Source organism: Endozoicomonas sp. Z74 (genome assembly GCF_057680865.1).
On record NZ_JBLYZI010000027.1, the window covers coordinates 1 to 56258 of the forward strand.

Annotated in this window: 59 protein-coding genes (1 of these 59 running past the window's edge); 39 read left to right on the top strand and 20 right to left on the bottom strand. The window is 50.8% G+C overall.

Annotated features, from left to right (window positions below):
* Window positions 1–111 precede the first annotated feature (111 nt).
* Complete coding sequence (locus ACNRUY_RS10050) at window positions 112–516, bottom strand: hypothetical protein (protein ID WP_488111495.1); 405 nt, start codon at window positions 514–516, stop codon at window positions 112–114.
* A 381-nt stretch (window positions 517–897) separates the two neighbouring features.
* Here ACNRUY_RS10050 and ACNRUY_RS10055 point away from each other — a divergent pair, with 381 nt between their 5' ends.
* The gene (locus ACNRUY_RS10055; RefSeq protein WP_488111496.1) at window positions 898–6120 is read left to right on the top strand and encodes an alpha-2-macroglobulin family protein; all 5223 of its coding nucleotides are present in this window, start codon (window positions 898–900) and stop codon (window positions 6118–6120) included.
* A 465-nt stretch (window positions 6121–6585) separates the two neighbouring features.
* Here ACNRUY_RS10055 and ACNRUY_RS10060 read toward each other — a convergent pair whose 3' ends face one another.
* Both ACNRUY_RS10060 and ACNRUY_RS10065 read right to left on the bottom strand, forming a co-directional pair.
* Entirely contained in the window at window positions 6586–7020 is a 435-nt protein-coding gene (locus tag ACNRUY_RS10060) for a hypothetical protein (protein WP_488111497.1), read from the bottom strand.
* Window positions 7007–7348, bottom strand: a complete 342-nt coding sequence (locus ACNRUY_RS10065; RefSeq protein ID WP_488111498.1) for a hypothetical protein — start codon at window positions 7346–7348, stop codon at window positions 7007–7009. The genes ACNRUY_RS10060 and ACNRUY_RS10065 overlap by 14 nt, the downstream gene beginning before the upstream one ends.
* Window positions 7349–7564: 216 nt before the next feature.
* Here ACNRUY_RS10065 and pbpC point away from each other — a divergent pair, with 216 nt between their 5' ends.
* From pbpC to rplQ, 29 genes are all read left to right on the top strand, one after another.
* On the top strand, window positions 7565–9898 hold the full coding sequence (gene pbpC, locus ACNRUY_RS10070) for a penicillin-binding protein 1C (protein ID WP_488111499.1): 2334 nt from the start codon (window positions 7565–7567) through the stop codon (window positions 9896–9898).
* Window positions 9899–10246: 348 nt separating this feature from the next.
* Window positions 10247–10561: a 30S ribosomal protein S10 gene (gene rpsJ / locus ACNRUY_RS10075; protein ID WP_034841731.1), complete on the top strand. Its 315-nt coding sequence runs from the start codon at window positions 10247–10249 to the stop codon at window positions 10559–10561.
* A gap of 102 nt (window positions 10562–10663) precedes the next feature.
* Entirely contained in the window at window positions 10664–11302 is a 639-nt protein-coding gene (rplC, locus tag ACNRUY_RS10080; RefSeq protein ID WP_488111500.1) for a 50S ribosomal protein L3, read from the top strand.
* 12 nt (window positions 11303–11314) lie between these two features.
* Window positions 11315–11917 (top strand): 50S ribosomal protein L4, encoded by a 603-nt coding sequence (gene rplD, locus ACNRUY_RS10085; RefSeq protein ID WP_488111501.1) that lies wholly within the window; start codon window positions 11315–11317, stop codon window positions 11915–11917.
* Window positions 11914–12210: a 50S ribosomal protein L23 gene (gene rplW / locus ACNRUY_RS10090; RefSeq protein ID WP_488111502.1), complete on the top strand. Its 297-nt coding sequence runs from the start codon at window positions 11914–11916 to the stop codon at window positions 12208–12210. Before rplD ends, rplW begins: the two co-directional genes overlap by 4 nt.
* A gap of 11 nt (window positions 12211–12221) precedes the next feature.
* Window positions 12222–13049 carry a 50S ribosomal protein L2 gene (rplB, locus tag ACNRUY_RS10095; protein WP_488111503.1) on the top strand — a complete coding sequence of 276 codons (828 nt, stop codon included), beginning with the start codon at window positions 12222–12224 and terminating at the stop codon, window positions 13047–13049.
* A gap of 21 nt (window positions 13050–13070) precedes the next feature.
* On the top strand, window positions 13071–13349 hold the full coding sequence (rpsS, locus tag ACNRUY_RS10100) for a 30S ribosomal protein S19 (RefSeq protein WP_488111504.1): 279 nt from the start codon (window positions 13071–13073) through the stop codon (window positions 13347–13349).
* 12 nt (window positions 13350–13361) lie between these two features.
* Window positions 13362–13697 (top strand): 50S ribosomal protein L22, encoded by a 336-nt coding sequence (rplV, locus tag ACNRUY_RS10105; protein WP_066014872.1) that lies wholly within the window; start codon window positions 13362–13364, stop codon window positions 13695–13697.
* An 11-nt stretch (window positions 13698–13708) separates the two neighbouring features.
* Window positions 13709–14407 carry a 30S ribosomal protein S3 gene (gene rpsC, locus ACNRUY_RS10110; RefSeq protein WP_488111505.1) on the top strand — a complete coding sequence of 233 codons (699 nt, stop codon included), beginning with the start codon at window positions 13709–13711 and terminating at the stop codon, window positions 14405–14407.
* A gap of 11 nt (window positions 14408–14418) precedes the next feature.
* Window positions 14419–14832 carry a 50S ribosomal protein L16 gene (gene rplP, locus ACNRUY_RS10115; RefSeq protein ID WP_488111506.1) on the top strand — a complete coding sequence of 138 codons (414 nt, stop codon included), beginning with the start codon at window positions 14419–14421 and terminating at the stop codon, window positions 14830–14832.
* Window positions 14832–15023, top strand: coding sequence for a 50S ribosomal protein L29 (rpmC, locus tag ACNRUY_RS10120; RefSeq protein WP_488111507.1), 192 nt, complete (start codon window positions 14832–14834; stop codon window positions 15021–15023). Before rplP ends, rpmC begins: the two co-directional genes overlap by 1 nt.
* Window position 15024: 1 nt before the next feature.
* Window positions 15025–15288, top strand: coding sequence for a 30S ribosomal protein S17 (gene rpsQ, locus ACNRUY_RS10125; RefSeq protein WP_488111508.1), 264 nt, complete (start codon window positions 15025–15027; stop codon window positions 15286–15288).
* 116 nt (window positions 15289–15404) lie between these two features.
* Complete coding sequence (gene rplN / locus ACNRUY_RS10130) at window positions 15405–15773, top strand: 50S ribosomal protein L14 (RefSeq protein WP_488111509.1); 369 nt, start codon at window positions 15405–15407, stop codon at window positions 15771–15773.
* A gap of 12 nt (window positions 15774–15785) precedes the next feature.
* Window positions 15786–16103, top strand: coding sequence for a 50S ribosomal protein L24 (gene rplX, locus ACNRUY_RS10135; RefSeq protein WP_488111510.1), 318 nt, complete (start codon window positions 15786–15788; stop codon window positions 16101–16103).
* A 10-nt stretch (window positions 16104–16113) separates the two neighbouring features.
* Complete coding sequence (rplE, locus tag ACNRUY_RS10140) at window positions 16114–16653, top strand: 50S ribosomal protein L5 (protein WP_488111511.1); 540 nt, start codon at window positions 16114–16116, stop codon at window positions 16651–16653.
* A gap of 16 nt (window positions 16654–16669) precedes the next feature.
* Entirely contained in the window at window positions 16670–16975 is a 306-nt protein-coding gene (gene rpsN, locus ACNRUY_RS10145; protein WP_488111512.1) for a 30S ribosomal protein S14, read from the top strand.
* Between the two features lie 29 nt (window positions 16976–17004).
* Window positions 17005–17397, top strand: coding sequence for a 30S ribosomal protein S8 (rpsH, locus tag ACNRUY_RS10150; RefSeq protein WP_488111513.1), 393 nt, complete (start codon window positions 17005–17007; stop codon window positions 17395–17397).
* 12 nt (window positions 17398–17409) lie between these two features.
* Complete coding sequence (gene rplF, locus ACNRUY_RS10155) at window positions 17410–17943, top strand: 50S ribosomal protein L6 (protein WP_488111514.1); 534 nt, start codon at window positions 17410–17412, stop codon at window positions 17941–17943.
* A 14-nt stretch (window positions 17944–17957) separates the two neighbouring features.
* Window positions 17958–18308, top strand: coding sequence for a 50S ribosomal protein L18 (gene rplR, locus ACNRUY_RS10160; protein WP_488111515.1), 351 nt, complete (start codon window positions 17958–17960; stop codon window positions 18306–18308).
* A gap of 11 nt (window positions 18309–18319) precedes the next feature.
* Complete coding sequence (gene rpsE / locus ACNRUY_RS10165) at window positions 18320–18829, top strand: 30S ribosomal protein S5 (RefSeq protein WP_488111516.1); 510 nt, start codon at window positions 18320–18322, stop codon at window positions 18827–18829.
* Window positions 18830–18832: 3 nt separating this feature from the next.
* Window positions 18833–19018: a 50S ribosomal protein L30 gene (gene rpmD, locus ACNRUY_RS10170; RefSeq protein ID WP_488111517.1), complete on the top strand. Its 186-nt coding sequence runs from the start codon at window positions 18833–18835 to the stop codon at window positions 19016–19018.
* A 1-nt stretch (window position 19019) separates the two neighbouring features.
* Window positions 19020–19454, top strand: coding sequence for a 50S ribosomal protein L15 (rplO, locus tag ACNRUY_RS10175; protein ID WP_488111518.1), 435 nt, complete (start codon window positions 19020–19022; stop codon window positions 19452–19454).
* The gene (gene secY, locus ACNRUY_RS10180) at window positions 19455–20780 is read left to right on the top strand and encodes a preprotein translocase subunit SecY (RefSeq protein ID WP_488111519.1); all 1326 of its coding nucleotides are present in this window, start codon (window positions 19455–19457) and stop codon (window positions 20778–20780) included.
* A gap of 34 nt (window positions 20781–20814) precedes the next feature.
* The gene (gene rpmJ, locus ACNRUY_RS10185) at window positions 20815–20928 is read left to right on the top strand and encodes a 50S ribosomal protein L36 (protein WP_488111520.1); all 114 of its coding nucleotides are present in this window, start codon (window positions 20815–20817) and stop codon (window positions 20926–20928) included.
* 333 nt (window positions 20929–21261) lie between these two features.
* Window positions 21262–21618 carry a 30S ribosomal protein S13 gene (gene rpsM, locus ACNRUY_RS10190; protein ID WP_488111521.1) on the top strand — a complete coding sequence of 119 codons (357 nt, stop codon included), beginning with the start codon at window positions 21262–21264 and terminating at the stop codon, window positions 21616–21618.
* A 62-nt stretch (window positions 21619–21680) separates the two neighbouring features.
* Window positions 21681–22070, top strand: a complete 390-nt coding sequence (gene rpsK / locus ACNRUY_RS10195) for a 30S ribosomal protein S11 (protein ID WP_488111522.1) — start codon at window positions 21681–21683, stop codon at window positions 22068–22070.
* Window positions 22071–22085: 15 nt separating this feature from the next.
* Window positions 22086–22706, top strand: coding sequence for a 30S ribosomal protein S4 (gene rpsD / locus ACNRUY_RS10200; RefSeq protein ID WP_488111523.1), 621 nt, complete (start codon window positions 22086–22088; stop codon window positions 22704–22706).
* A gap of 31 nt (window positions 22707–22737) precedes the next feature.
* Window positions 22738–23739, top strand: a complete 1002-nt coding sequence (locus tag ACNRUY_RS10205) for a DNA-directed RNA polymerase subunit alpha (RefSeq protein ID WP_488111524.1) — start codon at window positions 22738–22740, stop codon at window positions 23737–23739.
* A gap of 85 nt (window positions 23740–23824) precedes the next feature.
* Window positions 23825–24217, top strand: coding sequence for a 50S ribosomal protein L17 (gene rplQ / locus ACNRUY_RS10210; RefSeq protein ID WP_488111525.1), 393 nt, complete (start codon window positions 23825–23827; stop codon window positions 24215–24217).
* A gap of 99 nt (window positions 24218–24316) precedes the next feature.
* On the opposite strand, the gene ACNRUY_RS10215 is transcribed toward rplQ, so the two are convergent.
* The 9 genes from ACNRUY_RS10215 to ACNRUY_RS10255 form a co-directional block, all read right to left on the bottom strand.
* Window positions 24317–25813 carry a hypothetical protein gene (locus ACNRUY_RS10215; protein WP_488111526.1) on the bottom strand — a complete coding sequence of 499 codons (1497 nt, stop codon included), beginning with the start codon at window positions 25811–25813 and terminating at the stop codon, window positions 24317–24319.
* A gap of 14 nt (window positions 25814–25827) precedes the next feature.
* Window positions 25828–27225 (bottom strand): hypothetical protein, encoded by a 1398-nt coding sequence (locus tag ACNRUY_RS10220; protein ID WP_488111527.1) that lies wholly within the window; start codon window positions 27223–27225, stop codon window positions 25828–25830.
* A gap of 72 nt (window positions 27226–27297) precedes the next feature.
* Window positions 27298–28674 (bottom strand): KamA family radical SAM protein, encoded by a 1377-nt coding sequence (locus tag ACNRUY_RS10225; RefSeq protein WP_488111528.1) that lies wholly within the window; start codon window positions 28672–28674, stop codon window positions 27298–27300.
* 120 nt (window positions 28675–28794) lie between these two features.
* Window positions 28795–29373 (bottom strand): rhomboid family intramembrane serine protease, encoded by a 579-nt coding sequence (locus tag ACNRUY_RS10230; RefSeq protein ID WP_488111529.1) that lies wholly within the window; start codon window positions 29371–29373, stop codon window positions 28795–28797.
* A 265-nt stretch (window positions 29374–29638) separates the two neighbouring features.
* Window positions 29639–30253, bottom strand: coding sequence for a trimeric intracellular cation channel family protein (locus ACNRUY_RS10235; RefSeq protein WP_488111530.1), 615 nt, complete (start codon window positions 30251–30253; stop codon window positions 29639–29641).
* Window positions 30254–30573: 320 nt separating this feature from the next.
* On the bottom strand, window positions 30574–32229 hold the full coding sequence (locus ACNRUY_RS10240) for a CocE/NonD family hydrolase (protein WP_488111531.1): 1656 nt from the start codon (window positions 32227–32229) through the stop codon (window positions 30574–30576).
* A 245-nt stretch (window positions 32230–32474) separates the two neighbouring features.
* Window positions 32475–33449 carry a hypothetical protein gene (locus tag ACNRUY_RS10245; protein ID WP_488111532.1) on the bottom strand — a complete coding sequence of 325 codons (975 nt, stop codon included), beginning with the start codon at window positions 33447–33449 and terminating at the stop codon, window positions 32475–32477.
* Between the two features lie 123 nt (window positions 33450–33572).
* Window positions 33573–36398, bottom strand: a complete 2826-nt coding sequence (gene uvrA / locus ACNRUY_RS10250; protein ID WP_488111533.1) for an excinuclease ABC subunit UvrA — start codon at window positions 36396–36398, stop codon at window positions 33573–33575.
* Window positions 36399–36455: 57 nt separating this feature from the next.
* On the bottom strand, window positions 36456–37232 hold the full coding sequence (locus ACNRUY_RS10255; RefSeq protein WP_488111534.1) for a hypothetical protein: 777 nt from the start codon (window positions 37230–37232) through the stop codon (window positions 36456–36458).
* A 222-nt stretch (window positions 37233–37454) separates the two neighbouring features.
* Between ACNRUY_RS10255 and ACNRUY_RS10260 the strand changes: the two genes are divergently transcribed.
* The 3 genes from ACNRUY_RS10260 to ACNRUY_RS10270 all read left to right on the top strand — a co-directional run bounded on the left by ACNRUY_RS10260 (window position 37455) and on the right by ACNRUY_RS10270 (window position 40060).
* The gene (locus ACNRUY_RS10260) at window positions 37455–38801 is read left to right on the top strand and encodes an MFS transporter (protein WP_488111535.1); all 1347 of its coding nucleotides are present in this window, start codon (window positions 37455–37457) and stop codon (window positions 38799–38801) included.
* A gap of 124 nt (window positions 38802–38925) precedes the next feature.
* Window positions 38926–39498: a single-stranded DNA-binding protein gene (ssb, locus tag ACNRUY_RS10265; protein WP_488111536.1), complete on the top strand. Its 573-nt coding sequence runs from the start codon at window positions 38926–38928 to the stop codon at window positions 39496–39498.
* Complete coding sequence (locus ACNRUY_RS10270; protein ID WP_488111537.1) at window positions 39479–40060, top strand: 5-formyltetrahydrofolate cyclo-ligase; 582 nt, start codon at window positions 39479–39481, stop codon at window positions 40058–40060. Before ssb ends, ACNRUY_RS10270 begins: the two co-directional genes overlap by 20 nt.
* Here the strand turns inward: ACNRUY_RS10270 and ACNRUY_RS10275 are convergent, their stop codons facing one another.
* Window positions 40061–40885, bottom strand: a complete 825-nt coding sequence (locus tag ACNRUY_RS10275; RefSeq protein WP_488111538.1) for an SDR family oxidoreductase — start codon at window positions 40883–40885, stop codon at window positions 40061–40063.
* Window positions 40886–41025: 140 nt separating this feature from the next.
* On the opposite strand from ACNRUY_RS10275, the gene ACNRUY_RS10280 reads away from it, so the two are divergent.
* Together ACNRUY_RS10280 and ACNRUY_RS10285 are read left to right on the top strand one after the other, a co-directional pair.
* Window positions 41026–41625: a LysE/ArgO family amino acid transporter gene (locus ACNRUY_RS10280; protein ID WP_488111539.1), complete on the top strand. Its 600-nt coding sequence runs from the start codon at window positions 41026–41028 to the stop codon at window positions 41623–41625.
* A 49-nt stretch (window positions 41626–41674) separates the two neighbouring features.
* Window positions 41675–42403 carry a copper homeostasis protein CutC gene (locus tag ACNRUY_RS10285; RefSeq protein WP_488111540.1) on the top strand — a complete coding sequence of 243 codons (729 nt, stop codon included), beginning with the start codon at window positions 41675–41677 and terminating at the stop codon, window positions 42401–42403.
* A 53-nt stretch (window positions 42404–42456) separates the two neighbouring features.
* Here ACNRUY_RS10285 and ACNRUY_RS10290 read toward each other — a convergent pair whose 3' ends face one another.
* A complete protein-coding gene (locus ACNRUY_RS10290) occupies window positions 42457–43173 on the bottom strand; it encodes a hypothetical protein (protein ID WP_488111541.1) in 717 nt (238 codons plus the stop codon).
* Window positions 43174–43534: 361 nt separating this feature from the next.
* Between ACNRUY_RS10290 and ACNRUY_RS10295 the strand changes: the two genes are divergently transcribed.
* Window positions 43535–44515: a hypothetical protein gene (locus ACNRUY_RS10295; protein ID WP_488111542.1), complete on the top strand. Its 981-nt coding sequence runs from the start codon at window positions 43535–43537 to the stop codon at window positions 44513–44515.
* A gap of 131 nt (window positions 44516–44646) precedes the next feature.
* Window positions 44647–45495 (top strand): hypothetical protein, encoded by an 849-nt coding sequence (locus ACNRUY_RS10300; RefSeq protein ID WP_488111543.1) that lies wholly within the window; start codon window positions 44647–44649, stop codon window positions 45493–45495.
* 1 nt (window position 45496) lies between these two features.
* Here ACNRUY_RS10300 and ACNRUY_RS10305 read toward each other — a convergent pair whose 3' ends face one another.
* The 4 genes from ACNRUY_RS10305 to ACNRUY_RS10320 all read right to left on the bottom strand — a co-directional run bounded on the left by ACNRUY_RS10305 (window position 45497) and on the right by ACNRUY_RS10320 (window position 50732).
* The gene (locus ACNRUY_RS10305) at window positions 45497–46222 is read right to left on the bottom strand and encodes a class I SAM-dependent DNA methyltransferase (RefSeq protein ID WP_488111544.1); all 726 of its coding nucleotides are present in this window, start codon (window positions 46220–46222) and stop codon (window positions 45497–45499) included.
* Between the two features lie 4 nt (window positions 46223–46226).
* Complete coding sequence (locus tag ACNRUY_RS10310; protein ID WP_488111545.1) at window positions 46227–47615, bottom strand: aminopeptidase; 1389 nt, start codon at window positions 47613–47615, stop codon at window positions 46227–46229.
* Between the two features lie 64 nt (window positions 47616–47679).
* Entirely contained in the window at window positions 47680–49203 is a 1524-nt protein-coding gene (locus ACNRUY_RS10315) for a peptide MFS transporter (protein WP_488111546.1), read from the bottom strand.
* 29 nt (window positions 49204–49232) lie between these two features.
* Window positions 49233–50732 (bottom strand): oligopeptide:H+ symporter, encoded by a 1500-nt coding sequence (locus ACNRUY_RS10320; protein ID WP_488111547.1) that lies wholly within the window; start codon window positions 50730–50732, stop codon window positions 49233–49235.
* A 792-nt stretch (window positions 50733–51524) separates the two neighbouring features.
* Here ACNRUY_RS10320 and ACNRUY_RS10325 point away from each other — a divergent pair.
* Together ACNRUY_RS10325 and ACNRUY_RS10330 are read left to right on the top strand one after the other, a co-directional pair.
* Window positions 51525–52841: an OprD family outer membrane porin gene (locus ACNRUY_RS10325; protein WP_488111548.1), complete on the top strand. Its 1317-nt coding sequence runs from the start codon at window positions 51525–51527 to the stop codon at window positions 52839–52841.
* A 959-nt stretch (window positions 52842–53800) separates the two neighbouring features.
* On the top strand, window positions 53801–55042 hold the full coding sequence (locus ACNRUY_RS10330; RefSeq protein WP_488111549.1) for an OprD family outer membrane porin: 1242 nt from the start codon (window positions 53801–53803) through the stop codon (window positions 55040–55042).
* Window positions 55043–55093: 51 nt separating this feature from the next.
* Here the strand turns inward: ACNRUY_RS10330 and ACNRUY_RS10335 are convergent, their stop codons facing one another.
* Both ACNRUY_RS10335 and rep read right to left on the bottom strand, forming a co-directional pair.
* The gene (locus ACNRUY_RS10335; protein ID WP_488111550.1) at window positions 55094–55567 is read right to left on the bottom strand and encodes a GNAT family N-acetyltransferase; all 474 of its coding nucleotides are present in this window, start codon (window positions 55565–55567) and stop codon (window positions 55094–55096) included.
* 159 nt (window positions 55568–55726) lie between these two features.
* Window positions 55727–56258, bottom strand: the 3' end of a protein-coding gene (rep, locus tag ACNRUY_RS10340; protein WP_488111551.1) for a DNA helicase Rep. Its footprint extends 1481 nt past the window's final position; 532 of the gene's 2013 nt are visible here — the last part of the coding sequence; its start codon lies beyond the right edge, outside the window; it ends in the stop codon at window positions 55727–55729.

The following is a 56258-nucleotide window of genomic DNA, read 5'->3' on the forward strand; positions in this document are numbered from 1 at the left end:
GCTTATCAGTGAGCGAGGAGAATTTGGAAAACAGGGCTTTTGCAGACATCGAAAGACAGGAAAAACCCTGATTATACAGGCTGTTTCTTGATGGCGCTGTTCAATTGGTGATCATGTTTTTGCCCTGGCATCAGCTACCGCGTCAGAGGCTTTTCCACCAGCAAATGTCATCGTTCCAGTAAGCATTGCCTGGGCCTTGGCGTCTTTTTTTAGGCCATTCATCCGTTTCTGGAGTGTTTTCCATTCCTGCTCTTTTGAAGAAACTGACGCTTTTAGTGAATCTAATGCTTGTTTATATTCTTCTCGTTTTTTGTCCACAAACGCTTTGAATGTTTTTTTGGCGCTGCTAATATTGCTTCTGCTGCCATTGACCAGACCAATATTTTTTTCTGGTGTTACAATAGCAACTTGCTGACCTGCTTGCGTTTTTCCAACAATAACTTCTCTTTGCTCATCCATTTGGTACAAGCCATTTTCAAGACCTTGCTGAAGCTGTTGAAACTGAACAGGAGTCATCGAGTCAATCCCTTGCAATAATTGGTAATAGACCTATCGGCAGGAGGTTTCCTTAGTGCAGAAAAATGGATCGATCAAAAATAATCGTAACATTCGATGGCATAAAGTAAGCATTCAAACAGGGAGTATCTCCCCCTTATCTGTTCAAATCTGACTTGATTGGATCTGCCCTGAATTTGTCTTTCCATCATCTTGGTATGAGACCTTGCACCTCCCTGGCCGGGTGGAGATTGATATGCTGGAGGACATCCACCAGGTATTTATAGAGATCAATGTCATGAATGCGCTGGAAGGGCTCGAGTCACTGAACCAGCTCTGATAGCATCACGGCCAGGCCTGTTTTCTCTGACTCTTTTCTGCATCAAAGACCGGATTAATACCATGAATGTCTGTACTTACCTGCGAAGAAGGTTGTCCCTTGCAGTAATGCTTGCGGTAATGGGGTTGCTGCTGACCCTGGGCATGATTTCCGGCTGCAGTCAGGACAGGAATGAAACGGCTGTGAATGAGCAGCGGAACCCCGCCCTTGAGCAATCCGGGCGCCCGTCTGAAGGTAAAACGGACCATCATTCTGGTGGGGCTGACAGGACAGCGGAGGCTGACTCGTTAAACGTCGATTACAGCCAGGTGGCTTTTACAGTCCAGGACATCTCTGAGCGGGAGTACGGTGCCTTGAATGCCCTGGCGATCACGTTCAGCGCACCGTTAAAAACCGACCAGAAGTTTCCGCGTTATATCCGGGTACTGCCATCGCTGGCGGAGCCGGTGCTCAGCAAGGATGGGCGTCGACTTTATTATGTGGGGCTGGAGCCCGGGGTTTCCTATTCCGTTGAAGTCCTGGCCGGACTGCGGGCGGCCAATGACAAGGCGCTGGGTGAAGGCGCGGTTAAAACGATAAAAGCCAGGGAAATGACACCTGTGGTCTCTTTTGAGAGCGAGGGGGTTGTCATGGTGCCGGGGCATACTGAATCCCTGCCAGTGATGGCCATCAATGCTCCAGAGGCAGACTTCACTCTTTATCGGGTCAGGGATCCGCAGATCGTCCCGTTCTTTTCCGATTACCGGTATGGTGAGGCCCGCTATCTGGAAGAGCACCTTGAACATCAATACAGTGCCAGGCTGGTGGTGGGCGGTGAAAAAAACCGTCGGCACCGAACCCTGATCGACCTGACAAAAATAGAATCTGTCCGTGAGCCGGGTGTTTACTTTGCCACTCTGTCCCGCCCCGGTGCTTTTGATGTGGATGCCAAAACCTGGTTTACGGTGTCGTCCATCGGGCTGCAGATACGAAAATACCCTGAACAGGTGCGGGTGATCGCCCAGGATATCCGGACCGGGCAATTACTGCCTGATGTCAATGTTGCTGTTCTGAATCGCAAATCCAGAGTGAGTGAGGAAGGGGTGACCGATTCAGAAGGAGCCTGGTCATTTTCACCCAATTCTTTTTCTTCTTCCAATGGCGGCCCACGCCTGATTCTTGCCACCAGGGGAAGTGAAACAACGGTTCTTCAATACCAGGGCCCCGGGATTGATCTTTCTGAATTTGAGGTGGGAGGGAGACCCTGGCGGCAGAATGAACTGTTTGCCTGGTCGGCCAGGGATATTTATCGCCCCGGCGAGACCATGACCTTGAGTGTTTTGAAGCGGGATGATGATGGTCAGCCAGTGGCTGGGCCGGTTAAAGTGGAAGTCCGCAAACCCAATGGCAGCGTTCACAACAGCTGGCTGGTGTCGTCTGCTGCAGCGGGATATCACCAACTCTCTTTTGACATTCCCTCTGGAGCGCCGGTGGGACAGTGGCGGGCCAGAATATTTTCCCCAGGCAATGAGCGACAGGCCACGGTCTTTTCCTTCAAGGTAGAGGAGTTCCTGCCAGAGCGGCTCAGGCTCTCTTTTGAGCCCCTGAAAGAGGGGGCTGTTGTGGGGCGTGCCACTGTTTCCAGAGGAAATGACCTCAGTATCAAGGTATTGGGTGAGTACCTTTATGGGGCACCTGCTGCCGGAAACCGGTTGGAAACCAGCCTGCAGGTTCGAGCCTGGGGAAGTCCTTTTGATCCGGCTTTTGTTGACCCGGCTCCTGCGGATCAAGGCGCTTTGACCTCACTGAAGGGCTATATTTTCGGGGCTCCGGAAGAGGGCCGGGTGGATTACGAAGAGCTGGGCTCCGTTGAGCTGGATGATAAAGGCGAGGGGGTCACCCGGCTGCCGGATGGAATCAACCTTGACCATTGGCAGGTTCCGGCCAGTATCCACCTGCAGTACAGCCTATACGAAACCGGGGGGCGGGCCATTAATCGTTCCTATAATGTTCTGCTCTGGCCCCGTGAAACCTATGTGGGGGTGAAACCTCACTTTGAGCGGGGGCGCTCGGATAAGAATGCCATGGCAGCCTTTTCTCTGTTGAAAGTCAATCAGCATGGTGTGGTGCAACCTGAAGGGGAGGCAAAGGTTGAGCTTTACCGGGAAGAGGAAAAATATTTCTGGACCTATACCCGCAGTCGGGGCTGGCATTACCAGAGAGATGAAAATGAATACCTGGCCCTGACCCGCAATGCCCGCTTTACTTCGGATCAACCCGTGGAACTGGCGCTGCCGGTGGAGTGGGGACGGTATCGCCTGGAGATCACTGACCTGAAGTCCGGTGGAAAAACCACTTACCGCTTCTTTGCCGGGGAAAACTGGTATTCAAACTGGCAGTACAACCAGAACCGGATTCTGCCGGATCAGGTCAGTCTTGCTCTTGACCGGAAGGCCTATCATTCCGGTGATGCCGCCCGTGTCAGGATTGCAGCGCCCACAGATGGAACGGCGGTGGTGATGCTGGAAGCCAATGAGGTGCTGTACAGCACCCAGGTTGCCTTGAAAGACCGTCAGGCTGAAGTGGACCTCCCCCTGCCCACAACGATCAAACGACACGATTTGTATGTGAGCGCTTTTGTGGTGGCTCCCACAGAAAGTACCGAAAAGGTGGCCAAGCGCAGCTTTGGCATTATTCCGCTTCCCCTGGACCGGGACAGCCGCAAGCTGGAAGTCCACATTGATGCGCCACAGAAGTGGCGACCGGATCAGCAGGTGGAGGTGAATGTCCAGATAAACGACAGCAAAGGAAAGCCGCTCTCTTATGGGGAAGATGGGGAAGGAGAGACCGGGGAGGCCTGGGTGACATTGAGTGCGGTGGATTCCGGGGTGCTGAGTGTCACGGGCTACCAGGTAGAGGACCCCCATGACTATTTCTACAGTCAGCGGCAATACAGCATCCGGTTGTCGGATATGTTTGATGATGTTCTGGAATATAAGCTGGCCGATACCGCCCAGCAGCGTTGGGGAGGCGATGCGGATCTGACTCGTGGGGGCGAAAAGCCCAGAACCGGAGTGAATATTGTCAGCCTGTTCAGTGGACTGGTTTCTGTAGAGCAGGGGCGTGCAACCATTCCCCTGCAACTGCCCCAGTTTGAAGGTGAGCTGAAACTGACGGCCATTGGGATTGAAGGTGACCGCTTCGGCAAAGAAAGCAAAGTGGTTAAGGTGGCCTCTCCCGTGGTGGCCCAGCTATCGGCCCCCCGCTTTCTGGCAACCGGTGACCGCGCGACACTGGCCATGGACCTGGTGAACATGACCGGTGAAGACCAGAATCTGCAAGTGGATATTGACCTCAGTGGTCCCCTTCAACGGGTGGAGAAAGGGGATAAAAAGAAGAAAGGGGCAGACCAGCAGACAGGGGAGGCTTTTGTATTGTCTGCGGGGGCCAGAAAAGTGATCTATTTTGAGGCCGCTGCCGGAGAGTCATCCGGGCAGGGTGTTATCAGGGCGAACATCACCCTGAATGCCAGCGCCGATGGTAACGGCAGCGTAGAAAGTAGCCGTGATCAAGGAGAGGAGCTTCAAAAGACAGAGTTTCAAAAGGCCGGGCAAGAGGTGATCACCCGTCCAATTACCCGTGAATGGACACTGGGCGTTCGTGATGCCAGGCCCGCGCTGTATCGTTCCCGTGGTGCCGTTTTGTCCGCCGGGGAATCACTGGTGTTTGATCCCGGGCTGATTGCGGGTCTTGTGCCCCGCACCCTGAGCGGACGCCTTAAGGTCGGAAAGTTGCCCGATCTGCAGGCTGGTGAACACTGGCAATATTTAAGTGAGTACCCCTACCAGTGTTTGGAACAGACCACCAGTAAGACGATCCCATACATTGCCCTGGCAGGGCCGCCAGCGGCTCTTTCTGACAACCTTCTTGACAACTTTCTTGGCAAGATGGAGCTGGATCAGCAAGAGGCGGATAAAAAGGTTCAACAGGCGATGGATCGTTTCACGGAATTGCAGCTGGCTTCCGGTGGCTTTGGGCTCTGGTCCCGATCTTCCTCTGAAGAGCACTGGCTGACGGCATACGTCGCTGAGTTTCTGTTGGAAAGCCGGAGGGCTGGCTATAACGTGCCGGATGCACTGCTGGAACCGGCGATCAAACGGCTGAAGGAGTACGTTGTACGGCGCTCCCCATTGATGGTGAATCGCTGGAGCCAGTCCCCTTCCCACTATCAGTTCGCTTATCGGGCTTATGCCGCCTATATTCTGGCAATGGAAGGGAAAATCTCCCTGGGGCCTCTGCGTGATATGGCGGAGAAAGAACTTGCCGATGCCCTTTCCCCCCTTCCCGGTGTTCACCTGGGCCTGGCGATGATTCAGGTGGGCAGTCAGGAAGAAGGGGAGCGCTTGATTCAAAAAGCACTGACGACTGAGCGTAAACCCGGGATGTACCTGGGGGATTATGGTTCCGTGATTCGAGACCAGGCAATGGTGATCCATTACCTGCTTAAGGAGAGCTCTTTTAAAAAGGGCGCTCTTAAAAAGACTGCCCTGAGCCAACTGATGTCTTTGAACACTCATTTACGACAGGAGCATTACTTCAGTCCCCAGGAGCGCAGTGCCCTGTTTCAATTAGCAGTGACGCTTGAAAGTGAGCGTGGGCCGGATGAATGGCAGGGAGCGCTGGTCAGTGCCGGGCAGAAGGAAACATTGAAACAAACAGGAGAGCTGATCAAAGTCATAAGAAGGGCGGATTTGACCGGTGACCTCCGGTTTGAAAACCGCTCGGAGCACCCGCTGTTTGCTACCTTTGCGGTGACAGGTTTGCCCCGGAAACCGCCGGAAAATATCAATAAGGGCATCCGGGTAAAACTCAGCCATTACCGGGTAAAGCAGGGAGAGGCTCAGAGGGTTGATAACCTGGAAGCGTTGACTGCAGGCGATATTATTCTTGGCAGGGTCAGCGTACTGGCCAGTAAGAGAGTGCCCGATGCACTGCTGGTCAGCCTGATGCCTGCGGGGCTGGAGCTGGAAAATCAGAACCTGGCAAATGCCCTGAAGCTGGAAAATCTACGTATTGAGGGTGAGCCGGTTCATTCGCTGATCGATGTCCAGTATCAGGAATTCAGGGATGACCGTTATGTCGCGGCACTGGATTTAAGAAAAGACGATGAGCAGGTGCTGTATTTTATTGCCCGGGCTGTGAATCCGGGACAATACACGGCACCTCCGGTGACGGTGGAGTCCATGTATACGCCTGCTGTTCATGGTGTCAGTAATGCGCCGGGGCGTGTTCGGGTTGCCAGATAAATTGTGCTTGAGTAGTAATCTTTCCTATTTTTTACCTTGGTTGTCAGTATGTGCTGACAACCTTGCTTCAAGACCATGAGGAAGTACTTAAATGAGTTCTAAAATACGACCAAAGCCAACAAAATACTTCTTAATACTTTTCACTGTTTCAGTGTTTTTGTACGGTTGCCAAGGTGCCCCAGTCGGCTTATTCGGGACATACGAGATTTTGCACAAGTCTCCAAGCTCCATATCCGTAAAATATGATCGGACAGTGATGTCCGATGCCAAGGTTCAGGATTTAGCCAACAAGCATTGTGGCAAGCCAGCCAGTGTATTGGCTGTGGATGAAAGGTCTCTTGGTATGATACGTACCACTACATTCGCTTGTAGTGGGTAAAGTAGCCGTTTATCCATAGCTACAAGGAATATTATTTTCTAGAGACCCGGTTAACTCTGACGGTTTTTCTGGTAGATGGTGGTATATCAGTCAGCTATTTCAGGAATTAAGCCTAAATTTCTGGCTGTTGCCACAGCGTCAAAAGAATATTGATAATTCTTAATCAGTTTATTCACCTTTTCTTTTCCAAAGGTTTTGTCAAAAAACAGTCGGTCCTCCTCTTTGGGAACAAGAGAAATAATCGCTTGTACATCGTTATCTATCTGACTCATATCGCCTGATTGAGCAGATTTTTCGATGGTTAACAAAATATCCTGGGCATAGGCTTCCCTGTGGCAAAAATAGCTGTTTCTGCGTGCCAGAAACATAAGGGTTTTCTTCTGGAGCAACGCGTCCTGGCTCAGTAACCAGTGAGATTCAGGCAGTTCTAAAATACGTCTGTTGCATTCTGTTTCTGCTGCATGGAGGTGAAATGTGAAAGCAAACATAAATAGAGTAATCAGTTTTTTAGCGTGCAGCATCAGATACACACTCCCAGAATTTTGTGTTGTCAGAGTTGTGGTTATTCAGTAATAGCTCTCGCTGTGCTATTTCATAAATGCGGGTTCTATGAAAACTGCCAATGGACTGAAGTGAGTCGGCAAACCCCTCCCAGTCATAGCGACCAATATCTATAATGGTTTTTAAATGGGTTCCAGGTGTAGCGAAAAGTTCGAAAAGTGGTACCCCTGCCGCGAGAAAGGTTAGTTTGTTGGTAAGATCTGTTAGCCTTTCAATCTCTGCTATGGCAGCAGTTGTATGTTTATTGGGCTTAAAACCTTTGAAGTCACAAAAGCTTCTCAAACTCATTGTAGTTATCCCCACCTTCTTTATGGCAAGGGCACGTTGAATAAAAAGAAGAAGTTTGTCAATGACGCAGGTCCCTGTTTCAGAAAATATTCACGTTCAGCTTGTGAACTCCGATCAGTATTTAATGGTTCCTGTATACGTTGCTTATCCCCAAAACAGTATGAGGCGAGCGTATAATGGTCATATCCTGATTAATTATGCTAAGGGTTGGGCTCGGTGCAGTTGCTGAAACACTTATCCAAAAGAATTCTATGGGGGGCGGTTTGGTTCCTGGTGCTATGTGTTTCGGTATTTTGTTTATGGCTGGCTGACCGATACAACCCCCTTCATCTGCCTGAAGAACAATCCAGTTACTCCACCGTCGTGCTGGATTCCAGAGGTTACCCCCTACGGGCCTTTGCTGATGATGAAGGTGTCTGGCGCTACCGGGTAACGCTTGACCAGGTCTCGCCCTGGTACCTGGATGCCCTGCTGGCCTATGAGGATCGCTTTTTTTATCAGCATCCCGGAGTCAATCCCTTCAGTCTGGTCCGGGCTGCCTGGCAATGGCTTCGACATGGAGAGATTGTTTCCGGAGGTTCTACCCTGACCATGCAGGTAGCCCGTATTCTCTATCCCCATTCAAAGACGGTTTGGGGAAAGCTGTATCAAATGCTCCGCGCCTTTCAGCTGGAGTGGCACCTGAGCAAAAAGACGATTCTGGAACTCTATTTGAACCATGCGCCCTTCGGTGGAACCCTTGAAGGGGTTCAGGCGGCCAGTTTTCAGTATTTTCAGAAACCAGCCAGTGAATTGCGTCGTTCAGAAGCGGCGTTGCTGGCAGTGCTTCCCCAGGCACCTTCCCGTTTGAGGCCTGACCGTTATCCACAGCGGGCCAGAGCCGCAAGGGATAAAGTGCTGGATCGCCTGTTGTCCTTTCGAACCTGGGGGCTGGAAGCGGTGCGCCATGCCCGGGAAGAACCGGTGGCTGTCTGGGATCTGGACCAGCCCATGATGGCACCGATACTGGCTCGAAGACTGGTGGACGCCACCCCTGGCAAGAGCGTTATTGAAACGACAATTGATCGCAATATTCAGGGTCCGGTGGAGGAATATGTCCGGCAATATGCCCGGATGCAGGGAGCAGGTGTTTCTGCTGCAGTGATGGTGATTGAAAATGCCACTCATAAGGTCAGGGCCTATGTGGCCTCTTCGGATTTTCTGGATGCTTCAAGAGCCGGGCAAGTGGATATGGTGCAGGCCATTCGCTCCCCAGGCTCAACGTTGAAACCCCTGCTTTATGGTCTGGCCATTGATGACCATCTGATTCATTCCCACTCTTTGATGGCGGATGTTCCCAGGGTGGCAAGAGACTACCGTCCCGGCAATTTTTCCAGGGGGTTTTCCGGGGCGGTCTCTGTATCCGAGGCTTTGATACGCTCCCTGAATATTCCTTTTGTTCAGTTAATAGAAGCTTATGGCGAGCAGCGTTTTGTCAATCGCCTTGATCATGTCCAGCAGCCGTTACAGGTGCCCGGCGCTGTTGCCAGTGCGGCAGTGATCTTGGGCGGGGCTGGCAGCTCTCTTGAGCGGCTGGTGAATCTCTACAGTGCAATGGCCAACAATGGTCTTGTATACCCATCGATTTTGGCAGCGACTGATCAGCCAATTATCCCTCGCCGATTACTCAGTGAAGAGGCTGCCTGGATGACTTACGACACTCTACGAAAAGTTCGTCTGCCAGAAGGAGAGGCTCCGGGGATTTCGGAAGAGCTGCTGCCCAAAGTGGCCTGGAAATCGGGGACTTCCTATGGGCACCGGGATGTCTGGGCCGTAGGCCTGACCAGGGACTATACCGCAGGGGTCTGGTTGGGGCGGCCTGACGGCCAGCCCATGAGAAAGAAAATGGGAGCGCTGGTTGCCGGTCCCCTGTTATTCACCGTGTTTAATCGGATCGACCCCCATTCCAGAGTGATTGAACCGCCCGCTGGCGTGGTCAGGAAAAACATTTGCTGGCCCGATGGCCGGGCTCAGGAAAGTATTACGCAAGGTTGCGACGAACAGTATGTGGCCTGGACAAAGCAGGGGGTGACGCCAAGAACCCTGAGGCCTGAGAACGGCAGAACCTTTTTTAATCCGGAACGCCGGTTTATGGTCAACGCCCGGTCCGGCTTTCGGGCCAATCGTCACTGTCATATGGGTACTTTAATCAGTAAAGAGGTTTTCCTCTGGCCCCTGGCCCTGGAAAGCTGGTTGCCCAGGGCGTATCGGCGGAGCAGTCGAGTGCCTGTTTATGATGACCGTTGCAGGGTTAGGCCTGTGGAAATGGCACCGTTGAGGATTCTGGGGGCTGAGGATGGCCAGGTTTTTTACCGGGTAAAAAGCCAGAAAGTGCCAGTTGATCTGCGAGTCGAAGGTGCCAGTGGAAAGGTAAGCTGGTATTTAAATGGTACTCAGCTGCCAGGTGGTTCCATCCACATTCGACTGGATCACCTGGTACCCGGGAGCAATCAGCTGCTGGTTATGGATGAGAGAGGAGCGGTCAGCCGGTTGACCCTAGTGGGGATGTGATAAGAACCCATAAGCACGTAGGGGTGTTCGCGGTTGCCGTGGTTGATACCGGTATTACTCAGTCTGTGACGGTAATGAGATGAGCGATTTAAAAATTGTACGATGGTTTTTTATTTCAGCTGTCGTATGGGTGAGGCGCGGATAGGGATACTCCCTATGAATGACGCCAATAATCAGAGGTATACTCTCCGGCTTGGTTTAAAGGCGTGACTCATGCAGGTGGTTTTTTTTGGTATCGCTACCTTGAGTTGACAGCGGGTTTTATGCTTAGTAGAATTTCGCGTCCTTTTGTCCAGGTGACATTGATCGCCGGACTTAGTTCTTTATTGATGCCATGGTTACAACAAGATGAGTCAAGCTCAGCAAATTCGCATTCGTCTGAAGGCTTTTGATCATCGCCTGATTGACCAGTCTACGCAGGAAATCGTTGATACTGCCAAGAGAACTGGTGCTCAGGTGCGTGGTCCTATCCCTCTGCCTACCCGAAAAGAACGTTTTACGGTTCTGATTTCTCCACACGTCAACAAAGACGCTCGTGATCAGTATGAAATCCGTACCCATAAGCGTCTTCTCGACATTATCGAGCCCACCGAAAAAACTGTAGACGCACTGATGAAGCTGGATCTGGCAGCTGGCGTTGAAGTGCAGATTAGTCTCGGTTGATTGCGGCCACGGGCGCCATATCAAAGTGTGCACACTTTTGTGTAACAGCTCTGAAGTGAGCGGCCATAGTGGGTGATAGCCCCGTACACGAGAGAGGTTGAAATGACTATTGGTTTAGTCGGAAAAAAATGCGGCATGACTCGCATTTTCACGGAAGACGGTGCTTCTGTGCCGGTTACCGTAATTGAAGTAGATCCGAACCGCGTGACCCAGGTGAAAACTCTGGAATCCGACGGATACACTGCAGTTCAGGTAACCAAGGGCAGTAAGAAGAGCAGCCGTCTGAGCAAGCCGGAAGCGGGCCATTTCGCGAAAGCGGAAGTTGAAGCCGGTTCTGGTCTCTGGGAATTCCGTCTCGACGCTGAAGCTGAGTACAAGCTGGGCGACGTGATCGGAGTTGACCTGTTCGAACAGGGTCAGAAGGTAGACGTTACCGGTCGTTCCAAGGGTAAGGGCTTCCAGGGCGGTGTTAAGCGCTGGAACTTCCATATGCAGGACGCCACTCACGGTAACTCTCTGTCTCACCGCGCACCTGGCTCTATTGGTCAGTGCCAGACTCCTGGTCGAGTCTTCAAAGGCAAGAAAATGGCTGGACATATGGGCGCTGAGAAAGTGACCGTACAGTCCCTGGAGATCGTTCGCGTAGACAGCGAGCGTAACCTGCTGCTGGTTAAGGGCGCAGTACCTGGTGCTACCGGTGCTGACGTTATCGTTAAACCTGCGGTTAAAGCTGGCGCCTGAGGGGATTAGACGATGGAACTGAAGGTAAACGGTGCAGATGCCGTTCAGGTCTCAGACGTAACATTCGGCACTGAATTCAACGAAACCCTGGTTCACCAGGCGGTTGTTGCATTCATGGCGGGTGCTCGTCAAGGCACCAGAGCTCAGAAAAACCGCAGCGACGTAAGTGGCGGTGGTCGTAAGCCCTGGCGTCAGAAAGGTACTGGTCGTGCACGCGCCGGTACAATCCGCAGCCCACTATGGCGCGGGGGCGGCAAGACATTTGCTGCCAAACCACAGGATCACGCTCAGAAACTGAACAAGAAGATGTATCGCGGTGCTCTGCGCTCCATCCTGTCTGAGCTGGTTCGTCAGGAGCGTCTGGTGATTGTTGATCAATTCACTGTTGATACTCCCAAGACCAAGCAGGTTGTTGCCAAGCTGAACGAACTGAACGTCAACAACGCGCTGATCGTTGCTGATGAAGTGGATCAGAACATCTACCTGGCTGCCCGCAACATTCCTCATGTGGATGTGCGTGATGTGCAGGGTATTGATCCGGTCAGCCTGGTTGCTCACGAGAAAGTCGTGATGACCGTTGCTGCTGTCAAGAAGTTCGAGGAGATGCTGGGATGAACCAGGAACGTATTTATCAGGTTCTGCTTGGCCCGCACATTTCCGAGAAGGCTACCGTTGTTGCTGAAGAGCACAGCCAGTACGTCTTCAAGGTAGCCAAGGACGCCACCAAGCTGGAAATCAAGAAAGCTGTTGAGCAGCTGTTTGAAGTCAGCGTCAAGGCTGTTAGGACTGCCGTTGTTAAGGGCAAGACAAAGCGTACTCGTTTCGGTATGGGCCAGCGCTCAGACTGGAAGAAGGCTTACGTCAGCCTGGAGCAGGGTCAGGAAATTGACTTCGCGGACGCGGAATAAGGAGCTAGAGAATGGCAGTTATTAAATGCAAGCCGACGTCTCCAGGTCGCCGCTTCGTTGTCAAGGTTGTCAACCCTGACCTGCACAAGGGACGTCCTTATGCGCCCCTGGTGGAAAAGAAGAGCAAGTCTGGTGGTCGTAACAATGCTGGTCGTATCACTACCCGTCATCGTGGGGGTGGTCACAAGCAGCACTATCGTATCGTAGATTTTCGTCGCAACAAGGATGGTATTCCTGCTGTTGTTGAGCGTCTGGAATACGATCCAAACCGTACTGCGCACATCGCCCTGTTGAAGTACATGGACGGTGAGCGTCGTTACATTATTGCGCCTAAGGGCGTGAAAGCCGGTGATGAGCTGTTCTCCGGTGTCGATGCACCCATCAAGGCGGGTAACACATTGCCTCTGCGCAATATCCCTCAGGGTTCCATCGTTCACTGTGTCGAGCTGAAGCCTGGTAAAGGTGCTCAGATGATTCGCAGTGCTGGTGCTTCTGCCCAGCTGGTTGCCCGTGACGGTGCTTACGTCACTCTGCGCCTGCGTTCCGGTGAAATGCGTAAAGTTCTGGCTGACTGTCGTGCCACTCTGGGTGAAGTCTCCAACAGCGAGCACAATCTGCGCTCTCTGGGTAAGGCGGGTGCCAAGCGCTGGCGTGGTGTTCGTCCGACCGTTCGTGGTGTTGCCATGAACCCGGTTGATCACCCACACGGTGGTGGTGAAGGTCGTACTTCCGGTGGTCGTCACCCAGTGACACCATGGGGTGTTCCGACCAAGGGTCGCAAGACTCGCTCCAACAAGCGTACCGATAAAATGATCGTACGTCGTCGCAGCGCGAAGTAAGCCTAGAGAGAGGATACGACAGTGCCACGTTCTTTGAAGAAAGGCCCATTCATCGACCTTCACCTGCTGAAGAAAGTCGAAGAAGCGGCAGACAGCGGCAGCAAGCGTCCGATCAAGACCTGGTCGCGCCGCTCAATGATTATCCCAACCATGGTTGGTCTGACTCTGGCCGTTCACAACGGTCGTCAGCACGTACCGGTTTTCGTTACTGAAGACATGGTCGGCCATAAGCTGGGTGAGTTTGCAGCAACCCGCACCTATCGCGGTCATGCTGCAGACAAGAAGGCCAAGAAGCGCTAAGAGGGTTAGGAAATGAAAGAAGTAGCTGCTATGCATAAAGGCGCTCGCATTTCTGCCCAGAAAGCGCGTCTGGTCGCTGACCAGATCCGCGGCAAGGCAGTAGGCGAAGCCCTGGATCTCCTGAGCTACAGCCCCAAGAAGGCTGCAGTTCTGGTCAAGAAAGTGCTCGAGTCTGCTATTGCAAACGCAGAGCACAATGACGGCATGGATATTGATGAGCTGAAAGTGTCCACTGTCTTCGTTGATGAAGGCATGACCATGAAGCGTATTCGTCCCCGTGCCAAGGGCCGCGCTGATCGCATTCTGAAGCGGTCTTGCCATATTACGGTTAAGGTTGCAGAGGTCTAAGGAGCGATCAGATGGGTCAGAAAGTACATCCTAATGGAATTCGCCTGGGCATCGTAAAGCCCCACCGTTCAGTCTGGTTTGCAGATGGCAGCGACTACGCTGACAAGCTGAATGCCGATCTGGCCGTGCGCAGTTTCATTGAGAAGAAGCTGAAAAACGCTTCTGTAAGCCGTGTTGATATCCAGCGTCCAGCGCAAAGCGCCCGCATCACCATTCACACTGCCCGTCCAGGCATCGTGATTGGCAAGAAGGGTGAAGACGTTGAGAAGCTGCGTCAGGAAGTGACCAAGATGATGGGCGTTCCTGTCCATATCAACATCGAGGAAATCCGCAAGCCTGAACTGGATGCCATGCTGGTAGCTCAGAGCATTGCTGGCCAGCTGGAGCGTCGTGTGATGTTCCGTCGTGCCATGAAGCGCTCTGTCCAGAACGCCATGCGTCTGGGTGCCAAGGGTATCAAGGTTCAACTGAGCGGCCGTCTTGGCGGTGCTGAGATCGCGCGTACTGAATGGTACCGTGAAGGTCGTGTGCCTCTGCACACTCTGCGTGCAGACATTGATTATGCACACTACGAAGCACTGACCACTTACGGCATCCTGGGTGTGAAGGTCTGGATCTTCAAGGGTGAAGTCATCGGTGGTGTTGCACCTACCGTTGAAGCCCCTAAAGAACCAGCCCGTCGCCCCAAGAAGCGTCAAGCTAAGAGTTAAGGAGCGCGGAAATGTTACAGCCTAAGCGTACGAAATTTCGTAAGCAGCAAAAAGGCCGCAATCGTGGCCTGGCACTCCGCGGCTCCAAGGTTAGCTTCGGCGAATACGCATTGAAAGCGACCGGTCGTGGACGTATAACAGCACGCCAGATTGAGGCGGCTCGTCGTGCCATGACCCGTCACATTAAACGTGGCGGTAAAATCTGGATCCGCGTCTTCCCTGACAAGCCTATTACAGGTAAGCCTCTCGAGGTTCGTCAGGGTAAAGGTAAGGGTAACGTGGAATACTGGGTGTGCCAGATTCAACCAGGCCGCGTTCTCTATGAGATGGAAGGTGTGTCCGAAGAGCTGGCTCGTGAAGCCTTCGCTCTGGCTGCAGCCAAGCTGCCCGTGGAAACTGCCTTCGTTAAGCGGAGCGTGATGTGATGAAAGCTGCTGAACTGCGTGAAAAGTCTGTAGAGGAGCTCAATGCTGAGCTGCTCTCTCTGCTGCGGGATCAGTTTAACTACCGTATGCAGAAAGCTACTGGCCAACTGGGTCAGAGTCATCTGCTGAAACAGGTCAAGCGTGATGTTGCACGCATCAAGACCATCCTGAATGAAAAGGCAGGAGCATAAGATGGCTGAAGACAAGAAGGTCCGTACTCTCACCGGCAAGGTCGTGAGTGACAAGATGGATAAAACCGTGACTGTCCTCATTGAGCGCCGGGTAAAACATCCTCTTTACGGTAAAATCGTAAAGCGGTCCACCAAGTTGCACGCTCATGATGAGAACAACGACTGCCATATGGGAGACGTTGTAACCATCAAGGAGACTCGTCCTCTGTCAAAGAGCAAGACATTTGAACTTGTATCTATTGACGAGCGTGCTACTCAAATCTAAGGCTACGGTGCTTTGGGCTTGAGTGAGTAAAGGCCGGTCCGGCTTTGAGCCGAACCGGCCGTTTCCATGAAAAGCCGGCGAGTACCCGTCTGCAGTTTGGGCTTGGAGAATAAGCAATGATCCAGACAGAAAGTCAACTCGAAGTCGCTGATAACAGCGGCGCCCGTCGAGTTCAGTGTATCAAGGTGCTGGGAGGATCCCATCGCCGTTACGCACACATCGGTGACATCATCAAGGTGACCGTGAAGGAAGCGATTCCCCGCGGCAAGGTCAAGAAAGGCCAGGTGATGAACGCAGTTGTTGTTCGTACCAAGAAAGGTGTTCGTCGTCCCGACGGTTCCCTGATTAAATTCGATGGCAATGCCGCCGTTCTGCTGAACGCCAGCAACCAGCCCATCGGTACCCGTATCTTTGGACCAGTGACTCGTGAATTGCGTGGTGAGCAGTTCATGAAGATTATCTCACTGGCCCCAGAAGTACTGTAACGGGAGCAGGTAATGAAAAAGATCCGTCGTGATGACGAAGTCATCGTAATTGCCGGCAAGGACAAGGGTAAGCGCGGTAAAGTGCAGACCGTTCGTGCTGACGGCAAGCTGATTGTTTCTGGCATCAACATGATCAAGAAGCATCAGAAGCCTAACCCAATGCTGGGCACCCCTGGTGGTATCGTAGAGAAAGAAGCTGCAATCCAGGCTTCCAACGTTGCGATCCTGAACCCTGAAACCAACAAGGCTGATCGTGTTGGCTTTTCCTTCACTGAAGAAGGCAAGAAGCAGCGCGTATTCAAGTCTGACGGCAAGCCGGTTGACGCGTAAGGGGTGAATGATGGCGAATTTTAAGACGAAATATCGTGAAGAGATTCTGCCCAAGCTCAAAGAAGAGCTGGGTGTGAAGAACGTTCATGAAGTACCCCGCATCACCAAAATCACCCTGAACATGGGTGTTGGTGAAGCCATCGGTGACAAGAAAGTCATCGAGCATGCTGTTGCTGACATGGAAAAAATTGCCGGTCAGAAAGCGGTTGTCACCAAGGCTCGCAAGTCTGTTGCTGGCTTCAAGGTCCGTGAAGGCTGGCCTATCGGTGTTAAGGTAACTCTGCGCAGCGATCGCATGTATGAGTTCCTGGAGCGCCTGGTTGACATCGCACTGCCTCGTGTCCGTGACTTCCGTGGTCTGAGCCCGAAGTCATTTGACGGACGTGGTAACTACAGCATGGGTGTTAAAGAGCAGATCATCTTCCCTGAAGTTGATTACGACAAAATCGACACACTGCGCGGTCTGGACATCACTCTGACCACCACCGCAAAGTCTGACGATGAAGGCCGCGCTCTGCTCAAGGCTTTCAACTTCCCTTTCCGTAACTGATACAGGTACGAGTTTTATGGCAAAAGTATCCATGAAGCAGCGGGAGTTGAAGCGTCAGCGCACCGTTGCCAAATACGCCCAAAAGCGTGCACAGCTGAAAGCTGTCATCAACAACCCCAACAGCACTGAAGATGAGCGTTGGGACGCACAGGTTGCCCTGCAGAAGCTGCCGCGTAATGCCAGCCCTGCACGTCTGCGCAACCGCTGCCGCGTCACTGGTCGTCCTCATGGTGTCCTGCGCAAGTTCGGCCTGAGCCGGATCAAGCTGCGTGAAGCCGCCATGCGGGGTGATGTTCCAGGTCTGGTCAAGGCCAGCTGGTAAGCGCGTTTCATCTTCGGGAGATATAGATAATGAGTATGCAGGACCCGTTAGCAGATATGCTAACTCGTATCCGTAATGCCCAGATGGCAGAGCACACCTCTGTCAGCATGCCGTCCTCCAAGATCAAGGCTGCTGTAGCCAAGGTCCTGAAGGATGAAGGCTTCATCGCTGATTTCAGTGTTGAAGGCGAAACCAAGGCTGAGCTGGTCGTCGAACTGAAGTACTTCGAAGGCAAGCCGGTTATTGAAAGCCTCAAGCGCGCCAGTCGTCCAGGCCTGCGTTCCTACGCTGGCAAGGAAGCGCTGCCCAAGGTTAATGGCGGTCTGGGTATCGCTATCGTTTCTACCAACAAAGGTGTAATGACCGATCGTGCTGCCCGTGCAGCCGGTGTTGGTGGTGAAGTTCTCTGCACCGTGTTCTAAGGGAGGGGTAATATGTCTCGAGTAGCCAAGAGCCCTGTAGCTATCCCTGCTGGTGTAGAGATCAAGCGAAGCGGCCAGAATATCGTCATCAAAGGCGCTAAAGGTCAACTGGAACTGGACATTCATGCGAATGTCGAAGTAGGCCAGGAAGACAACGTCCTGACTTTTGCTCCACGCGATGGTGCCAAGCACTCCCGTGCTCTGGCAGGAACCACCCGTGCACTGGTCAACAACATGGTAACCGGCGTCACTGCTGGCTTCGAAAAGAAGCTGCAGCTGGTCGGTGTTGGTTACCGTGCTCAGGCCAAGGGCAAAACCCTGAACCTGAACCTGGGCTTCTCTCATCCGGTTGAGTACGCTCTGCCGGAAGGTGTTACAGCGGAAACCCCCAGCCAGACCGAGATCCTGATCAAGGGTATCGACAAGCAGCTGGTTGGACAGGTTGCAGCGGAGATCCGCGAATTCCGTCGTCCTGAGCCTTATAAGGGCAAGGGTGTTCGCTACGCTGACGAACATGTTCGTCGCAAAGAAGCCAAGAAAAAGTAAGGTAGGGTGAGATCATGATGGACAAGAAATCTTCTCGCCTGCGTCGTGCCCTTCGTGCAAGGGTCAAGATGCGTGAACTGGGTGCCACTCGCCTGAGCATCCATCGTACGCCTCGCCACATCTATGCGCAGGTCATCGCCCCAGAGGGCGACAAAGTGCTGGCAACTGCCTCCACTGTTGAGAAAGAACTGCGTAGCGATGCTACCGGTAACGTAGACGCAGCCAAAAAAGTCGGTGCTCTGATTGCTGAGCGCGCCAAGGCTGCAGGTGTGACCAAGGTGGCGTTTGACCGCTCTGGTTTCAAGTATCACGGTCGTGTGAAGGCGCTTGCCGATGCTGCCCGTGAAGCCGGACTGGAATTCTGAGGGTAGGCGTCATGGCAAGAGATGAGCGTAAAGCTAACAACGACGAAGGTCTGATTGAGAAGCTGGTACAGGTTAACCGTGTCGCCAAAGTGGTGAAAGGTGGCCGTATCTTCGGTTTCACAGCGCTGACCGTCGTAGGTGATGGCAAGGGTAAGGTTGGCTTCGGTCGCGGCAAGGCCCGTGAAGTGCCAATCGCTATCCAGAAGGCTATGGAAGCGGCCCGTCGCAACATGATCAATGTTGATCTGAATGGCGACACCCTGCAGTACCCTGTAAAAGCCCGTCACGGTGCTTCCAAGGTGTACATGCAGCCAGCCTCTGCTGGTACCGGTGTTATTGCCGGTGGCGCCATGCGTGCCGTTCTGGAAGTAGCAGGCGTACACAACGTACTGGCCAAGTGCTACGGTTCCACCAATCCTGTGAACGTAGTTCAGGCCACATTCAAGGGCCTGCGCGACATGCGTTCTCCTGAAGGCATTGCTGCCAAGCGTGGCAAGTCTGTTGAGGATATCCTGGGGTAAGTCATGGCTGAGAAGAAGATCAAAGTGACGCTCGTTAAGAGCACCAGCGGTCGCCTCGAAAGCCACAAGGCTTGCGTACGGGGTCTGGGCCTGCGTCGTATCAACCACACTGTTGAAGTGGAAGACACTCCTTCAGTCCGTGGCATGATCAACAAGGTTTCCTACCTTGTCCGGGTAGAAGGAGAATAATATGCGTCTGAATACTCTGAGCCCGGCTGAAGGCAGCCGCAAAGAGGGTAAGCGCGTTGGTCGTGGGATCGGTTCCGGCCTGGGCAAGACCTGCGGACGTGGCCACAAAGGTCAAAAGTCCCGTTCCGGTGGTTCTGTCAAGCCTGGTTTCGAAGGCGGTCAGCAGCCACTGCAGCGTCGTCTGCCAAAGTACGGCTTTACTTCCCGTAAAGCACGCTACACTGCTGAGATTCGTCTGCACGAACTGGGCAAGGTAGAAGCGGATGTGATCGATCTGGCTGCCCTGAAGGCTGCAGACCTGGTAGGCGGTAGCATCCAGCGTGCTAAAGTGGTACTGTCTGGCGAATTGGCTAAAGCAGTCACCATTAAAGGTCTGGCTGTTACCAAAGGCGCCCGTGCTGCGATTGAAGCTGCCGGTGGTAAGATCGAGGACTAAATGGCTAAGACATTACCTGTTGGGAATCAAAGCGGATTGAACGAGCTGTGGTCTCGTGTCAAGTTCGTGTTTCTGGCGATCCTGGTATACAGGATCGGTGCGCACATCCCTGTGCCAGGCATCAACCCTGATGCGCTGGCCCGGATGTTTCAACAAAATGAAGGCACTATCCTGGGGCTGTTCAACATGTTTTCCGGCGGTGCGCTGGAACGGATGTCTGTTCTGGCTCTTGGAATCATGCCCTACATTTCGGCATCCATTATCGTTCAGTTGATGAGCGTGGTGAGTCCGCAGTTGGAGCAGCTCAAGAAGGAAGGTGAGTCCGGACGTCGCAAGATCAGCCAGTACACCCGCTACCTGACTGTTATCCTCGCCCTGGTTCAGGGTACCGGGATGACAGTAGGTCTGGCCAATCAGGGTGTTGCGTTCAGCACTGACATCAGCTTCTATGTGGTTGCCGTTGTCACATTTGTCACCGGTGCCGTCTTTATGATGTGGCTGGGTGAGCAAGTGACTGAGCGGGGGATCGGTAACGGTATTTCGATTCTCATCTTTGCAGGTATTGTCGCTGGTCTTCCAAGTGCGATTGTGCGGTCTTTCGAGTCCGCACGCCAGGGGGATGTCAACATCCTGATGCTGCTGGCAGTGGCTATTCTCGCTGTCGCAGTAATCGCATTTGTAGTCTTTATTGAGCGGGGTCAGCGCCGCATTACTGTGAACTATGCCAAGCGTCAGCAAGGGCGTAAAGTGTTCGCAGCCCAGAGCAGCCACCTGCCGCTGAAGGTGAATATGGCGGGTGTTATCCCGGCCATTTTTGCATCCAGTCTGCTGCTGTTTCCCGCCTCCATTGCCCAATGGTTTGGGCAGGGTGAAGGCCGGGAGTGGTTGCAGGAAATTGCTCTGGCGCTGGGTCCGGGTCAGCCACTGAACATCATACTGTTCTCGGCAGGCATCATCTTTTTCTGCTTCTTCTACACTGCTCTTGTCTTCAATCCGAAGGATGTGGCAGATAACCTGAAGAAGTCCGGAGCGTTCATTCCCGGGATTCGTCCTGGTGAGCAGTCTGCCCGGTATATTGATGGTGTCCTGACTCGCCTGACCATGTTTGGTGCCCTCTACATGACAGCAGTGTGTCTGTTGCCTCAGTTCCTGGTGGTTTCGGCCAACGTGCCTTTCTACCTGGGCGGTACCAGCCTGCTGATCGTAGTAGTCGTGGTAATGGATACCATGGCTCAGGTGCAGTCGCACCTGATGTCTCATCAGTATGGTGCGCTGATGAAGAAATCCAATCTTAAGGGCTATGGTGGCGGTGGTTTGATCCGCTGAGCAGCCAGGCTCTGCAACGGTTGTGGAGTAAGTTATGAAAGTACGTGCGTCGGTTAAGAAAATCTGCCGCAACTGCAAGATCATCAAGCGCAGGGGTACTGTGCGTGTGATCTGTCAGGAGCCACGTCACAAACAGCGTCAGGGTTAATGGTCACCGGGAATCTACGGATTCTCTGGTGGTATGGACTCTGGTCTAATGTGACCTCAGGCAAACACAACCGTTCATGATTTTATGTCATGAACGGTTGTGTTTTATCGCATAGCGGATTAAAATTTCCGCCTTTCGACCTGTTAGAAATGTGCCTGCATTGTTTTTGAGCCTCCCGGCTCTGAAACCAACAGGGTGAAAACAGCCATAGTGAATGCCTTGAAGCAGGGTTCCTGCTGGAGGTGGTTGATTATGGTGACGTGTTTCAGTGATCTTCATTGCTGTTAGATGAAACGCTGGTGCACGGTTAAATGTAATAACGGAGACGATTGAATGGCCCGTATTGCCGGTGTCAACATTCCGGATAACAAACATGCTGTTATCTCGTTGACCTACATCTTTGGTATTGGCAAGACCACAGCCCAAAAGCTGTGTGCCACCACAGGCGTTAACCCGTCTGCCAAAGTTTCTGATCTGAGCGAAGACCAGCTGGAATCCCTGCGTGGCGAAGTTGCAAAACTCGACACTGAAGGTGACCTGCGTCGTGAGATCAGCATGAACATCAAGCGCCTGATGGACCTGGGTTGCTACCGTGGTATCCGCCACCGTCGCAGTCTGCCGGTTCGTGGTCAGCGCTCTAAGACCAATGCCCGTACCCGTAAGGGTCCGCGCAAACCGATTCGTAAGTAAGATGGTTGCTTCTCTTTTCAGAGATAGAGCAACACTCTTTTTGATACAGGATTTGTTCTGATATGGCAAAGCCAGGTACTCGTACACGTAAGAAGGTTAAAAAGACGGTAGTGGATGGCATCGCCCATATCCACGCCTCTTTTAACAACACTATCGTGACAATTACCGACCGCCAGGGTAATGCACTGTCCTGGGCAACTGCAGGTGGCTCCGGCTTCCGTGGTTCCCGTAAAAGCACCCCGTTCGCTGCCCAGGTTGCAGCTGAGCGTGCTGGTCGTGCTGCCGCTGAATACGGTCTGAAGAATTTGGACGTATGTGTTAAAGGGCCTGGACCAGGCCGTGAATCCGCTGTACGCGCTCTCAACGCTTGTGGGTACAAGATCACTAACATCACTGATGTTACCCCGATCCCCCACAATGGTTGTCGTCCGCCTAAAAAGCGTCGTGTATAAGCAGGAGACCGGTAAATGGCTAGATATATAGGTCCTAAGTGCAAACTGTCTCGTCGTGAAGGCACCGATCTCTTCCTGAAGAGTGGCGTTCGCCCCCTCGAGTCAAAGTGCAAGGCAGAAATTCCTCCTGGCCAGCATGGCCAGCGTCGTGGTCGGCTGTCTGACTACGGTGTCCAGCTTCGTGAGAAGCAGAAAGTTCGTCGTATCTACGGTGTACTGGAAAAGCAGTTCCGTAACTACTACAAGGAAGCTGACCGCCTGAAGGGCGCAACCGGTTCAAACCTGTTGCAACTTCTGGAGTCTCGCCTTGATAATGTAGTTTACCGCATGGGATTCGGCTCTACCCGTGCAGAAGCACGCCAGCTGGTCAGCCACAAGGCTGTCTTGGTGAATGGTAAGACCGTGAACATCCCGTCTTACAAGGTTGCACCCGGTGACGTTGTTGCCATTCGCGAGAAGGCACAAAACCAGCTGCGTATCAATGCAGCCCTTGAACTGGCCGCTCAGCGTGGATTCTCCACATGGGTGGAAGTAGATGCCAAGAAAAAAGAAGGTGTCTTCAAGGTGCTGCCCGAGCGGAGTGATTTGGCGGCCGACATCAACGAGAACTTGATCGTCGAGCTGTACTCCAAGTAAGGGATAGACAGTTAGGTGGGGTGTAACATCCATGCAGAATTCGGTTACTGAATTTCTAACTCCTCGGCATATTGATGTCGAGGAAATCAGCCTGACACGCGCCAAGGTCACTCTGGAGCCTCTGGAGCGTGGCTTTGGGCACACTCTTGGCAATGCGCTGCGTCGTATTCTTCTCTCTTCCATGCCCGGCTGTGCCGTAACGGAAGTGGAAATCGACGGTGTGCAGCATGAGTACAGCGCGATTGAAGGCGTGCAGGAGGACGTGATTGAAATCCTGCTGAACCTCAAAGGCCTGGCCATCAATATGACTGGCCGTGACGCTGTCACCCTGACCCTGAGTAAAAAGGGAGAGGGTGTTGTCACCGCAGCTGATATTCAGCTGGATCATGACATTGAGATCGTGAATCCGGATCATGTAATCGCCCACATGAATGAAAAGGGCGACCTGAACATGAAGCTGAAAGTTGCTCGTGGCCGTGGTTATGAGTCTGCGGACAGCCGTCGTCAGGATGAAGAGGAAACTCGTGCTATCGGTCGCCTGCAGTTGGATGCCACATACAGCCCCGTGTACCGTGTTTCCTATGTCGTAGAAAGCGCTCGTGTTGAGCAGCGTACTGACCTCGACAAACTGGTCATTGATCTGGAAACCAATGGCACTCTGGATGCTGATGAAGCCATTCGCCGTGCGGCGACCATCCTGCAGCAGCAGCTGGCGGTCTTCGTGGATCTGGAGGGTGAGTCTGAGCCAGAGCCGGTGAAAGAAGAAGATGAGGTTGATCCGATTCTTCTGCGTCCGGTGGATGATCTGGAACTCACTGTTCGTAGTGCTAACTGCCTGAAGGCAGAAAACATCTACTACATTGGTGACCTGATTCAGCGTACTGAAGTTGAGTTGCTCAAGACCCCGAACCTGGGTAAGAAGTCCCTGACCGAAATCAAGGACGTTCTGGCCTCCCGTGGTCTGAGTTTGGGTATGCGTCTCGACAACTGGCCTCCCGCCAGCTTGAAGAGTGACGACAAGGTTTCTGCGTAATTGCGGCTGTGGGCTGTTACTGTTGAAGAAACGATTTCTTTAAAAAACAAGGGGCAGCCCCCAGTAAGAAGAGGAAGTTTGTGCCATGCGTCATCGTAAGAGTGGCCGCAAGCTTAACCGGAACAGTTCTCATCGCAAGGCGATGTTCAAGAACATGACTGCTTCCCTGGTTGAGCACGAAGTAATCAAGACAACACTGCCAAAGGCTAAAGAGCTGCGTCGTGTTGCTGAACCGCTGATCACCCTGGCTAAGGAAGACAGCGTTGCAAACCGTCGGCTGGCGTTCGATCGTCTCCGTAACAAGGCTACGGTTGGCAAGCTGTTCTCTGAACTGGGTCCACGGTTCAAAGAGCGTCCTGGTGGTTATATCCGCATTATCAAGTGCGGTTTCCGTAAGGGCGACAATGCTCCTATGGCTTATGTTGAGCTGCTGGACCGTCCTGCTGTTGAAGCAGTAGAGTCCGCTGACGAAGAATAAGTCAGGCATTCACCTCAGGCAACGGCTCCTTCGTTGCTGGCAGGTACGAAAAAAGCCAGGATTTTGTCCTGGCTTTTTTTTATGTTGAGAATCTGGTTTTTATAATTTATCCAGCATGGTAAAGGCTTCCTGAAGGCTTTCCTCCGTCCACTCCCCCAGTCCTTTACTTAACTCTGTTTCTTGTTCTGCAAGCTCAAGGAGTTCAGCATAATCCTCTTCTTCATCCAGGGCGTCATATTCATCCTGAACGGCCTTCAATAGCTGCAGCCTTTCCTCTTTGGCCATCATAAGGTTAATGACCTGATCTTTACTGACTTTGTGATTGCGACATTGCTCAGATAACAGTGAAAGCGTCAGTAGATCCCCCTTGCCTTTATTGATTCTATCGATAAGGAATTTGCTCTGGGTAGAAGGTAAATAGTCACTTATGGAAGAAAAGGCTTTTCTGAATAGCTCTGTTTGCTGGTGTCTCGGCCAAGGGGTTCCCAATAATAGTTTTTCAAACACATCAAGTGTGTTGTTAGCCTGTCTCACTGTTTTACAGGCTGAAAGCTGTTTATGGCAAATGTAGCTTGCTGACTCCAGTAAGTTCGGGAGCAACCTTCTTCTCTCTCTTGGAGAGAGAGGTGGGCTTATTAGTTTCTGAATATTGAGAAAGGTGCCCATGGTTAAGTCCGAGCTATTGTATTTTTTATCTGGATTCCGTAATTCAATTAATAGGGTTTCAAGGGAACTATACAAAATTATAGGGTCTTCAATATCACCCATATGTTCAACTTGATTAGTTACAGGGTATAGCTCCTGGTTTCGAGCCTGTAATTTATTGAAGCTTACTTCACTCTTAGGAGACGTTTTCTGATTGCCGCTGTTATAACCCGAGTCACCATCATTGTTGGTCGATATTGTTCTGCTGGTTGTGATAACCGATTTGTCGTTCAGATTCTCCAGTTCCTGTAAAAAAAGCATGCTTTCACTAAGTTCTTCTTCACTCTCATCACTGACGGCGGTTGAATTGTATGTATCTGTGTATTGACCAGTGGAGTCATCACTTGAGTCAAAATCATGATTATCCGCATAGTAGGGGCGTGGCTCTGGCTTATTTATAGTGACGGTTATTTGATTAGCTTCAGGAACGGTTGTTTGTGAACACTGCCTTGAATCTGACAGATCATCCGGCCACTCTTCGTCATCGTCTTCCAGCTCTCCCAGGTTGCTGTGTAAAGCAATGCCCAGTTTATTAGCGTCAGGAGCTGAAATGTGCTGGTACAGCGCTTCAGTGGAGAATGAATCTGGTCCAACCAAATGGTTGTTAAAAGAGTTACTTAGGGTTTCCGGTGTAGCGCTGTTATTTCCCTGGCTTAGATAGGTTTGATATCCATCTTTATCTTGTTCGCTAACTTTCGTGGGACGTGCTCTTTCGATTAACGTTTTCGAGGGTGAAGGGTGGGAAGAAGGTGATGGATTTTCAGTTACATTTTTTCGTCCGGAAGTTTCACTGACTTCGTGTTTTCCTGCCTTTGTTCGTTGCTTTTTTGGAAGGGTGGGAAGCTCTGGTGGTTTATCAGAGCCAGTAGACCCTATACGAGAAGCACTCATTCTTTTTCCTGTTTTTACTCTTCATTAATGGATTTGCTAATTGTTCGTAAAAGTCTTCTAGCAGTTTTTAATTCTTGAGGTGTGATCTCTTCTTTACCGTCAAGAATATCGTTGAGAAAGGGGCTTTCTGTAAGCATTTTGCTTGCAATCTTTTCTCCCTGAGCACTTTCTTTTGTGAATGTTTTTAATGTGTCTTCTGCCTCTTCTAGGAGATCATCCATGTTTTCTGCATAATGATATTGTGTCAGCATTAGTTCACCAAGGCGTTGGTAAATCATATCTTTGACTTCTTTATAACTGTCTTCATCATAATGATCTATTTGAGATCTTAGATGGTTTCTCAGTAAATGAAGCTCAGTAATGCTGGCTGTGTTTCTAATTCTGTCGGAAAAGCTTTCCATGTTTGGGGGAGGAAGAAGCTTGGATAATTCAGTTGTTTTTTCATTAATTTCTTCGAGCTCTGAATCATCATTTACCTCAGGGCGCATGCGCTCATAGGTTGAGATCAGTTCCTGAGTCACTGCTGCGAAAGCTTCTGATTCAGCCCATTCTGTTGAATTTTGAGTGAGCTTATCATTGAGGCTATCTGTAAAGACTCTCTTGTTATCAAGGTCGTTCATTATGTCAATTACTTCAGGAAAGCCCAGGAGCTCCTCAGGTTCTTTAGCCGAATCCAGAATTTCCTGTGTCTTTTTGTCTAGATTTTTCTTGAGTTTTGGTGGATATGAATGCCCAAGTTCGAGTTCTTCTCTCATTTCCTCTAGGGTGATATGCAACTCTCCAAGCTCTTCAAGGGTTTCGGTACTTTTCATTTGTGCCATGAAGAGGTCTGTGAATTTTTTTCCAATTTTGCCATCAAGATGGCTAAGGTCTTCACTGGGGTTGTTATCCTTTAAGGATTCAGCATGAGCTTTTAACCGAGGAAGTCTTTCTATAGAGGTTGTATGGTCAATATCATGACTGAGTGTTTCTACCTCTTGTTTAAGAACAAGGGTGGATAATGATTTTCGTTGATATTCAGTAAATAGTTCCCAGTCACCTGCCATGATGTCTTCTAATTCATTTTTCAGCTCTTTTACTTCGAGATAGCTTTTAGCGCTTAGCAGCTTGCTCTGGTAGTCCATGCAAACTTCGTCTGTGTCATATTTACCAGCCCCCGTTTTCATTTGAGGACTTACAGCTGTTTTCTGTGCACTTCGTTCAGAAAGGGAGGTCGTTGGACGCTCAAGTTTTCGGCTCTTTGCTTCTCTTTGCAGGAAAGTATCGCTCTTTCTTTTTCGACCAGGCTTTTTGGTTTCTCTACCAAAAGGTTTTTTGTCTGCAACCTCTTCACTCTGTTTTGGAGATTCAGAACGGTCAGTTGACCATTCCATTGGCTGTGCTTTACCTATGTTATCCATTCCACCCGACATCCCTGTCTCCTGAAGAAGCTTGAAACTCCCTTAATGATAGCCAACTCTCATGGAAGTATTGGGGCGCTGCCCTTAAGCCCCCCGGGCTTTACACATGGCCCGGTATTCGTCTTCGAAAAAGAACTTCTCTTCACCGAAGGCTGGTTTCAGTTGGTCCAGCCAGGTGGCCTGTTCATCGAATTTTGCGAAGAAGGGGCGGTAGCACCATTCTGGATTGCGGCCCTGAAGGAATCTGAGAACGAATACTTTTTCGCCATTAATCTCAGTAATTCCGGTAATTTCTACTTTACCTGGTCCTGCACTCATGGACGGGCCGCGTACAGTACGGCCAAGACCTGACATTTGGGTGATGGCTTCTTTGTATATTTCGTAGGCACGCGCCAGTGGCAGCTCAAAGTAGTGCTTGGCGCCGGTGTCGCGGGCAACAAAGAAATAGTAAGGGATAATGCCCAGTGAAAGCTGGGTTTGCCAGTTTTTCACCCACACCTGGGCATCGTCATTAATATGACGGGTTAAGGGGGCCTGAGCCCTGATGTTGGCTCCTGTTGCCCGAATCCTCTGGATCGCTTTGCGGCAGATGTTGGTTTTCAACTCTGCGTAGTGATCAAAATGAGCCATAAAGGCCAGATGCTTGCCGGCATCTGTGATTTTTTTGAACAGTGCCAGTAATTCGTCAGCGTCGTCATCGGTGACAAAGCGATAGGGCCAGAACGTCAAGGTTTTGGACCCAATCCGAATGTTCCGGATATGATCAAATTCAGGTTCCAGCAGGGGCTCCAGATAAGCTTTCAGGAGCTTGGTTTTCATGACCAGAGGGTCGCCGCCGGTAAACAGCAGGTCTGAGATTTCAGGGTGCTCTTTCAGATAGGCATGCATGGTGCCAGCATCAGTGGCTGCCATTTTCAGTTCGCTGTCACCAATAAACTGAGCCCAGCGGAAGCAGAAAGTGCAATAACTGTGGCAGGTCTGGCCCTGGCTTGGGAAGTAGAGGGCTGTTTCCCGGTACTTGTGCTGCATACCCTGTACTGGCTTTCCTTCAACCATGGGGGCGTTCATGGCTAATTGTCCAGCGGGATGGGGGTTCATGCTCATCTGTATTTCGTAGGCTGCTTTTTTGATGGCTTCCTGGCTGGCTCCTTCACGGTGAAGTTTGGCCATGAAAGCAAAGTCCTGGGATTTCAACATCTCTTTTTGAGGAAACATCAGGCGAAATACCGGATCCTGGGGCACATCATTCCAGTCAATCAGTTCGTTGATCACATACTCATTGACCCGGAAGGGCATGACACTGGCCACGACCCGGATATCAAACTGCATCTCTTCAGGCAGAGCAGTAAACTGGGGGATTCTGTCCAGGTTGCGTTCGGTATAGACAGTGTATGGGCGCTGCGGCTCCAAGGGTTCCGATGAGGTGGTAATCAACTGTTCTGGCTGGGTATATGCGTTCATTCAACTCTCTATGGTTGGCAATAACTGGGTAATAGGAATGGGCGCTATTTTTCCATAGCGGTCCAGTCAGCGTTATCCGCTATTACCGATGGATGTCTGTGGTAAAAAAGCATAGTTGTTTCAACGTACTTTTTTTCTTCTCTGCCTGGCCCAGAACAGGGCTACGATCAGACCAGCCAAAGCGCCGAACAAATGGCTTTCCCAGGAAACATAAGGGGATCTTGGGAGAATACCCCAGACCATACCTCCATAGACAACCACGACCAGAATGCTGATCAACAATAGTTTGAACTCTTTGCCCAGTAAGCCTGCCACCACCAGGTAAGCGAAATAGCCGTATATTAAACCACTGGCGCCTATATGGGTGGCTTGCCGACCGAACAGCCATACCAGTCCGCCTCCGACAATAATGACCCACAGGCTGACCAGGATATACCTTAGAAGCCCGTGTACCAGTAACAGAAAGCCAAGGATGGCGAAGGGGATGCTATTGGATGCAAGGTGCAGGAGGCTGCCATGAATAAAAGGGGCTGTCAGGATTTCAGGTAGGGATGAAATCTGGCGGGGCACAATGCCAAACTGGGAAAACCATCGGCCAGTGAAGATGTTCAGCAGCTCGATCAGAGCCATGACAGCGAGAATGAAAAGCAGGAGCTTGCAGCGGTTTCGATGGTTCAGGGCATTATGGCTGGCTGGCATGGATAGAACCGTTGATGCGAAAAAAGGATTGCACGAACGGTATCGTATAATATCCGGATTGGAAAAAACCAGAAAAGAGTCTGTTAGGAGCCTGTCTGACTTATGCTTTCGAGCATAAAATTCAGTAGAACGAGCCAAATCTTTCGATGGATTCGTGCGAATACCCATAGGGCACAAGTAGCCGGTCTATTTAATCGAATTCATCGGAAGATTGGGCCGTTCTTTCTAGATTTTAGGCCGAAATAGTCTTAAGTCCGACAGGCTCCTAGTGAACAGACTCTTTGTAGACAAATTTGGGTAATTCGAGCTTATACCGGACCGCAATCATCCGGAAAACAAACCCGAGCACCAGTGTTGCGATGACCGTTACAGACTGGTTGATCCCAAGGTATTGAAGTCCGAAATAGAAAACAATGGCCAGAACGGAAACGCTGGCATAGAGCTCTTTACGGAAGACCAGGGGAACGTTGTTGCACAAAATATCCCTGAGGATTCCCCCGAACACACCTGTAATGACTGCCATGACACTGGCAATCAGATAGCCGTGGCCGAGATCCAGAGTCTTCTGGGCGCCAATAATGCTGAAGGTGACCAGGCCAATGGCATCCAGTACCAGAAATAGCTTGAACATATGTTTCATGTATTTCTGGAAGAAGATGGTAATAACGGCTGCCAGAGTGGTAATGACAATGTATTCCGGCTTTGCTACCCAGGTCAGGGGGTAGCTGCCCAGTAGCATATCTCGTACGGACCCCCCGCCAATGGCTGTGCAGCAGGCAACGAATATGACACCAACCGGATCCATTCCTCTGCGTCCGGCAGAGAGAGCACCGGTCATTGCTTCAGCGGTAATGGCTATTACGTATAAAACGGTCAGCATCGAATAGTTCATCTCTCATGAATGCGGCAGAAATAGATAGTTGTCGTATATTCAGGCGGCGATATTGTCCGGGAGAGAGTTAATATCGAAATTTTAAGCCTGGGATAAACAACTGGAAAAACAATGAATATAAAAAGCATTTTTCGATAAAAGGTCTGTGAAAAATACTTTTACCAAATGCAAGGGGATTTTATGGGAATTTCAGCTGCTGTGACAAGGGATGCAAGGGCAGGAGTTTCCACAGAATTGATGCGTGTTAATGAAGTCCAGACTCGCGACACCCCCGGCAGATTGCCTGGGGTGTCGTGGTATGGGGAGCCCTATAGAGTAGGCACCCTCAGCATGGATTGCTGACTTTTATTGAACTCGAAGTCCATATAATAGCTTGCGCGGGTGGGGGCCTTATAAAGAGGATCCCGGGTGTCAATGGCCATCACCAGCCGGTTACCCGCTGGGACGTCGTAGGCCGTTGAGATCAGATCGAAGTCCAGTGTCCGCTTTTCTCCCCTGGGGGCTTCCGGCAAGGTAATCACACCATGAGTAATCAGTCTCCCTGTCCCCAGTGGATTCATGTCGTACAGATAGACGACCAGTTGAGCCTGGTCGTAATGAGGTTGAACTTGAAGGGTGACCTCAGGGGTTCCACGGATTTTCATGGTTTCTTTCAGACGATTTGTCTTGAAATAAATGCTGCGAAAATCCGATGCCAGGCCAACCTGAGCCAGAACCGGGATATTGAGCTGCTCCAGTAACTGGGAAATCAAGGGTATCTGGGTACTGAACAGGCTTCCCGCCCAGGCATTTATGGTGTTGTCCCTGTTAAGCCAGCCGCTGTATGGAGTGGTTTCCAGATCGCCACTGGCCAGTGACGATCGTGGGTGCAGGTAAAATGACTGTTCCTGGACATTGGGAATGGGGTAGTTATCAAACCCGTCAAAATCATCCTGAAATTTGATCTTCATCTGCAGGGGCTGGCTTTGGCTGATGTCCGTTTCCTCTCCTTTGAGGTGCGTATCAAACCATTGGTAAACATTTTGCCAGATAATGTCCTCCCCAATACCCGCAAGACTGGGCAGTAACTCTGCTGTGGCGTGGGTGCCCGGCACCAGGTCCAGATGTTTTGGGGTGGTCAATTGTCCGAACAGATCCAGAAGGGTGTTGGGCTGGAAAAGATTGTCGTCGTATGCTTTGGCAAGGTAGACCGCGGTGCCATTGGCATTCAATTGGTCGACAAAATGAATGGGGGAACGCTCCCGGGCCCAGGCTTTGACTTCGGGTATTTTTTCCAGGTCCTGGTTTTTCACAGCCTGCCAGTGTTCAGCGATGATCGGCTCAGGGTTTCCGGTGAGGCTCCCGGCAGCGACCAGTAATTCTCCCCATACTTGCCGGGGGGTATTGTTTCCATAAAGAGCGTCCACCAGGTCTCCCCAGCTGCTCATGGCGGCAACGGCTTTGACCCTGCTGTCTCTGGCGGCTCCCAGCAGGCTAATGCCTGAGCCATAGGAAATACCGGCGGTAGCGATGGCTTCAGGGTCAACCGGGTAATTCCCAAGCAGATAATCAATGACCGCGCTGTAGTCGGACATGTCCAGCGGCCCGGCGGTATTGATCTGACCAGTGGACGAGCCAAACCCCCGGGTAGAATAACTGAGCACGATATAGCCTTTTTCAGCAAGTACTGCAGCCTGACTGAGGTACTGGTACTCATTCATTCCCCAGCTGTTGATGAAAATTACAGCCGGTGCCGTTCCTCCCAGAGCGGTTGGGACAAAGACATTAGCCTGCAACTCCACGCCATCGTTCATCTGGATCACAATGTTGTCATCCGTTGTATAGGCGTCGGAAATGGGAAAGTCCGGCCGGTTCAGTAGACCAGATGCAAAGCTGAGCATGGGGAGTGAACTGGATGCGGTAGAAGCGAAAGGCAGTATCAGACCAAGGCAGAGGCCTGTTGCCAATAGAATTTTTTTTATCATTGCCTTCTCTTTTTATTGTTATTTTTTGAGTGATCCGGATTCTAAGACCGGAACCAGGATATGGTAGAAAACCTTTTATCCTTTTAAAATAGATATACGACGAAATTTAGATTTATGCGTGGAAATGAAGGCAGTATGACACGCTGTATTTTAAATGTTCATAACAACCCCTGTTTTCTGATAGTCAGTTTATATCGTTCATAAGCGGTTAATAATGACCACTGATTATCAGTGGCCTTTTTCTGCTATTGATAACTGATAAACTCCAAAATTCGGTTAAATGGCGAGCTTGGAGAATCCTCTCTTATTGCTATTTTCGTTATTGTGCTATTGTCTCCAGGGTTATAGGCCACCTGTTCCTGGTAGAGCCTCATTACTCTTGACTGCTGTTTCATAAAAGCTTTATGAGCGTCATAAACCTGTTGGCGAGTGGGTAGAACAACCGCCAGATGAGCAACGGGTTCAACGGGCTTTATTTTCTTTGCCTGTTCGCTCAAGAATGCAGGGGACATGACCAGATTTGCCTGCCTATGAAGAGTTGCTTCCAGTATTTGAGGGTTCTGGTTATTCAGCTCTGATGACTGAAACAGCTCAAGGCCTGCCCTGGTGCTGATATCTCCCTTAACCGTGAAAAAGATTCTGCCAATGGTGACTCCTTTCACAGAAGGGTCGTCTTTACGGAAAACCTCCACTACGGACACGGAGGGAAAAATGAGATTGCCCTCCGGGGTGATGCCTTTGCCGGCAGGGTATGGATTGTGAGTCAAGCCCTGAGCTGGCGCCTGCTCAGTGAGCAGCTGTAAATACACGCTGAGAGGTCCGAACAATTCCCTGCCCACATGGTCAATACGCTGACTCTGAAGATCAATACCAATATCGCTACCCTTCACCAGTCGGCTAAGAATGTCGGAGTGGTTTTCGTTAAAGAGGATAGTCAGGGCCTGATCGATATTTTTCAAATCGAGCCTAACCAGGCGTTCTATCTCTGATAGTTGATCAACACCTCTTTGATTAAAATAGGGAACCATGACTTCTTTGAATCTGGGATCCTGTTGAATAGCGTAGGAGCGCAGGTTAAACCGGGAGGCGGGGGAAATACCGAGCCACTGGTTTTTTTCCAACGAATCCACCAGCGAAGGTTCAGTTGATGGTGCAGAGGCACAAGCGGTTAACAATAGCAGCCCTAGCGGCAGCCATAGTCTGATAATCAGTGCTTTCATTTTAATCATCCAGGCCTTTATCTGTGATTATGTGCTGACTAATCATAGATCATGCCAGTCAGGCAACAGGCTTGGATTTTGCCTGATAGCAGGGCTCGCTTTTGGAGCCCTGCCATTATTGGATCAGCCAAGCATCGGCTTCAGGAAGTGGCCGGTATGAGACTCGGGGACTTCTGCCACGGCTTCTGGAGTTCCGCTGGCAATAATCTGGCCACCACCATCCCCACCTTCTGGCCCAAGATCCACAATCCAGTCGGCGGTTTTAATCACATCCAGGTTGTGCTCAATGACCACAACGCTGTTGCCATGATCCCGCAGGCGATGCAAAACGCTGAGCAGCTGCTCAATATCGTGAAAGTGCAGGCCTGTTGTTGGCTCGTCGAGAATATACAAGGTCTTTCCGGTGTCCCGCTTGGACAGCTCTTTGGCCAGTTTTACCCGCTGGGCTTCACCACCGGACAGAGTTGTGGCGTTCTGGCCAAGATGAATATAGGAGAGCCCGACGTCCATCAGTGTCTGGAGTTTTCTTTTGACGGCAGGAATGGCGTCAAAATACTCAAGGGCTTCTTCTACGGTCATTTCCAGCACTTCATGGATGTTCTTGCCCTTGTACTTCACCTCCAGGGTTTCCCGGTTATAGCGCTTGCCTTTACAGACGTCACAGGGCACATAGATATCCGGCAGGAAGTGCATCTCTACCTTGATGACGCCATCGCCCTGGCAGGCTTCACAGCGGCCGCCTTTGACGTTAAAGCTGAAGCGACCCGGTTTGTAGCCCCTTGAACGAGCCTCCTGGGTTCCCGCAAACAGTTCCCGGATGGCCGTGAAGATGCCTGTGTAGGTAGCGGGGTTGGAGCGAGGGGTTCGACCAATGGGGCTCTGGTCGATGTCGATGCACTTGTCAAAGTGGCTGATGCCCGTCAGCTTTTTATAGGGAGCCGGAGTCAGCGTGGTGGCTTTGTTCAGGGCCGTGGCCGCCAGAGGATAAAGGGTGCCGTTAATCAGTGTTGACTTCCCGGAGCCGGAGACACCGGTGACGCAAGTCATCAGTCCCACTGGAATTTCCAGGGTGACGTTCTTCAGATTATTGCCGGAACAGCCCGAAAGCTTCAGCTGCTTTTTGCTGTCTGCGGGGGTGCGTGCCGGTGGCACTTCAATTTTTCGGGTGCCTGCCAGGTACTGCCCGGTCAGGGATTCCTGGCTGTCCATTATCTGGGCCGGTGTCCCCTGGGCAATGATGTTACCACCATGGACGCCAGCGCCTGGGCCAATGTCGATGACGTGATCTGCACTGCGGATGGCGTCTTCATCATGTTCCACCACGATCACGGTATTGCCCAGATCCCTCAGGCGGGTCAAGGTGTTCAGTAGACGCTCATTATCTCTCTGGTGCAGGCCAATGCTGGGCTCGTCAAGAATGTACATGACCCCTACCAGCCCGGCACCGATCTGGCTGGCCAGACGGATTCTCTGGGCCTCGCCACCGGAAAGAGTGTCGGCACTGCGATCCAGTGTCAGGTAGTTGAGCCCGACATTCACCAGAAAGCTGAGCCGGTCACAGATTTCCTTCAGGATTTTGCTGGCAATTTCTCCCCGCTGTCCGGGCAGCTCCAGGGATTGAAAGTAAGTCAGTGCTCTTTCTACCGGCAGCTTCACCAGCTGTGGCAGTGTCTCTTCCTGGATAAAGACATTACGGGCTTCCCGACGCAGGCGTGTACCTCTGCATCCCGGGCAGGGCTGGGTGCTCAGGTATTTGGCAAGTTCTTCCCGAACCGATTGGGATTCCGTATCCCGGAAGCGTCGCTCAAAGTTGGGGATGATGCCTTCAAACGGGTGTCGTTTTTTATAAACGTCGCCCCGGTCATTGACGTAGCTGAAGTTGACTTCTTCGTCACCGGAACCGTGAAGAATGACTTGCTGCTGGTCGGCGGAGAGGTCATCAAAGGGGGTATCAATGCTGAAGCTATAATGTGCGGCCAGAGATTTCAGCAGGTGAAAGTAATAAACACTGCGGCGGTCCCAGCCACGGATGGCGCCTTCTGCCAGGGTCAGTTCGGGGTGCTGGACAATCCGGTCCTGGTCAAAGAACTGTTTGACGCCCAACCCATCGCAACTGGGGCAGGCCCCTGCCGGATTGTTAAAGGAAAACAGTCTGGGCTCAAGCTCATTGAGACTGTAGCCACACTCGGGACAGGCAAACCGGGCCGAGAAAACCACATCGTCACCGGCGCCTTCTTCCATATAGCTGATGGTGGCCAGGCCGTCGGTCAACTCAAGGGCGGTTTCAAAGGATTCTGACAGGCGCAGCTGGAGATCCTCGCGCACTTTAAATCGATCCACCACCACTTCAATGGTGTGTTTCTTTTTCTTGTCCAGAGCCGGAGGGTTATCCAGGTCGGTAACAATGCCATCGATCCGGGCACGGATAAAACCGTTGGTCCGCAGTTCATTGAAAACATGCAGGTGCTCCCCCTTCCGGCCTCGAACCACGGGTGCCAGTAGCATCAGTTTGGTCCCTTCTGGCATGGCCAGCACCTGGTCCACCATCTGGCTGACGGTCTGGGCTTCCAGGGGCAGGTGATGAGTTGGGCAGCGCGGAATGCCGGTACGGGCAAACAACAGACGAAGGTAGTCGTAAATTTCGGTGATCGTGCCGACGGTGGATCGAGGATTATGGCTGGTGGATTTCTGCTCAATAGAGATAGCGGGAGACAGTCCCTCAATATGATCAACGTCCGGTTTCTCCATCATGGAGAGGAACTGGCGGGCGTAAGCAGACAGGGACTCCACATAACGTCGCTGTCCCTCCGCATACAGCGTGTCAAAAGCCAGCGACGACTTGCCGGAACCGGACAGACCGGTAATGACGATCAGGCTGTCACGGGGCATCTCCAGATCAATGTTTTTCAGATTGTGAGTGCGGGCGCCCTGAACGGTAATGTTTTCCACAGCCTGTATCTCCATGCCAGCTTGAATAGCGAACAGGGCATTATAAAACAGCCTGATCTAGAAACCCATGTAGGATGATATGCCCAGGGCGGTCATAACTGTCAGTTGAGCTAAGTGTTTAGCCATCATGGCTACATGCCGATTGACGTAAGGGTTTACGCAGATACAGTCTTTTTGCCAGGCTAATACAGACCCAAAGGCCATAAGAGCATGAACTAGCATATGGGAAGCAAAGGTCTCTATTTGATAACTACAGCCTTCTACAGGCTCAGTCATCTGTGGCAGTTGATACTCAATCATATTTAACAGTGCTCCAATAGCGTAGACAGCCAAGAAAAACAGTTCTCTGGGGCGGCTTGACCTGTGAGGACAAAATGTTTCCCAGTAATAATTACTTCCTTTGCTCCATGCTTTTTGAAGATGGATGGCTGCTTCTATAGCTATAACGCTGGGTGCCATGAAATAGGAATTCAATTCATTGAAGAATAAGTTACCGCGTGCCTTTCCTTTTTCCAGATCTGTGTCAGGTATGCTTGTGAGCAGAGCTTTTGCCATAACGACGGTATTTTGTTCCATATTGGGAAGGCAGGTTTGTCGGTTTAGGAGAAGGGCTGAAGCTTTTTTTCCAGGGCAATAAGTGAGGGAAAGGCATTGCTGCTCTGAAGGGTCTGAAGGCTTTATTCTTATGTTGGCTTCAAGGCAGGGGGTATTGCTGGCTGTTGAAGGTCGCCCAGTCAGTTGTGATGCCTGAGAGTAAGTGGTGGAAGCTATCAGAACAATGGCTAGCGTTATGGTTTTAATTGACATACCGGTGACATGGTTTGCTTTGTACATTTTTATACATACATAGCGGTGATCCTTTTTTTATGCACAGTGACACTTTGTCTCAACGTTAAGAGTTCATGCCTGGCTTCATGGTTTCTTCTCACTCAATCCCCCCCATAGGCGACAGTAATAAAATCCTGTTAGACTTGCCCCACCAAAAACATCTCGATAGCCCTCCGGAAAATAGCCGGATAAGCTGGTGCCGGGATCTACAGAAACAGTTGTTACATCATGTCTTTTGTCGAACTGAAAGCCGCTCTATCCCTGACCCTGGTCTTTGTCTTCCGTATGCTGGGGCTGTTTATGGTACTACCGGTGCTGGCCCTCTTTACGGAGGATCTGCAAGGGGCGACACCGGCCATGGTGGGCCTGGCCATCGGTGCTTATGGCTTCAGCCAGGCCCTGCTGCAAATTCCTTTTGGTTGGCTGTCTGACCGTTGGGGACGAAAGCCGGTGATTCTGGCTGGCTTATTGATCTTTCTGCTGGGCAGCTTGCTGGCGGCCCATGCCACGACCATTGAGGGCATTATTGCCGGTCGGATTCTGCAGGGGTGTGGTGCCATTGCCGGAGCTGTGACTGCCCTGATGGCAGATCTGACCCGGGATCAGCATCGAACCAAGGCCATGGCCATGATTGGCATGGGCATTGGGGTGGCATTCTGCGTAGCCATGGTGCTTGGCCCCATGGTCAGTGGTTTATGGGGGCTTTCCGGGCTGTTTACTTCTAATGCGTTGATGGCGGCAGCTGCCATGGTGGTGGTGGTTTTTCTGGTGCCGACGCCGGTTCATCCCAGGCGGGATTTGAATTGCTCTGTGAATCGCCGGGATATCCGCAACGTTTTTACCGACCGGCAGCTGTTGAGGCATATGGTGGGTATCTTTGCCCTTCATTTTGTTCTGATGGCACTGTTTGTCTTTGTTCCAGACCTTCTGGCTAACAGCTACTCCCGTTCACAGCATGGGCTGATTTACCTGGCCGTAATGGGACTCTCTTTTGTAATGATTATTCCCCTGATTATTTTCAGTGAGCGCCGTCGTCAGTTGAAGCAGTGCTATAGCCTTGCCATTGGCTTACTGGGGCTGGCTATGGTGTTTCTCTATGAAGGGCAACTGAACCGGCTGTTACTGTTGGCCGGGCTTTTTGTGTTTTTCTTCGGGTTCAATTTTCTTGAGGCGACTCTACCCTCTCTGGTCAGCAAGCTGGCACCTGCAGGAACCCGTGGGACTGCCATGGGCATTTATTCCACCAGTCAGTTTCTGGGGGCCGCACTGGGGGGCAGCCTGGGAGGCCTGGCCATGGAGGCGGGCGGGGTTTCCGGTGTGCTGTTTGTTTGTACAATTCCCACTGCGCTATGGTGGTGGTTGTCTGTTACCATGAAGCAACCCCCTTATGTGAGCAGTATGGTAATGGCCCTCAATCCCTTTGATGGCCTGGATGCCGGTGTGATGGGAGAGCAGCTGGCTGTGATTCCGGGTGTCAGGGAGGTGACTGTGCTGCCGGAGGAAAAAACCGCCTATCTTAAAGTGGACAAGCACACTCTGGACTGGTCGGCGCTGAGGCGTTTTGGTGAGTGCTGAGCCCAGTCTCCCGGAGCGGCAAAACGCTTGCAGATGAATTTGCAGAAAAATAGATGGAACCAATGGGCAAACCGTGGTTCTATTTTTTATGAATCTGATTTTATGAATTGAGTGGAGAAATTGAATGGCTCGTGGCGTTAACAAGGTAATTCTCATTGGGAACCTGGGCAATGACCCGGATGTTCGCTTCACGCCCAATGGCAGTGCAGTGGCCAACCTGAGTGTGGCGACCAGTGAATCCTGGAAGGACCGCAACACTGGCCAGCAGCAGGAAAAAACCGAGTGGCACCGGGTGGTGATTTTCGGCAAGCTGGCAGAAATTGCCCAGCAGTACCTCCGCAAGGGATCCAAAGTCTACCTGGAAGGCAAGCTCCAGACCCGGAAATGGCAAGGGCAGGATGGCCAGGATCGTTATACCACTGAAGTGGTGGTGGATGGTTTCAGTGGTCAGCTGCAGATGCTGGACGGCCGTCAGGACGGTGGAATGGGAGCACCCATGGGCGGTGGCTATCAACAGCCCCAGCAGCAGCCAGCCCAACAGCAGGCTTATGGTGCGGCTCCTCAGCAACAAGCTCAGCAGCCACAACAACAGTATGGAGCGCCTCAGCAGCAGGCTCCTGCCCAGAAACCGGCAGCTCAACCGGCTCCTCAGCCTGCGGGTGGGTTTGACGATTTTGATGATGACATCCCGTTCTGATCTGCGTAAAACACTGCGTGAGCGCCGCCGGGCGCTCAGTGCCAGTCAGCAGTTTAGTGCCAGCCAGCGCCTTGCAGCGGTGCTTCAGCAGCGGGATGAAGTGATCAGCAGTCAGCGTATTGCTCTCTATCTTGCCAATGATGGTGAGATTGATCCGGCGGCTATTCAACAGGCCTTCTGGGAACAGGGAAAAGAGTGCTATTTGCCGGTGCTGGATATACAGCGCACTGGCCATCTGAAATTTGCTCACTACCTTCCTGATACACCTCTGGTGAACAACCTCTACGGGATTCCTGAGCCGGAGATGGCCAGCGCCCGGATGATTGAGCCGCAGCAACTGGACCTGGTGTTGCTGCCACTGACCGGGTTCGATGATCAGGGGCAGAGGCTGGGCATGGGGGGCGGTTTTTACGACCGTACATTTGAATTCGCCAGAGTCTCCGGAAAACCTTATCTGATGGGCCTGGCCCATGAATGTCAGAAAGTGGAAAGCATTCCTTCCGAAAACTGGGATATTCCCCTGGCCGGTATCGCCACCGACCAGCGGTTTTACCGTGTATGATCAGTCTATATAAAGATCTTTGAAAAACTCTGTGGTGCCCGGAACCACCGCATAGTCATCAAAATCGGTCATCCCCCTATCCCGCAGCAAGTCCTCATCAACACAGTGATTCCCGGTAAAGCCTGAAGGGCTGGTAAGGATGGCATAGGCAGCGTCTGCCATAATCGCGGGTTTACGTGACACTTTAAACAGCTCTCTGCCACCGGCCTCAAATTCAACGGCGGCAGTGGCGATGCTGGTTTTTGGCCACAGAGAGTTCACCGCGACACCGGCTGACTTGAATTCTTCTGCCAGTCCCAGAGTCAGCATTGACATGCCGTACTTGGTGATGGTGTAGGGGGTATAGTCCCTGAACCACTTTGGGTCGAGGTTGATGGGGGGAGACAGGTTGATAATATGCCCATGACTGGACTGTTTGAGCCACGGCAGCGAGAGCTGGGTACACAGCAGAACCGCCCGGGTGTTGATCTGGTGCATCAGGTCAAAGCGTTTGACAGGCGTCTGCTCTGCCGGAGTCAGGCGAAGGGCGCCTGCATTATTGATCAGGGCATCAACCCCACCGAAACGTTCTACGGTCTGGTCTACCATGCTGGAGACCGAGGCTTCGTCACGAACATCCACTTGAATCGGAAGGGCTTCCCCTCCGGCAGTAATCACTTCTTCAGCCACTGAATAAATGGTTCCAGGCAATTTCGGATGGGGTTCTGCACTTTTGGCGGCAATGGTGATATTGGCGCCGTCTCTGGCACAACGAAGTGCGATTTCACGGCCAATGCCCCGGCTGGCACCGGTGATGATGATGGTTTGTCCTTTTAGCGCACCCATGCTTTTTTTCCGTATCTTTTTGTTATGAGGGAGTGGTTATGGGGGATATGTTAACAGGCAACTGTCTGATATGTTAGGCGCACCCATGCCACCATCGGTTAATGTTTCCGGTGGTCCATTCGAATAAAAAAGGACGTTTCATGGTTTCAGCATTTTTACAGGGTTTCAGTATCGGTGGTGGCCTGATCCTTGCGATTGGCAGCCAGAATGCTTTTCTATTGACTCAGGGGCTTAAGCGCCAGCATCACCTGCTGGTGGCGAGTATCTGTTTTGTATGCGACGTCAGCCTGATTTTTGCCGGGGTGATGGGGTTGGGAACCCTGATCGTCAGCAGTCCTGTATTGCTGGAAATAGCCCGTTGGGGAGGAGCCTTGTTTCTGGGCTGGATGGGCTTGCAGGCGCTGCTTCGTGTCTTTAAAGAAGAGTATCTGGAGACCAATGAGCAGGTCACTGTTGATAAAAAGGTGATTATCACCACAACCCTGGCGGTGACATTACTGAATCCTCACGTTTATCTGGATACCGTGGTGATGATTGGCAGTATCGGGGCACAACTGGGTGATCAGCGAGTGATATTTGCCCTGGGTGCAGCCACTGCATCCATGATCTGGTTTTACAGTCTGGGGCTTGGGGCTGCCAGAATGGCTCCCCTGGTGAAAAGCCCAAAGATCTGGAAGGTGATTGATACCCTGGTATGCCTGGTTATGTGGGGTGTGGCGCTGAGCCTGGTGATGAGATAAGGAGGATTGTTTTAAAATAGCCGACAGGTAAACCATAAAGGCAGGCCTTATGCCAGCAATTGAAATCTGTATTAACAGTATTGATAACCCCACTGTGCACTCTTCTGTCCAGGCCGCCTGGCAGGGAGGAGCACAGCGTATAGAGCTTTGCGCCAGTATGGCCCATGACGGCTTAACCCCTCCTGTTGAACATATCGTCACGGCCAGGGAAGCCTTTCCAGAAAGGCCGGGCTTGCTGGTGATGATTCGCCCGCAACCGGGGCATTTCTTTTACCGCCAGGATGGGGTTGCTCTGATGGAAAAGCAGATTGTTCAGGCTGCCGGTGCCGGAGCGGATGGCGTCGTACTGGGGGTGCTTGATGCTAAAAGTCATGCCATTCATGTCGACTACTGCAAAAGGCTGCTGGATTGCGCCAGGCAGCAGGGGCTTGAAGTGACTTTCCATCGCGCCTTTGATGCCACACCCGACTGGCAGGCGTCCCTGGATATATTGATCAACCTCGGTGTTGACCGGGTGTTGTCCAGTGGCACGGCATGGGGATCAAAAGGAACGGCTCTGGATGGAATGCAACAGCTGGCCAGTATGATCGAACGGGCAGGTGGGGATATTGAAATTGTTGTGGGTGGAGGCGTCAGTCATGAGAATATGCCGACACTGTCAAACACTTTGCGTGCGCAGTCAGGTCTGTGTTCATTTCATGCATACAGCGCTGTTCTGGAAAATGGGGCTGTTTCCTTGAAGCGGGTAATTAAGTTGAGAAAGCTGCTGTCTGATTGACCTGTGTTAGTGTACAGGGCAAAAGCCACTGAGGCAGTGGCTTTGATGGGAGATTACTTCAGGAAATGAGCCTGCTCCGCTTCGATGATGGATTCTGGGTGTGGCAGCATGAGGTGAGCCGGTGTATAAAAAGCCGAATTGACACCGTGAACAAGCCACATCTGATCATCCAGTTCTGGTCTTTGATACTGGTATGGAAGTGGGTTTCCTTCCTTGACGCTGACTTTAACCTCGCCAACTTTAATGGCATTGCAGGTGCCTTTCTGAATTGAGAAGGTTGTCATATTCTCCCCTCCAGGCTGGGATATTGTCAGTTCAATATCAATAGGGTAATTGGCAGGGTATAGCCTGGCTCCATCAGTAAATCCAGTTAACTGTTTTATTTGCAGCAATCGTGTGTTTTCGTATCTGGGAGTGTAAGCCGTTTCTTCAGTGAGCTTATATTCTACCTGATTCTGGATAGTACCCTTATTTACAAGTACTGAGTGTATTTTCCAGTCGCCAGATGTCTGAATGTTGAGAGAGCCGCAAAGATAATCATTGGCCTTGGCTATATCAATACCGGCCTGAAGCATGTCGCCCAGGGAAAAATCAGGGTTGGATTTTGGGGGCTGATCATTTGCAGTGGCCTCGTCATAGGAGGGGGGAGGATCCGGGTAGACAGCCGTTGCTTCATCATAAGTGGGAGGAGCCACAGGCTCATGTGAATACCCTGAAGACAGGTAAGCCAGAAGGATTGCAGTCATGAGTAGCTTGATTTTTAACATCATTTTAAAGTTCCTCTAGTGCCGTGTGTATGCTTCCCAGCACCGGCGAAAGTGAGTGAAAATACGAACAAAACATACGTTTGAATTATTCGAGTGTTTAAATTAGCCGTTTGTTCAATTTTTTCTTGAGTTTTTTAATTTTATTTTTCATAAAAATTTGTTTTTTGATTTCTTTTGTTTAATTCTGAGAGGTGAATGTTGTACAGCCTGGAGCAGGTAATTGCCCGGTAGAAAAGCACTGGTTTAATGGTATCGAATTGATTTAAAGGTTTTTTTGGGGGCGGAATGCTTATTTGAGTTGTGGATTTAAAGAACAAAGGGCATCAGCAGTCTGAAGGACATTCGAATAACACAGGACGTGATTGTGAAAAAAGAAGCATTGGCTATTTGGGGTTGTCTGGTTTTTTCAGAGGCTGCCTTCTCCGAAGGCCCGGTTGAGGCGGAAGAGGAGCAGAGGCGTCCTTTAGCGGTTCAAGCTGCTCACGACTGGCTGGAAAGCTGCCCCAGAGAGGGCTGCGGAGCAGGCACTCCGGTCATGGTCGACCCCAGGGGCTGGTGGTTTTCCGGGATTATTTCGGGGCGGATGGCTGCCCTTGGCTGGAAAGAGGGGTTTATCTGGGAATCAGGAGAGCTTGAAATCCATTCCGGAGACCAGAGCCGTGACGGGAAGTACCCGTTCAAAACCTATGCCCTTTCTGTGGAGGGAGATAATGTTCAGTTATGGGAACGGGTTTACGGTCTGGAGCTGGGACAGTGGGGCGTTTTTGCTTACAGAAGCAAGGCTTTCTGGAGTAACCCTTTCAGCACCGAAAGCGACCTTATATTGGAGGAAGTTCCCGGGAACACTCAGGAAGGGGATACTGGAAATGCCAAGTCCAGGCTGACCTTCAACAACACCGCCTCCTATGCTGCTTTCCCAAAAGGAGTTGAGGTTTCATGGAATTATCGGGGCGCCTGGACTTTTCGGGAAAAAAAAGTCAAAGGGTTGGTCATCCGGGTCCAGCGAATGAGTCGGGGGTTTTTGGCCAACCTGTGTGTAATGAAAATCCACCTTGGGGGTACCCGGTTGGTGGCCCGCTTGAGGGATGACCTTGAACATCGTCGAAAGTATAACTGGGAAACAGGAGAAGAAGAAACGGAGTACAGGAAAGTAACAAGAACGGAGTATGTGCCCAAACCCAATGTGGGCCACTTCTACACCTATGAGGAAGACCTGTGTCGCTATGGGGAGGATGCGGCCAGAACAGGAAGTGAGGTCAATGTTGTCTATTCGGACTTTTGGGACTCCAGGCACCAGCAGGTAGAGGCAGAGCTATTCAAGATCGGGGTGAGCAGCCAGGAATAAAAGCGTTTTTACCGCTCTCAGGGTAACGCCTTTCAGGTAAATAGGGGGCTGGGCTTGAGAATCGAACTGGTTATTCAGGGAAATTCCTCTAAAGTTCAGGTGCTCTGGTTGGCTGGCAGTAAGGTGAGTCAGTGAAAAAGGTATATCGGGTTCTCTTGATTTGTGTTTTTGGTATCCCCGGGTGGGCTGATACTCATAAATACAAAGTGAGTCGTGAAGAGAAGGTAATGCCTTTTTATGTAGAAGCGGATTTGTCATGCAGTTTTAATCTTCCAGATTTCATCCGTTATTCCCTGATTCCCCTGACTGAGCAAGATCCATCTGAGGGTATTACCGTTCACCTTTCTGCTGAACAAATTAATGAAGATACGCTTGAGGCGCTTGAGCAGGAAAACCTGGGGAGCATCAACAATAACCCATCATTTTTCGGACCTCCGGAAGGAAGGCTAATTAATGGCTTCAGAAATTGCCCGGATTGCAGTTGTTGCTGCTTTCTGGCCCTTACTGCTGACTGGACATTGATGGGAGGCTTTCAGGAATCACGCTGGCAAGTAGTGATTGATTTAACAGCGACCAATCAAAGTGAAAGGAGAGGCGCTGCAATAAATGTGGAACAATATTTAACTGTCTTTCGACAGTTTGTTGAGGAGGGGCTAAGGATGAGGCTTCAAGATACCCGGTTTCAATTGATCCAACTGGATTTAGCAAGAGGGAGGGCTCGTATCCAGTTTGGTTGCTTCAGCCTTATGTTGCCTTGCATAGAGCGTTACTATCTGAGGTCGAGGCGGGGTAACTTCCGTATTCTGGAAATCACCCCCTCCCCCAGGCAGAGTGCACTTCAGCCTCCTGAAGCTCAGGTTATTGATCGGGGTATTACAGAGGGTGGTGGCTCTCTGGAGCAGGAAGCCAGGCAGATTGAAGAGGGAGGTCCAGGCTTTCAGACAATCAGAGCTCCCTGTGCCACGCTTGATGATATGTAGTTCAACACTGCCTTCTCAGGCACAGCACACCGGCGCAGGAGGATATCTGGGTGTATGTATGGTGGATGCCGACTCTGTCCAGCTTGTCTGAAAGGACATCGTAAGTGAAATAATGTTCGTCATCATCCCAGTGAGTGGATGTATTCCGAACAGTCTCTCTGTCCTTTACCGACTGGAAAGCAACATCCCCGATGAATATTTCACCCTCCTGACAATGGTTTTCCAGAAGCTGGTTTATAAGACGTACATTTTGTTCATCGGTAAAATGATGCAGGGCATAGGTGGAGATGATGGCGTCATAAGTTCTTTCTTTAATGACGGAGGGGAGGCCCTGAGCAAGATCATAACGGTGGAGTTCGGCCAGTGGCATTTTAGCCAGTGCCTTGTCCAGCATCTGTTCCGAGAGGTCTATGCCGGTGATTCCAATGCCTTTGTGGTACAACACTTCTGATAAGGCACCGGTCCCTATGCCCAGATCCAGGACATTCAGGGTTCTGGCTTCCTGCTCGGCCTTGTCGGTAATCCGTTTCTGGATAAAACCAAGCACCGCGTAATAACCATCAAAAGGGTAGCCCTGATCCTGCATTCTGAGAATATCCTGGTCGTACTGCCCAGACCACTGATTAAACCCTTCTCTGTCCCGCATAATGACCTTCTCAATGGGGTGATCGGTGTATCCTGCCACTCTGTGGCTGAAACTGGCAGGGGCAGGATACAGGCCGGTCATTCACTTAGCCATAAAATACTTTATAGGCCCGGTAGATTTCATGGATGTCAAACTTTGAGGCGACCTCCAGGGGAGAGTGCATGGACAGCAATGCCGCCCCCGCATCAATGGTTCGAATCCCGTAGTGAGCCAGGAACATGGCAACAGTGCCGCCACCTCCCTCGTCTACTTTGCCCAGCATACCGGTCTGCCATTTGATATCGGCGCTGTCAAAGAGTTTTCTCAGCTCAGCAACATACTCTGCGTCGGCGTCGTTGGTCATGGCTTTACCCCGGGAGCCGGTGTATTTTGTCAGCACCAGGCCGTGCCCGAGCATGGAGGCATTCTGCTCATCGTGGACGGATTTGAACAGGGGGTTGATACCGGCATTGACATCAGAAGACAGTGCTCGTGAATTCCACAGGCACTGCCTGAGAACTCTGGCGCTGTAATCGCCATGGCGGATCCGGGTGATCAGTTCATCCATGAAGTACTCCAGGTACCGTGACTGAAGGCCAGTGCTTCCCGCGGAACCGGTTTCTTCCTTATCGACCAGGAAGCAGATAGCGGTTGTCTCCGGAGTATGATCGATATCCAGAATGGCCTTCAGGGAGGTGTAAGCGCAGATCCGGTCGTCATGGCCATAAGCGCCCACCATGCTGCGATCAATGCCGACATCCCTTGCCTTGCCAGCCGGTACCAGTTGCAGTTCAGCAGAGATAAAGTCTTCTTCGATGATGCCGTAGGCTTCATTGAGTTTTTGCAGAATGTTGTATTTAACCCGGTCCTTAATCTCTTTGTCTTCTATGGCGGCAGGCTCGGAACCCACCAGAATGTGCATTTCCTCACCCTTCAGGACTTCCGGCGCCTTTCTATCCCTTTGCACTTTATGGTCCAGATGAGGAAGCAGGTCAGGAATGGTAAACACCGGATCACTGTCCTGCTCTCCAATGGTGATCTCCACCTTGCGGCCATCCTTCAATATCACCAGACCATGGAGTGCCAGGGGGCGGGAAGCCCACTGGTATTTCTTGATGCCACCGTAATAGTGGGTCTTCATCATCGCCAGTTCTGTGTCTTCATACAGGGGCTGCTGCTTGATATCCAGTCGAGGGGAATCAATATGAGAAACCACAAAATTGGCACCCTTGATGATGTCCTGCTGACCCACCACAGCCAGTACCAGGTTTTTTCCCCGGTTGTTGAACCAGACTTTATCACCGGGGTTCAGTAATTCTTTATTATCGGCACTGACGAAACCCTGTTCCTCAGCCATACGGATGGCTTCAGTGACGCACTTTCTTTCCGTTTTGCCCTCATCCAGATAATGCTTATAGCCTTCGCAGAACGTTGTAATGGCTTCCTTCTGTTCCGGGGCAAGGGCTTTCCAGCCACTTTCACGTTTGTACAGCATGCAGTGATTTTCCTGTTTTCTTGAGCGATTAACGGCTCGGTTTTCAATGGTAGGGGGCAGCCTGTCAGGCCACCCGGATGTTTCTGGTTTCCATATATCGTTTTATCCCGGTAGCGACAAAAAACATCACCACCCCTGTGGTCAGCGCGGAGCCCCCCAGCTTGGCAAAATAACCTGTATAAAGGTGCAACCCATCCATGGCTGAAACCTTTCCGGAAGGAAGGGCAACCAACTGGGCCAGTCGACTGGAAATAACATTGGATAAGGCCATGGCCAGATACCAGGCGCCCATGGCGAAAGCGATCATATTCATATCACAATACAGCCCGATCATACTCAGGCCAATGGCGCTGACCAGAAGCTCTGCAACCGTAATAATAAAATAAGTGAGAACCAGATAGTTCCCATTGATGATGCCGGCCTCGGAGTGCGTGCAGGCGAACCACATCACCAGAAGCGCTATTCCGGATATCACCAGGCCCGTGGCAAACTGGTAGGGTACGGTAAACCGGGGAAACCGTTCATAGAATTTACTGAGCACAAACCCCATCAGGAGAATCACCAGAGGGTTGATCATCTGGTAATGAGCCGCGGAGACGGTAAGGCCCAGCATATTGAAGTCTGAGTTGTGGGTGGCAAAAATAATGAGTGTGGTGTTCATCTGGTTGTAGATTACAAAAAAGACAATCGCTTCCAGAATCAGACAGATGGCAACCAGTTGTTTGGTGCGGGCGGCTCCTTTCAGACGCAGCGTTGCAGTGGCAAACCAGGCAATACTCACCGTGCAGCCAATACCGATAATATAACTGGAGATACCGGGGTTGTTGTAGGCAATGAGGGTGACTGTATAAATACCGAGCAGATAGCCAACCAGTTTTACGGTTTTTTTCAACTGCATCCTGGACTCATCCAGTTTGCTTTTGACGTCATTGTAGATACGGTAGCGCCAGGCAAAGTTCAGTGCAGCCAGGGATTTACCCACAAATACCACCGCAAAAATATTGAGCGGCCCGTATTTGCTGTCGATCAGCTGGGGGGCAATGATCGTGGCCAGCAGGGCGCCCACATTAATGGACATGTAATACAGCGTCATGCCACTTTTTGCCCGGGCCTCATCGTCACTGTAGATGCGGGATATCATGGCGGTCGCCGTTCCCATTAACAGGGAGTTCATGGCGGGCAGCAAGGCATAGGCGGCAATAAATAACTTGGGTCCATAACGGTGAATGCCAAAACCACTGAGCATCACCAGCCCATAGGCGATGGCCAGCATCGAGCTGCCAAGCAGTATTGAACGACGAACGCCTACAATGTTATCGGCCATGAAGCCACCCATAAGTGGCATCAGGTAGCCCATGGCACCACCGACACCCATGAAGGCGTAGGCTTCTGCTTCAGTGAACCCAAGGCCATGGCTTAATATGGGACGGGTCAGGAAAAGGATCAGAATAGTGCCCAGGGTATAACTGGCAAACTGGCTCCAGAAAGTGATCAGGGCAATGGTATTGACCTGTTTTTGTTTCAGGTCCCGCGGTTTTAACAACCGCCCCCAGGGGGCGGTTGCGGCATGATGGCTGCCATTTGACATGGAATAATAACCTCTGGCTTGCGACTGGCTCAGGCGGGAACGGGTTCGCCTTCGGTTTCTTCTTTATCCAAGGGCTGCTCTGACATATAGGCATTCAGCCTGGGCACCATCATTGCGATGACAATACCCACCACCGCCGTCACGATGGCCAGCACGATAAAGTAGTCACCGTAAACCTGGAGGCTCTCCATGGGGGTAACATCACTGCCTTCTGAGGAAGAGAAACCGGCAACCCAGGCACCGATAATGGAGGCCAGGGCCAGGGTCATGTTCCAGGCGCCAAAACAGAAGGCGCGGATGCGCTCCGGGAACAGTTTGGCAACCACAGACATGCCCAGTGCACTGATCAACAGCTCGCCAATGGCGAAGAAGAAGTTGGGGGTGATGATCCAGAAGGAGGACACCATCCCATCGACATTGGCAAAGTATTTGGAAATACCTGCGGAGCCAAAAGCGATGGCACAGATAATCATTCCCAGTGCATATTTGCCTGGCATGGACAGGTCTTTATTGCGGGCTCCCAGGTAACTGTATGCTTTTGCCAGCAGGGGGCTGATCAGGATGATCCAGAGGGGGTTGAGTGCCTGATACTGTACCGGGTCAACCGGGACTCCGAACACAGAGGGCTCAACATTGTTGATGGCAAAAAAGTTCAGGGAAGTGGGCATCTGGTTATAGAGCACAAAGAAAATAAGAGCCTGAAGGAAGAGCGCCATACCCACCATCATCCGCTTCCGGTCTGATGGAGATTCTTCTTTCATGTTTTTGACAATCAGGGCACAGATAACAACGGCGCCCACTCCCATCAATACTCTTGCCAGGGTCAGGTTGGTCAGCAGATAGGCTGAAATGCCCACTGCGACCAGTGCACCCACTGTAAATGTGGTGAGCTTGCGGGCTCCTGCGATCACTTTATCCGGTGCGGAGCCTGCCTCACGCATGGGTTTGCGCATCATAATCAGGCCGATAACGTTAATGGCCATGCCGATGCCACAGAAAGCAAAAGCGGCTGTCATGGATACCATGCTGGCAATGGGGGGGATAATCATCATGGTCAGGAAAGAGCCGACGTTATTGACCATATAGAGGTAGGTGAAGGCACCATCCAGGCGGGGGTCGTCGCTGCCATTGTAGGCACTGGCCAGCACGGTGGGAGGACAGGTGCTGGCGGTTGCCCGGCCAATGACCACAAAGCCGAGACCAATAAACAGCGGTGTGGTGGTTTTATTGACGGCGGATACGGCAATCAGAAAATAGCCAATGCTCTGGAATGCGGTGCCAATTAACAGGTTGCGTTTGGCTCCCAGATAGTTGTCGGCGATCCAGCCCCCGATAAAGAGCAAGCCGGCACCTAATGCGGTGTAGCCACCAAAAATGGCAAAGGAAGCAGACTCGCTCAATTGCAGGTGTTTATTCAGGTAAACCGGCAATAATGACCAGAGACCATAGAAGGAAAAGGCCCACCAGAATTGCCAGAATAGCAATATGTAAAAAGTGACGGGGTGTTTCTTTTGGTTGTTGCCGGACATCTGTGACTCCCTACAATAAATCCAAAGCGAAGTACCTGGAAAGAACACAGCTGGCCAAGATGAAAGGGACACTCGGTAAAATCTGGTCAGGATATGTTCATTCTGGTGAATTCAATTTTTAAGCAAATGGAAAAACAGGACTGTCGTTGATCGTGCTATAGAGAGGCTGATTTTGCGTGTGAAGGGACGATTCAGTATTGACTTAAGGCAATGGTTGTTTTTTTTGTGGTTTTAACGTTCATGTAAATGATGGACTTTGCCTTGTTTTTCTGTGTAACGATTGGATGGTGGTTATTTTCTTCATAATTCTGTTTTATTTTGGCGGGTTGTGTTGATATTTTGCGAACTACAGTTGTTTATGATTTCGATGAGGAGATTGGTGATTTCGATAAGGGATGCTATTTGATTATCTAATGGGAGTGATTGGTGGAGTTTATGAGTAAGCAGTATTCAGGTCTGCAGATGTTTTATTTAATTTTATTCCTGTTTTTTTAAGAGGTTGATTTTTTATATTTATTACAGATCGTCCCATTTTCTTGTCTCAGGGCAAATAAAATGATTTGTTTTTTCGTTAGCTTGTTATTATTAGCTCAAATATATTGATGATTGATCAGGTTATTTATGCGCATGATGAATATGCTTATTGAATGATTCAATAATAAAGTTTCTGTAGTTTTAGATAGGGTTATTACCCTGGCTGTTTATCATCGGCTGAAAAAATATTGTGTTGAAACTTGGCGCTGAATTCAGCGTTGCGTTTTATGGGGAAGTAGTACCAGGAGTAAAACCACTATGACGTTTAAAAAAATGACGTTCAAAAAAACAACACTTGCACTTTCTGTTATCTGGGCCGCCAGTGTTGCCGGGGGGGCGCAGGCTGCCAGCTCATTCAGTGAAGAGGCCAGCTCCTTTCTGGATGATTCAACCATGACTATTGGTTTGAGAACTCACTATTACGAAGCCCGGGAGGATTATAAAAACCCAGCGGATAAAAATGAGATGAGCGATGCCCTGGTTCAGGGGGTTCGACTGAATTATAAATCCGGATACTTATACGATCTGTTTGCCATTGATATGAATGTGTATTCAGCTATTGATCTGATTACTCATGATGATAAAGGCACCTGGTGGGCGCTGGATGATAGTTTACCAAGAGATCAACGGGGTAATTTCACTAAGGCCAGTGCAGTGGCAAAGTTGAATTTACTGGGTTATGGGGAATTGAGGTACGGTAACCAGTTTATTGAAACGCCCCTGTACGGTAATTCTGACTCAAGGCTGACCCCCGAAGAGGCCCAGGCTGCTACCTATTGGGGCTCGTTTGGCAACCTTGATCTATATGGTTTGCACTTGATGCGGGAATACCCCAGGCACAACGCCAACCTCAATCATTTCCAGAATCGAAAAGGGGAAGACAACACTGTTGACATTGTCGGGGGCAGCTACCGGTTCGATAACAGCCTTAAAATTCAGGCGGCTTATGGTCAGCAGGATGATGTCAGCAAGCAGTACTTTATCAGTGGTGAGTACAGCTTTGACCTGGGTGACGTTTCAACAACCCTCTCCGGCAACTACCAGAATATTTCCGCTGATGGTTATGATAAAGAAGCTGCCAACCAGAATGGTACCCAGGACAGTATCGATGTCTTCAGTGGCCGGATGGACATCGGTTATGGCCCGGCGACCCTGTCTCTGGCTTATGGTAAAACCGGAAAATACGACGACAGTGATGTGGTTTTGAACTGGCGGGGCGGCATAGAGAATGGCGGTACCAACCTGCTGACGGATGAGGATTACTATATTGTTCTTGACCGGTCTGACATGCAGTCTTACCTGGCGGGCCTGAGTTATGATTTCTCAAGTTTTATGCCGGGCTTGACGGTGCGGACAGTGTATCAGCACGGCAAAAACGATTATCAGAGCAACTTCGAGGCGTTTGTCCGGTTCGAATATGCAGTGCCCAGCGTGAAAAACCTCTGGCTCAGCGCTGCCTATGTATGGGGGGAGAATACCGATTCAAGGCAGTGGACTGGCAGCGAAGTTGATGGCAATAACGTCGACTGGCACCATACCCGTCTGCAGCTGCACTACCAGTTTGATGCTCTCTAAGCAGAAGCTCTTTACTTCAACCTGTTCCCTCCTTCTTGAAGGAGGGGGCGTCTGGAGATAAAGGTATCGGTGTACGCTGTTCTTTTCTGGTACTGGATAGTTGTTTTTGTTCTGTTTAATAGGTAAGCCTTGCTTACGGTTTTGTATCCAACAGGGTGTGGCTTCGTAACGGGTTAGGGTTGATTTTAATCAATATGTGATGTCATTCTCAAATGCAGTGGGATGATAAGTACTCGATTTTTAAATATAAGATCAAAAAGTAATCCTTTTTTCATCAGATTTTAGTTTTTATCCTTTTTTTGCCTTTCTTTTGTCGTTTTTTTTGCTCTGGAGCAAATAAATAGCCTCTTCTGTTTGTTAGTTTACCGTCAATGCTTGGTAAGGATAAGATTACCCTGGTAAATAATACCTGGGGATAGATAGGTATATAAGTTTAAAAATGAATTGATTGCCATGTTTTTTGTTATCTGGTGTGGCTCGTTGTGATGATGGGGTTAGGTGCTCGCTGCCATATGAAATAAATAACTCACTCAATGAAAAGCACATAAAAAGATCAATGAAATGGAGTTGCCGCTTTAACGATGTGTGGTGTGTGGGGCTGTAGCAGAAATTTCGATTTCTGTTACAGTTTCCGCAATTTTGAGAAATAAAATTGATAATCTTACTGCTTCAGGTTCATCTTTTCCTGGTGGGCGAGTCGTTCCTGAGAAGGTGGATTAAAGTATTCATTTTTCATGTTTTTCAAAGATCAAGAGTTTGCCGTTATAAACCCGTTATTTTAAATTGGGTGCTTTGTTGTTCTTTGAAAAAAGTCTTTGTACAGTTTTTAGCATGGGGGGATTTTCTACATAATTCGTTTTTCATAGGTTTTCTTTATATGTCAAAAAGAACTTTTTTTAATCAAGTTTGATGCTTGATGGCTTCTCTCGTCATGGAAAATAATATCAGGAGTAATGACCATGATTTTCAAAAACACATCACTTGCTTTGTCTGTTTTATCCGCAATCGGTTTGGCCGGGGGAGCAAGCGCGGATAGCTCATTTCTGGATGACTCAACCCTGACCATCGGGTTGAGAACCCATTACTACGAGGGTAAGTTCGATTACCAGTTCAAAGATGACGATGTTCATGATGCCCTGGTTCAGGGGGTCAGGCTCAACTACAAGTCAGGCTATTTGAATGAACTGTTTGCCATTGATATGAATGTGTATTCAGCCATTGATCTGATTACCGATGATGATAAAGGCACCTGGGGTGCTCTGGGGGCGGATAACGACAGCTTTAACAAGGCCAGTGCTGTGGCCAAGCTGAATCTGATGGGCTTTGGTGAGTTAAGGTACGGTAACCAGTTTATCAGCACTCCGCTTTATGGGGATTCTGACGCAAGGTTAACACCGGAGGAAACCCAGTCTCTAACTTATTGGGGACAATTTGGCGGCCTTGATCTTTATGCGCTGCACATGATGCGGGGTTACTTCCGTAACAGTGCCGACCTGTTGCAATACAGGAACCAGAAAGGTGAGGCCAAAGCGATTGACATGGTTGGGGGCAGTTACCAGTTTGATAACAGCCTGAAGTTTGATGCGGCTTACGGTCAGCAAAGCGATGTCAGCAAGCAGTACTTCTTGAATGGGGAATACACATTTAACCTGGGTGATGTTGTCACTAAAGTATCAGGTAACTATCACAATGTTGCCGCCACTGGATACGATAAGGACCAGGTTGTTCTAAATGGACAGGAAGAGAGCGTCAAACTATACAGTGGCCGCCTTGACCTGGGCTTCGGTCCTGCTACGGTGTCTCTGGCTTACGGTAAAACCGGGAAATACGACGGCAGTAATCTTATTCTGACCTGGCGGGAAGGTTCGAAAAACGGTGGCTCTAATCTGTTAACAGATGAGAGCTATGGTTTGACCCTGGATGGTTCCGAGATGCAATCCTACATGGCTGGCCTGCGTTACGATTTAGCCGCCTTTGTGCCCGGATTACAGCTTGTCACCGTTTACCAGAAAGGGAAAAACGACAACTGGAGCAATGATGAGGCCTACTTCCGGTTCGAATATTCGGTACCCAGTGTGAAAAATCTCTGGTTCAGTGCGGCTTATGTCTGGGGTGATAGCAGTGATACCCAGAACCAGGACAATAACTTTGACTGGCACCACTCCCGCCTGCAGATGCACTATCAGTTTGATGCCCTGTAATACAGGCTTGAGCTTCTGCTTGAGTGGATGACAAGGACTTACTGCTTCCCTTCAGGGGGGAGCAGTATGTCGGAGATACATGTCGATATGGGGGATGCCATCCTCCTTATACATACCCCCTTCTGCCTGAAAGCCAAACCCTTCATAAAATGCTTGAAGGTGGTGTTGGGCGCTCATATACACGTCTTTTTCCGGAAACAGTTGCCTGCATTGTGTCAATGCTTCCTGAATCATGTCTTTGCCCAAGCCTTGGCCCCGGAATGCGGCCGTTGTTAATATTCGCCCAATGGCGGCTTCCTTTCGTTCAGAGTCCGGTGGCAGGATTCTCAAATAGGCAGCCAGTACCGGAGACGGTTGTTTATGGCTGCTCCAGACCAGAAGGTGATGGGCACAGTGGTCACCGTTATCGGCGTCCAGGTAAGGACAGTTTTGTTCAACCACAAAGACAGACTGCCGGGCAGAGAGCAGAGTGTAGAGCTCTTCCAGGGTAAGTTCGTCAAACGTTTTCCAGGCCCACTGAATCAATATCATTTCCTCTAATCTAGGCTGGCTTTCTCTAGGGGTAAAAGTCAGCGACAGGCAATCAAAGCGGATTGACACATCCTCTCATTTTGTTGAATGTATCAATGAATGCATACCCGCTATATTGCTTTTCCACGGAGTCATGGCTTGAATAAATAGTGCTCAGGCCCCGATGGACTTATACAGGGCATCCAGCCCCATTTTACCGGCCATCTTTTTGGTTTCACGGGTTGAGGACTCATCGAAGCCGCTGTAGACAAGGTCTTCCTGGGGCAGTTCATCCAGAAAACGGCTGGGGAGGGTATCAATCACTTCCCCAAACTGTTTGCGTTGTCCGGCCAGGGTCATGGTCAGGGATTTTCTGGCGCGGGTAATGCCTACATACGTCAACCGTCTTTCTTCTTCGATATTGTCTTCTTCTATGCTGGTACGGTGGGGTAAGAGCTCTTCTTCCATCCCCATCATAAATACATGGGGATACTCCAGTCCTTTTGAGGCGTGCAGGGTCAGTAGCTGAACCCGATCGGCATCCTCTTCTTCTTCATTACGTTCCAGCATATCCCTGAGAATCAGACGGGCAATGGCTTCCTCCACCGTACTGTCTTCATCCCCCCGCTCCAGGGTCTGCTGAAGGGCGTCCACCAGAAACCAGACGTTGGCCATGCGCTTCTCAGCCTGGGCTGGCGTAGAGGAG

Bases quoted from the DNA above. Each gene is read 5' to 3' on its own strand.
- ACNRUY_RS10050 (WP_488111495.1), bottom strand. From the start codon at position 516: ATGACTCCTGTTCAGTTTCAACAGCTTCAGCAAGGTCTTGAAAATGGC.
- ACNRUY_RS10055 (WP_488111496.1), top strand. From the start codon at position 898: ATGAATGTCTGTACTTACCTGCGAAGAAGGTTGTCCCTTGCAGTAATG.
- ACNRUY_RS10060 (WP_488111497.1), bottom strand. From the start codon at position 7,020: ATGCTGCACGCTAAAAAACTGATTACTCTATTTATGTTTGCTTTCACA.
- ACNRUY_RS10065 (WP_488111498.1), bottom strand. From the start codon at position 7,348: ATGAGTTTGAGAAGCTTTTGTGACTTCAAAGGTTTTAAGCCCAATAAA.
- rpsJ (WP_034841731.1), top strand. From the start codon at position 10,247: ATGAGTCAAGCTCAGCAAATTCGCATTCGTCTGAAGGCTTTTGATCAT.
- rplC (WP_488111500.1), top strand. From the start codon at position 10,664: ATGACTATTGGTTTAGTCGGAAAAAAATGCGGCATGACTCGCATTTTC.
- rplD (WP_488111501.1), top strand. From the start codon at position 11,315: ATGGAACTGAAGGTAAACGGTGCAGATGCCGTTCAGGTCTCAGACGTA.
- rplW (WP_488111502.1), top strand. From the start codon at position 11,914: ATGAACCAGGAACGTATTTATCAGGTTCTGCTTGGCCCGCACATTTCC.
- rplB (WP_488111503.1), top strand. From the start codon at position 12,222: ATGGCAGTTATTAAATGCAAGCCGACGTCTCCAGGTCGCCGCTTCGTT.
- rplV (WP_066014872.1), top strand. From the start codon at position 13,362: ATGAAAGAAGTAGCTGCTATGCATAAAGGCGCTCGCATTTCTGCCCAG.
- rpsC (WP_488111505.1), top strand. From the start codon at position 13,709: ATGGGTCAGAAAGTACATCCTAATGGAATTCGCCTGGGCATCGTAAAG.
- rplP (WP_488111506.1), top strand. From the start codon at position 14,419: ATGTTACAGCCTAAGCGTACGAAATTTCGTAAGCAGCAAAAAGGCCGC.
- rpmC (WP_488111507.1), top strand. From the start codon at position 14,832: ATGAAAGCTGCTGAACTGCGTGAAAAGTCTGTAGAGGAGCTCAATGCT.
- rpsQ (WP_488111508.1), top strand. From the start codon at position 15,025: ATGGCTGAAGACAAGAAGGTCCGTACTCTCACCGGCAAGGTCGTGAGT.
- rplN (WP_488111509.1), top strand. From the start codon at position 15,405: ATGATCCAGACAGAAAGTCAACTCGAAGTCGCTGATAACAGCGGCGCC.
- rplX (WP_488111510.1), top strand. From the start codon at position 15,786: ATGAAAAAGATCCGTCGTGATGACGAAGTCATCGTAATTGCCGGCAAG.
- rplE (WP_488111511.1), top strand. From the start codon at position 16,114: ATGGCGAATTTTAAGACGAAATATCGTGAAGAGATTCTGCCCAAGCTC.
- rpsN (WP_488111512.1), top strand. From the start codon at position 16,670: ATGGCAAAAGTATCCATGAAGCAGCGGGAGTTGAAGCGTCAGCGCACC.
- rpsH (WP_488111513.1), top strand. From the start codon at position 17,005: ATGAGTATGCAGGACCCGTTAGCAGATATGCTAACTCGTATCCGTAAT.
- rplF (WP_488111514.1), top strand. From the start codon at position 17,410: ATGTCTCGAGTAGCCAAGAGCCCTGTAGCTATCCCTGCTGGTGTAGAG.
- rplR (WP_488111515.1), top strand. From the start codon at position 17,958: ATGATGGACAAGAAATCTTCTCGCCTGCGTCGTGCCCTTCGTGCAAGG.
- rpsE (WP_488111516.1), top strand. From the start codon at position 18,320: ATGGCAAGAGATGAGCGTAAAGCTAACAACGACGAAGGTCTGATTGAG.
- rpmD (WP_488111517.1), top strand. From the start codon at position 18,833: ATGGCTGAGAAGAAGATCAAAGTGACGCTCGTTAAGAGCACCAGCGGT.
- rplO (WP_488111518.1), top strand. From the start codon at position 19,020: ATGCGTCTGAATACTCTGAGCCCGGCTGAAGGCAGCCGCAAAGAGGGT.
- secY (WP_488111519.1), top strand. From the start codon at position 19,455: ATGGCTAAGACATTACCTGTTGGGAATCAAAGCGGATTGAACGAGCTG.
- rpmJ (WP_488111520.1), top strand. From the start codon at position 20,815: ATGAAAGTACGTGCGTCGGTTAAGAAAATCTGCCGCAACTGCAAGATC.
- rpsM (WP_488111521.1), top strand. From the start codon at position 21,262: ATGGCCCGTATTGCCGGTGTCAACATTCCGGATAACAAACATGCTGTT.
- rpsK (WP_488111522.1), top strand. From the start codon at position 21,681: ATGGCAAAGCCAGGTACTCGTACACGTAAGAAGGTTAAAAAGACGGTA.
- rpsD (WP_488111523.1), top strand. From the start codon at position 22,086: ATGGCTAGATATATAGGTCCTAAGTGCAAACTGTCTCGTCGTGAAGGC.
- ACNRUY_RS10205 (WP_488111524.1), top strand. From the start codon at position 22,738: ATGCAGAATTCGGTTACTGAATTTCTAACTCCTCGGCATATTGATGTC.
- rplQ (WP_488111525.1), top strand. From the start codon at position 23,825: ATGCGTCATCGTAAGAGTGGCCGCAAGCTTAACCGGAACAGTTCTCAT.
- ACNRUY_RS10215 (WP_488111526.1), bottom strand. From the start codon at position 25,813: ATGAGTGCTTCTCGTATAGGGTCTACTGGCTCTGATAAACCACCAGAG.
- ACNRUY_RS10220 (WP_488111527.1), bottom strand. From the start codon at position 27,225: ATGTCGGGTGGAATGGATAACATAGGTAAAGCACAGCCAATGGAATGG.
- ACNRUY_RS10225 (WP_488111528.1), bottom strand. From the start codon at position 28,674: ATGAACGCATATACCCAGCCAGAACAGTTGATTACCACCTCATCGGAA.
- ACNRUY_RS10230 (WP_488111529.1), bottom strand. From the start codon at position 29,373: ATGCCAGCCAGCCATAATGCCCTGAACCATCGAAACCGCTGCAAGCTC.
- ACNRUY_RS10235 (WP_488111530.1), bottom strand. From the start codon at position 30,253: ATGCTGACCGTTTTATACGTAATAGCCATTACCGCTGAAGCAATGACC.
- ACNRUY_RS10240 (WP_488111531.1), bottom strand. From the start codon at position 32,229: ATGATAAAAAAAATTCTATTGGCAACAGGCCTCTGCCTTGGTCTGATA.
- ACNRUY_RS10245 (WP_488111532.1), bottom strand. From the start codon at position 33,449: ATGAAAGCACTGATTATCAGACTATGGCTGCCGCTAGGGCTGCTATTG.
- ACNRUY_RS10255 (WP_488111534.1), bottom strand. From the start codon at position 37,232: ATGTACAAAGCAAACCATGTCACCGGTATGTCAATTAAAACCATAACG.
- ACNRUY_RS10260 (WP_488111535.1), top strand. From the start codon at position 37,455: ATGTCTTTTGTCGAACTGAAAGCCGCTCTATCCCTGACCCTGGTCTTT.
- ssb (WP_488111536.1), top strand. From the start codon at position 38,926: ATGGCTCGTGGCGTTAACAAGGTAATTCTCATTGGGAACCTGGGCAAT.
- ACNRUY_RS10270 (WP_488111537.1), top strand. From the start codon at position 39,479: ATGATGACATCCCGTTCTGATCTGCGTAAAACACTGCGTGAGCGCCGC.
- ACNRUY_RS10275 (WP_488111538.1), bottom strand. From the start codon at position 40,885: ATGGGTGCGCTAAAAGGACAAACCATCATCATCACCGGTGCCAGCCGG.
- ACNRUY_RS10280 (WP_488111539.1), top strand. From the start codon at position 41,026: ATGGTTTCAGCATTTTTACAGGGTTTCAGTATCGGTGGTGGCCTGATC.
- ACNRUY_RS10285 (WP_488111540.1), top strand. From the start codon at position 41,675: ATGCCAGCAATTGAAATCTGTATTAACAGTATTGATAACCCCACTGTG.
- ACNRUY_RS10290 (WP_488111541.1), bottom strand. From the start codon at position 43,173: ATGATGTTAAAAATCAAGCTACTCATGACTGCAATCCTTCTGGCTTAC.
- ACNRUY_RS10305 (WP_488111544.1), bottom strand. From the start codon at position 46,222: ATGACCGGCCTGTATCCTGCCCCTGCCAGTTTCAGCCACAGAGTGGCA.
- ACNRUY_RS10310 (WP_488111545.1), bottom strand. From the start codon at position 47,615: ATGCTGTACAAACGTGAAAGTGGCTGGAAAGCCCTTGCCCCGGAACAG.
- ACNRUY_RS10315 (WP_488111546.1), bottom strand. From the start codon at position 49,203: ATGTCAAATGGCAGCCATCATGCCGCAACCGCCCCCTGGGGGCGGTTG.
- ACNRUY_RS10320 (WP_488111547.1), bottom strand. From the start codon at position 50,732: ATGTCCGGCAACAACCAAAAGAAACACCCCGTCACTTTTTACATATTG.
- ACNRUY_RS10325 (WP_488111548.1), top strand. From the start codon at position 51,525: ATGACGTTTAAAAAAATGACGTTCAAAAAAACAACACTTGCACTTTCT.
- ACNRUY_RS10330 (WP_488111549.1), top strand. From the start codon at position 53,801: ATGATTTTCAAAAACACATCACTTGCTTTGTCTGTTTTATCCGCAATC.